Below are 57,671 nucleotides of genomic sequence, written 5' to 3'. Positions count from 1 at the left end.
TCGAGGGACACCTTGTGGGAGCCGTCGCCGCGCATGGCCATCTTCGCCGCCGTGACGGCCTTGACCGCGGCCATGCCGTTGCGCTCGATGCAGGGGATCTGGACGAGGCCGCCGACCGGGTCGCAGGTGAGGCCGAGGTTGTGCTCCATGCCGATCTCGGCGGCGTTCTCGACCTGTTCGGGAGATCCGCCGAGCACCTCCGCGAGCGCGCCCGCCGCCATCGAGCAGGCCGAGCCGACCTCGCCCTGGCAGCCGACCTCGGCGCCGGAGATGGAGGCGTTCTCCTTGAAGAGCATGCCGATGGCGCCGGCGGCGAGCAGGAAGCGTACGACGCCGTCCTCCTTCTCCTCGGGCGTCGAGGAGGCGCCCGCGACGAAGTTCACGTAGTAGTGCAGGACCGACGGGATGATGCCCGCGGCGCCGTTGGTGGGGGCGGTGACGACCCGGCCGCCCGCCGCGTTCTCCTCGTTCACGGCCATCGCGTACAGGGTGATCCACTCCATGGCGTGGGCCAGCGGGTCGCCCTCGGCGCGCAGCTGGCGGGCCGACATGGCCGCGCGGCGGCGCACCCGCAGGCCGCCGGGCAGGATGCCCTCGCGGGACATGCCGCGCGAGACGCACGCCTGCATGACGCGCCAGATGGCGAGGAGCCCTTCGCGGATCTCCTCCTCGGTGCGCCAGGCCCGCTCGTTCTCCAGCATCAGCGCGGAGATGGACAGGCCCGTCTCCTGGGCGAGCCGCAGCAGCTCGTCGCCGGTGCGGAAGGGGTACTTCAGGACCGTGTCGTCCAGCACGATGCGGTCCGCGCCGACCGCGTCCTCGTCGACGACGAACCCGCCGCCCACCGAGTAGTACGTCTTCGAGAGCACCTCGGCGCCCGAGGCGTCGTACGCCCACAGGGTCATGCCGTTCGCGTGGTACGGCAGTGTCTTGCGGCGGTGCAGCACCAGGTCGTCGTCGAAGGAGAAGTCGATCTCGTGCTCGCCGAGCAGGTCGAGGCGGCCCGACGACTTGATCTTCTCGACCCGGTCGTCGGCGCCCTCGACGTCCACCGTGCGGGGGGAGGCGCCCTCCAGGCCGAGCAGCACCGCCTTGGGGGTGCCGTGGCCGTGGCCGGTGGCGCCCAGTGAGCCGTACAGCTCGGCGCGGACCGCGACGACGGGGGGCAGCAGGTCCTCGTTGCGCAGGCGGTGCGCGAACATGCGTGCCGCGCGCATCGGGCCGACCGTATGGGAGCTGGACGGGCCGATGCCGATCGAGAACAGGTCGAAGACCGAGATGGCCACGGGAACTCCTCAAAACGGGGTGAAGCGGGGTGGAACAGGGCGGAACGGAACGGGGTACCGCGCGCGCCTTCCAGTGTGCGCGGTACCCCGCGAAACGGAACTACTTGCCCAGACCGGGGTACAGCGGGTGCTTCTCGGCCAGGGAGGTCACGCGGGCCTTGAGCGCCGCCGCGTCGAAGACCGGCTTCAGGGTCTCGGCGATGACGTCCGCGACCTCGGTGAAGTCCTCGGCGGTGAAGCCGCGGGTCGCGAGCGCGGGCGTACCGATCCGCAGGCCCGAGGTGACCATCGGCGGCCGGGGGTCGTTCGGGACGGCGTTGCGGTTGACCGTGATGCCGACCTCGTGGAGGCGGTCCTCGGCCTGCTGTCCGTCCAGCTCGGACTCGCGCAGGTCGACCAGGATCAGGTGCACGTCCGTGCCGCCGGAGAGCACGTTCACCCCGGCCTCGCGGGCGTCGGCGGCCGTCAGCCGCTCGGCGAGGATGCGCGCGCCGTCGATCGTGCGCTGCTGGCGCTCCTTGAACTCCTCCGTGGCGGCGACCTTGAAGGAGACCGCCTTGGCCGCGATCACGTGCTCCAGGGGGCCGCCCTGGAAGCCCGGGAAGACGGACGAGTTCAGCTTCTTCGCGAAGGCCTTCCTGGCGAGGATGATCCCGCCGCGGGGCCCGCCGAGCGTCTTGTGCGTGGTGGAGGTGACCACGTCCGCGTACTCCACCGGGTTCGGGTGGAGGCCGGCCGCGACGAGGCCCGCGAAGTGCGCCATGTCGACCCACAGGTGGGCCTCGACCTCGTCCGCGATGCGGCGGAACTCGGCGAAGTCCAGCTGCCGGGGGTACGCCGACCAGCCCGCGATGATCACCTTGGGGCGGTTCTCCTTGGCGAGCCGCTCGACCTCGGCCATGTCGACCAGGCCGGCGTCGTCCACGTGGTACGCGACCACGTTGAACTGCTTGCCGGAGAAGTTCAGCCGCATCCCGTGGGTCAGGTGACCGCCGTGGGCGAGGTCCAGGCCGAGGATGGTGTCGCCGGGCTGGGCCAGCGCGAAGAGCGCGGCCTGGTTGGCGGAGGCGCCCGAGTGCGGCTGCACGTTGGCGTACTCGGCGCCGAACAGCTCCTTGACCCGGTCGATCGCGATCTGCTCGGCGACGTCGACGTGCTCGCAGCCGCCGTAGTAGCGGCGGCCGGGGTAGCCCTCGGCGTACTTGTTGGTGAGGACCGAGCCCTGGGCCTCCATGACCGCGACCGGGGCGAAGTTCTCCGAGGCGATCATCTCAAGGGTGGACTGCTGACGGTTCAGCTCGGCGTCGAGGGCGGCGGCGACGTCCGGGTCGAGTTCGTGCAGGGGCGTGTTCAGAAGCGACATCGGTCTGGGGTCCTTAGCGAGGAGCCGGAATCAGGAGCCGGAGAATTCGGTGTACTCGGCGGCGGAGAGCAGGTCCTTCGGCTCGTCCGTCACCCGTACCTTGAAGAGCCAGCCACCCTCGAAGGGAGCGGTGTTCACCAGCGCGGGGTCGTCCACGACATCCTGGTTGGTCTCGGTGATCTCACCGGTGACGGGTGAGTACAGGTCGCTCACCGACTTGGTCGACTCCAGCTCGCCGCAGGTCTCGCCCGCGGTCACCGCGGCACCGACCTCGGGGAGCTGGACGTACACCACGTCGCCGAGCGCGTTGGCCGCGTGCTCCGTGATGCCGACCGTCGAGACGCCGTCCTCGGCGCCCGACAGCCACTCGTGCTCCTTGCTGTAGCGCAGCTCTTGGGGGTTGCTCATGGCGTGAATTCTCCTGTACGCGGGTGAGTGCTGATGCAGGGGGAGTACGGGTGAGCTGGGCGGATGTGCCCAGGATCACGTGTGGCGCCTGCGGGCCGGCGTCACGTGCGGCGCCTGCGGACGGACGTCACGTGCGGTGCTTGCGAACCAGTGTCACTTCTGGCGCTTGTAGAACGGCAGTGCCACGACCTCGTACGGTTCGTGGCTGCCCCGGATGTCCACGCCGACACCGGCGGTGCCGGGCGCGGAGTGCTCCGCGTCGACGTACGCCATCGCGATCGGCCGGCCGAGCGTCGGGGAGGGCGCGCCGGAGGTGACCTCGCCGATCACCTTGCCGCCGGCGACGACGGGGTAGCCGGCGCGCGGGACGCGGCGGCCCTCGGCGGCCAGCCCGACCAGGACGCGCGGAGGCGTCGACTCGGCGCGGGCGGCGGCCTCGGACAGCGCCTCGCGGCCCACGAAGTCGCCCTCCTTCTCGAACTTCACGACCCGGCCGAGCCCCGCGTCGAACGGCGTGAGCGAGGTGCTCAGCTCGTGCCCGTACAGCGGCATGCCCGCCTCCAGGCGCAGGGTGTCGCGGCAGGAGAGCCCGCAGGGGGCGAGTCCGGCCGCGGCTCCCGCGTCGGTCAGCGCCTGCCACAGCTTCTCGGCGTCGGCCGGGGCCACGAACAGCTCGAAGCCGTCCTCGCCGGTGTAGCCGGTGCGCGCGATCAGCGCGGGGACGCCCGCGACCGTGCCGGGCAGGCCCGCGTAGTACTTCAGGCCGTCCAGGTCGGCGTCGGTGAGGGACTTCAGGATGCCGGGGGACTCGGGGCCCTGGATCGCGAGCAGCGCGTACGCGTCCCGGTCGTCGCGGACCTCGGCGTCGAAGCCCTCGGCGCGCTCCGTAAGGGCGTCCAGGACCACCTGGGCGTTGGAGGCGTTGGCCACGACCATGTACTCGGTGTCGGCGAGGCGGTAGACGATCAGGTCGTCGAGGATGCCGCCGTCCGCCCGGCAGATCATCGTGTAGCGGGCCCGGCCGGTCTTCACCCCGCCGATGTTGCCGACCAGCGCGAAGTCCAGCAGCGCGGCGGCCTGCGGTCCGCTCACGGTGATCTCGCCCATGTGCGAGAGGTCGAAGAGCCCGGCCCGGGTCCGCACGGCGAGGTGCTCGTCGCGCTCGGAGCCGTACCGCAGGGGCATGTCCCAGCCCGCGAAGTCGGTCATGGTCGCGCCCAGCGAGCGATGCAGGGCATCGAGGGCGGTGCGGCGGGGTTCGACGGGGGTGTTGCTGCTCATCGGCGGGGCTCCCAAGGCATGACGGCGAGGTCGTTCCTCCCCATCTGTCATCGGAACCTGAGAGGTTCGCCGTGACCACCGCCGAACACGGGGGTCACTGACTTGCACCTTGGGTGGGGCCTACGCCCTGACGGTCAGGGGCGGCCCGCTTTTCAGATGTGCCTCGTCCGTGCGGTATCGGGGGCCTGAGAGATTCAAGGGAGGGACTTGCTCCTTCGGCGCCCGGGCACTCGTACACCTGCGTGTACGTGTTTCCCGGAACTCTCCCGCGCGGATTCAAGCGGCCGGTATGCAGTTGGCGGGCACATCATTGCACGCCCCCGGCTCCGGCAGGGGGCTGCACGGGGTCAGGACGGGGTGGCCAGGGTGTTCACAGTGATCTGTGACGGGGCTGTGGCAGGACAAGAACAGAAACAGGGGGACCAGCGCATTACCTTCTCTTTACACTCGACGGAGATGGGTCTGCCGACCCCATGGGGAGGACGATCAGGGTGAACAGGACCACGGCGTACGCGACCAGTTCGGGCATCGCGCTGCCCAAGCAGCCACCTGCGCCGGCCAGGGAGGCGTGCGACCCGCTGGTGACCCCCGTCGTCCGCGACCTGCGGGCGCGCTCGGGCCACAGCCCGCACGGTCTGCGCTTCGGGGCGGCCGATCTGGTGGTGGTCACGGGCCTGCCGGGCAGCGGCAAATCGACCCTGATGCGCCGGGCGGTGACCGGCCGCCTCATCGACTCCCAGGACACCCGCGACCGCTGGGACGAGCGCCTGGCCCGTTTCCTGCCGTACGCGGTCTACCGGCCCCTCGTCCGCGCCGCGCACTACGCGGGCCTGCGCCGGGCCCTGCGCTCCGGGGAGGGCGTCGTCGTCCACGACTGCGGTACGCAGGCCTGGGTGCGCGACTGGCTCGCCCGCGACGCCCGCCGCCGCGGCGGCACCCTGCACCTGCTGCTCCTCGACGTCGACCCCGGCACGGCCCTCGACGGTCAGCGCGAACGCGGCCGTGGCGTCTCGCGGTACGCGTTCGCGCGCCACCGCGGCGCGGTCGCCCGGCTGCTGCGCTCGGTGGAGAAGGGCGACCTCCCCGACGGCTGCGGTTCCGCGGTGCTCGTCGACCGTGCCGCGGCGGACGTGCTGCGCCGCATCGATTTCGGCGACTGAGGACGACTAACCTCGGCCATCGCACACGGCGGTTGGAGCAGGCGGTAGAGATGGATTTCCCGGCACAGGACATTCCGGCACACGCGCACCCCCACATGGGCTGGCCCGGCAACGAGGTGGAGGAGGTGCTCGCCGCCTCCCTGGGGCTCCCTCCGTCGCCCTCGACGGGGGCCCGGATCGTGGAGACCCTCGGGCGCAGCTTCATCTGGGTGCCGCTGCCCGAGGGCGGCGGCCCGCACAGCGGCCCGCTCGACCTGCCCACGATGGAGCTGGCCGGGCAGGCGTACGTGCCGGTCTTCACCTCGGAGCAGCAGTTCCGCCAGGTCGTCGGTGACCACATGGCGTACACGGTGGCGCCCGCCGTGGAGTTCGCGCGCGGTCTGCCGCCCCAGGCCGGCATCGTCCTGAACCCGGACGGCACGGTCGGGATACCGTTGCCCCCGGCCGCCGTCGCCGAACTGTGCCGGGTGGGCCGGACCGAACTGGACGGACCCGCGAGCGGCGGCCGGGTCCGGCTCTTCCAGCCCGACTGGCAGGACGACCCGGTGGACTTCCTGGCCGCGGCCTCGGCGGAGTTCGACGCGACCGGCCTCGTGGTGGGCGCCCGGCGCTGTCTGGCGAGCATCGAGGGCGGCGACACGGTGATGTTCGTCGGCGTCGAGGTGACCCACTGGGACGAGAGCGCCCGCACCGTTCCCCTGGACGCCCTGGGCCGCGCCCTCGGCCGGGTCCCCCTGCCCCACCCGGTCAGCCTGGTCTTCCTGGACGTGGCCCAGGACCCGGTGGGCGACTGGCTGAGGGAGAAGGTCCGCCCGTTCTACACCCGGGCGTTCTAGGCGGGGCTATTTCGGGGCCGCCCGCAGGGCGCGCCCCGAAAGGGGCGCGGGGCTGTTTCGATGTGCGGCTCCGCCGCGGGGCGCGGCCGGCCACGTACGGCCCGCACCCGACGCATCACACACGGTCCCGTGCTCAAAACACCAAACCCGGCGGAGCGCAACGGTGCTGTCGGGATCGCCACTTAAGCTGGTTTCATGGCTCGGTCGGAGTGGTGCGATGTTCAAGTGAACGGGACACCTCATCGAACGGGACCGGTATGTCAGTGATGTCGCGAAGGGGCGGTAGAAGGTGAGCGCGTCGGGCACGGCCGCGGCCGGGCAGGTCGAGCACATGCTGCGCCAAGTGACGCCCGGGCGTTACGACGCCTACGAGGCGCTTCTGCGCGCACTGGCGACCCCGCCGTCCGGTCAGGTGTGGATGCTGCTCTGGCACGGCCAGGCGGGCTCGCCCGACGCCCAGTACGGGAACATGGAGGTCGACGGCTTCGGCTACGCGCCCTGTGTGACCTCCGCCCAGGAGTTGTCGGCCAGCGGCTGGAACCGTTCGTACGAGGTGGTCGACGGGCTCGACGTCGCCCGCACCCTGTACCCCGACCACTACGGCCTCTGGCTGAACCCGCACGCGCCGGGCGGCGGCGTCGGTATCCCCTGGCTCGATCTGCGGCGCATCGCCACCGGCCTGGAGCGGCAGCCCGCGGGTCCGCTGCGGCTGTCCGAACCGGCCATCGAGATCCCGCAGTTCTACGCCCTGCTCACGCAGAACGCGCACCGGACGGCCGCCGTCCGCTCGCTGCGCCGCGCCTGGGTGCAGCCCGCGCTCGGCGCCCCGTACCTCGCCATCGGGCTCGATGTGTACGACACCAGCCCGCCGGCCGTGGACTCGGTGCGGGCGATGATGCAGCAGTCGATCGGCGCGGTGCCGGACGGGCTGCCGGTGTCGACCGTCGCGATGTCGGACGAGTACGACCCGGTGGCTCTGTGGCTGCGCGCCAACGCGCGGCCGTTCTACGACCGGGAGGCGCACGCGGCTCCCGTCCAGGCGCCGGCGGCGGGCGGTTACGGATTCCCCGGCACGTACTGAGATGATCTGGAGGGACACGGTCCATCCAGCCGGATGGTCGTGATCCGTCAGGCGGAGTCCACCCAGTGGAGCATCTGCTCCCACACCCGTACCGCCGCTGGGCGGAATGTCCCTATCTACGCGGGTAAATGGGTTGCGAGGCCCCTTTCGCCCCAAGTGTCATGTGTCCGACCCCCGTTACCCGGCGTTCGGATAACGGAACCCTCCTGACGGCATCACGGTTGCGCATCCATTCGCCTTCAGGTCTGGCTTCAGATCACCGAGGCGTTGAAGACTCCCGGTCCAGGAGGTTTAAACCTCCTGATGTGTACGACGGACTGATCACGCCGCTACAGCGGCAAGCGTGGGCCGGCTACCGCCGGTTGAGAGGGGTCCCTGCCACGATGACGGCACCATTGCACGAGCCGACGGCCGAAGCCGCGCCGAGCGCGGCCGAAGAGGCGGCGCTCGTTGCCGGCTCCGCCGAGGCGAAGGCGGTACAAGGACGTTCCCTCGGCCGCATCGCCTGGGAGCGCCTGAAGCGCGACAAGCTGGCCCTCGCGGGCGGCATGGTCGTACTTCTGCTGATCCTGATCGCCCTGCTCGCGCCCGTGATCGCGAACCTGGTCGGCCAGGACCCCGAGACGCACCACGAGGACCTGATCGACCCGCTCTTCTCGACCCCCAAGGGGGCCTACGGCGGCATCAGCGGGGACCACCTCTTCGGTGTCGAACCCGTCAGCGGCCGCGACATCTTCGCCCGGATCGTCTACGGAGCCCGGATCTCCCTGCTGGTCGGCTTCCTGTCGGCCCTGGTCGCCGTGGTGCTCGGCACGATCCTCGGCGTACTCGCCGGCTACTTCGGCGGCTGGGTCGACGCGGCCGTCAGCCGGGTCATGGACGGCCTGCTGGCCTTCCCGCAGCTGCTCTTCATCATCGCGCTGGTCTCGGTCATGCCGAACCAGATGCTGGGTCTGACCGGCACGGGCGTGCGCCTGTTCGTGATGATCCTGGTCATCGGCTTCTTCGGCTGGCCCTACGTCGGACGCGTGGTCCGCGGCCAGACGCTCTCCCTGCGCGAACGCGAGTACGTCGAAGCCGCGCGCAGCCTCGGAGCCGGACGGTTCTACATCCTGTTCAAGGAGCTGCTGCCCAACCTGGTCGCTCCGATCATCGTGTACACGACGATGATGATCCCGACCAACATCCTCACCGAGGCGGCGCTCAGCTTCCTGGGCGTCGGCGTCAAGCCGCCGACCGCCTCGTGGGGACAGATGCTCTCCGCCGCGATCGACTACTACGAGTCGGATCCCATGTACATGGTGATCCCGGGTGTGGCGATCTTCATCACGGTGCTCTCCTTCAACCTCTTCGGTGACGGCGTGCGTGACGCGCTCGACCCGAAGGGCTCCCGCTGAACTGCCGTACCCCCAAGGGCCCGTCATCTGTCGACGGGCCGCTACATATCGGAGGATCCGAGTGAGTACCCAACGCACCACAGGGCGGCGCAAGCAGGCCGTGGCCGCCGCAGCCGTGGTCGCTGCACTGCTGTCCACGGCGGCGTGCGGCGGCGGCAACGACGACGACGGGGGCGGTTCGAAGACCGGCGCGGCCGGCTTCGACGCCGCGAACAACAAGGTCGCCCAGGCCTCCCTCGCCAAGAAGGGCGGCACGCTCAAGTTCGCGGGCGCCCAGGATGCCGACTCGTGGGACACCACCCGCGGCTACTACGGCTTCATGTGGAACTTCTCCCGGTACTACAGCCGCCAGCTGGTCACCAACGCGACCCAGCCGGGCGCCGACGGTGCCAAGGTCACGCCGGACCTCGCCACCGCGGCCGCGAAGGTCTCGGACGACGGCAAGACCTACACGTACACGCTGCGTGACGGGTCGACCTGGGAAGATGGCAAGCCCATCACCTCCAAGGACGTCAAGTACGGCATCGAGCGCGCGTGGGCGCAGGACGTGCTCTCCGGCGGTCCGATCTACCTTCAGCAGGTCCTGGACCCGAAGAAGGAGTACAAGGGCCCGTACAAGGACAAGTCCGCGGACAAGCTCGGCCTGAAGGCGATCGAGACGCCCGACGACAAGACGATCGTCTTCAAGCTGCCCGAGGCGAACTCGGACTTCGAGGAGATGCTCGCGCTGACCTCGGCCTCCCCGGTCCGCCAGGACAAGGACACCAAGTCCAAGTACGGCCTGAAGCCGTTCTCGTCCGGCCCGTACAAGTTCCAGTCGTACACGCCGAGCAAGGGCATCGTGCTCGTCCGCAACACCGAGTGGAAAGAGTCCTCGGACCCGATCCGCAAGGCGTACCCGGACAAGATCACGGTCGACTTCTTCACCAACGCCAATGACATGGACCAGCGCCTGATCAAGGGCGACTACGACCTGGACATCGGCCAGACCGGTCTCTCCCCGCAGGGCCGCACCACCGCCCTGAAGGAGCACAAGGGCAACCTGGACAACCCGGTCTCCGGCTACATCCGCTACGCGGTCTTCCCGCAGAGCGTCAAGCCGTTCGACAACGAGCACTGCCGCAAGGCCGTGATCTACGGTGCCGACCACGAGTCGCTCCAGACCGCTCGTGGCGGCCCGGTCGCCGGTGGTGACATCGGTACCAACATGCTGCCGCCGTCGGTCCCGGGCTCCGAGGGCCAGAAGTACGACCCGTACGAGTCGGCGACGGCGAACAAGAACGGCAACGTCGCCAAGGCCAAGGAAGAGCTCAAGGCCTGCGGCAAGCCGAACGGCTTCAAGACCACCATCGCGGTCCGTAACAACAAGCCCGTCGAGGTGGCGACCGCCGAGTCCCTCCAGGCGTCGCTGAAGAAGGTCGGCATCACCGTCGACATCGAGCAGTTCGACGGTGCCCAGACCACCGGCATCATCGGTAGCCCCTCGAACGTCAAGAAGAAGGGCTACGGCATCATCATCATGGGCTGGGGCCCGGACTTCCCCAGCGTCCAGGGTTACGGCCTGCCCCTGTGGAGCGGCGACTACATCCTTGAGAGCGGCAACAACAACTTCGCCCTGATCAAGGACAAGACCATCGACGGTCTGTTCGACAGCTACACCAAGGAGCTCGACTCCACGAAGAAGGCCGCGATCTCCACGGAGATCAACCACAAGGTCATGGAGGGCGGTTACTACCTGCCCTTCGTCTTCGAGAAGTTCATCAACTGGCGTTCGAACCGTCTCGCGAACGTCTACACCACCGACGGTTACAGCGGTCAGTACGACTTCGTCAACCTCGGCCTGAAGAAGTAACACCGACCGGCGCACCCGCCATACGGCACGAAAGGCAGGTGAAGGCCGGCGCGGCGTGACCCGCGGGCCACCGGAAGACCTCCGGTGGCCCGCGGCCCCGCCGCCGGGCCGAGAGCAGTGCTCGCATACCTCATCAGGCGGCTCTTCGCCGCCGCAGTGATGCTGGTGATCATCATCCTGGTGGTCTTCTGCATCTTCTTCCTCGTCCCCCGCTGGGCGGGCGTGGACCCGGCCACGATGTTCGTCGGCAAGCAGGCGGACCCTGCGGCCATCGAGGCCGTGCGGCAGAAGCTCGGTCTGGCAGACCCGATCTTCGCCCAGGTCTGGGAGTTCTTCAAAGGCATCTTCGTAGGCCGTACGTACTCGGGTGGCGGCGACGTCACGCAGTGCGCGGCGCCCTGCTTCGGCTACTCCTTCCGCAGCGAGCAGGCCATCTGGCCGGTGCTCACCGACCGCTTCCCGGTGACCCTGGGTCTCGCGCTCGGTGCTGCCTTCCTGTGGCTGCTCTTCGGTGTGGCGGCGGGTGTGCTCTCCGCGCTCAAGCGCGGTTCCTTCTGGGACCGTGGCGCGATGATCATCGCCCTCGGTGGCGTCTCGCTCCCCATCTACTTCACCGGCATGCTGTCGCTGGCGATCTTCAGTTACGGACTCGGCTGGATCGACGGCAGCTACGTCCCGCTCGAAGAGAGCTTCACCGGCTGGCTCGGCGGCATGATCCTCCCCTGGATCACCCTCGCCTTCCTGTACGCCGCGATGTACGCCCGCATCACCAGAGCCACCATGATGGAGGTCCTGGGCGAGGACTACATCCGCACGGCCCGTGCCAAGGGCCTGACCGAACCCGTCGTCATCGGAAAGCACGCGATGCGTTCCACCATGACGCCGATCCTCACCATGCTCGGCATGGACCTCGGTGCGCTGATCGGTGGCGCGATCCTCACCGAGACCACCTTCAGCCTTCCCGGCCTCGGCCAGGCCGTCCTCAAGGCGATCAGCGACAAGGACCTGCCCGTCATCCTGGGCGTCACGCTGATCACCTCGCTCGCGGTGATCATCGCGAACCTGCTGGTGGACCTGCTGTACGCCGTGATCGACCCCCGAGTGAGGCTCTCATGACCGAACTCAGCAAGAGCGGAGCCGCCGTGGGGGAGCCCGTCAAGGACTCGCCCACCCCCTCCGCCTTCCTCGAAGTCCGCGACCTCAAGGTGCACTTCCCGACCGACGACGGACTGGTCAAGTCCGTCGACGGGCTCAGCTTCTCGCTGGAGAAGGGCAAGACCCTCGGCATCGTGGGCGAGTCGGGTTCGGGCAAGTCGGTGACCTCGCTCGGCATCATGGGCCTGCACACGACCGGTCAGTACGGCAAGCGCAAGGCGCAGATCTCCGGCGAGATCTGGCTGGACGGCACGGAACTGCTCACCGCCGACCCCGACCACGTGCGCAAGCTGCGTGGCCGCGAGATGGCGATGATCTTCCAGGACCCGCTGTCCGCGCTGCACCCGTACTACACGATCGGTCAGCAGATCGTGGAGGCCTACCAGATCCACCACAAGGTCACCAAGAAGGTGGCCCGCAGGCGGGCCGTCGAGATGCTCGACCGGGTCGGCATCCCGCAGCCCGACAAGCGGGTCGACAGCTACCCGCACGAGTTCTCCGGCGGTATGCGCCAGCGCGCGATGATCGCGATGTCGCTGGTCAACAACCCCGAACTGCTGATCGCGGACGAGCCGACGACCGCCCTGGACGTGACCGTCCAGGCGCAGATCCTCGACCTCATCCGTGACCTGCAGAAGGAGTTCGGCTCCGCGGTCATCGTCATCACCCACGACCTGGGCGTCGTCGCCGAACTCTCCGACGACATCCTGGTGATGTACGGCGGCCGCTGCATCGAGCGGGGGCCGGCCGAGAAGGTCTTCTACGAGCCCAAGCACCCCTACACCTGGGGTCTGCTGGGTTCCATGCCGCGGCTCGACCGTGAGCAGACCGAACGCCTGATCCCGGTCAAGGGCTCCCCGCCCTCGCTGATCAACCTTCCGACGGGCTGCGCCTTCAACCCGCGCTGCTCGTACGCGGACGTCCCCAAGGACAACGTCACCCGCACGGTCCGCCCGGAGCTGGCCCAGGTCGGCGGTCAGCACTGGGCCGCCTGCCACATGACGCAGGAGCAGCGGGAACGGATCTGGACCGAAGAGATTGCGCCCAAGCTGTGAGCGAGGACAAACCTGTGACCCCTTCCGCGCAGAGTGGCGGCGCGACCCTCACCAGGGACGCCGCTCCCGGTGAGACGCTCCTGAAGGTGACCGGGCTGCAGAAGCACTTCCCGATCCGCAAGGGCCTGCTGCAGCGGCAGGTCGGCGCGGTGCGGGCGGTCGACGGCCTCGACTTCGAGGTCAAGTCCGGTGAGACCCTGGGCGTCGTGGGCGAGTCCGGCTGCGGCAAGTCGACGATGGGCCGGCTGATCACGCGGCTCCTCGAACCGACCGCGGGCCGGATCGAGTTCGAGGGCAAGGACATCACGCACCTCGGTGTCGGCGCGATGCGTCCGATGCGCCGTGACGTCCAGATGATCTTCCAGGACCCCTACTCGTCGCTGAACCCGCGCCACACCATCGGCACGATCATCAGCGCCCCCTTCAAGCTCCAGGGCGTCACGCCCGAGGGCGGTGTCAAGAAGGAGGTCCAGCGGCTGCTGTCGGTGGTCGGACTCAACCCCGAGCACTACAACCGCTACCCGCACGAGTTCTCCGGCGGCCAGCGCCAGCGCATCGGCATCGCCCGCGCGCTCGCGCTCAACCCGAAGATGGTCGTGGCGGACGAGCCGGTCTCCGCGCTCGACGTGTCGATCCAGGCGCAGGTGGTGAACCTGCTGGACGACCTCCAGCAGGAGCTCGGCCTCACGTACGTGATCATCGCGCACGACCTGTCCGTCGTACGCCATGTCTCGGACCGTATCGCCGTGATGTACCTCGGCAAGATCGTCGAGCTGGCCGACCGCGACTCGCTGTACAAGGCGCCGATGCACCCGTACACCAAGGCGCTCATGTCGGCCGTGCCGATCCCGGACCCGCGGCGCAAGTCGGCCAAGAGCGAGCGCATCCTGCTCCAGGGAGACGTGCCCTCGCCGATCTCGCCGCCGAGCGGCTGCCGCTTCCACACCCGGTGCTGGAAGGCCACGCAGATCTGCACGACCACCGAGCCGCCGCTCCTGGAGCTGAAGCCCGGTCAGCAGGTCGCCTGCCACCACCCGGAGAACTTCGAGGACCAGGCACCGCAGGACACCGTGCTGCTGACCGTCGCGAAGCAGGCGGCGGAGCTGGTGGCCGACGAGGTGCTCGCGGAGTCCGCGGCGACCTCGGCCGCGGTGGCGGCGGAGGTCGCGGCCACTCCGGCCGAGACGCCGGCCGTGTCGCCGGCCGTGGCCGAGCCCGAGGACGAGGCTCCCGCCAAGGAGAAGTAAGAGAAGCAAGTGCCGTAAGTAAGGCACATAACACCGAGCCCCCGCCTTGCAATGTAAGGCGGGGGCTCGGTGCTGGGTGAGAATACAGAGGTGCTCCAGCAACTCTTCACCCCCTCCGTCCAGCACACGCTCGAACTCGTCGGCATCTTCTTCTTCGCGATCTCCGGCGCTCTGCTGGCCGTGCGCAAGAACTTCGACGTCTTCGGCATGGCCGTCCTCGCGGAGGTCACCGCGCTGGGCGGCGGCCTGTTCCGGGACCTGATCATCGGCGCGGTGCCGCCCGCGGCCTTCACGGACCTCGGATACTTCCTCACCCCGCTCCTCGCCACCCTGCTCGTGTTCTTCCTCCACCCCGAGGTGGAACGGATCCAGCTCGGCGTGAACGTCTTCGACGCGGCCGGCCTCGGCCTCTTCTGCGTCTCCGGCACGACGAAGGCGTACGAGTACGGGCTCGGCCTCACCGCCTCCGCGACCCTCGGCCTCGCCACGGCCGTCGGCGGCGGTGTGCTGCGGGACGTCCTCGCCAACGAGGTGCCGTCGCTGCTGCGCTGGGACCGCGACCTGTACGCCGTGCCCGCGATCGTCGGCGCCACGATGGTCGTCCTGTGCATCCGCTACGACGTGCTGAGCCCGTTCACCTCGGGGCTCGCGGTCGTCACCGCCTTCGCGCTGCGGCTGCTCGCGATGCGCTACCACTGGCGCGCGCCCCGGGCGTGGCACCGGCGCTCGACGGCGGTGGAGGTGCCGGAGTGAACCCTTGGGTTCACCTGATCGAAACAGAAAAAGCTACCGCTTAGTAATCACCTGTTGTACCGTTCATCCATGCCAGAAGCAGCTTCCGCGCACGCGCTGCGGGCCAGGATCGGCGACAGCGAGTTCGACCGCGACACCGCGGTCACCCGACGCGAACCCGGCGTCTACGACATCGACCTGTCCGCCGGGTGGACGATCATCAGCGCCGTCAACGGCGGCTACCTCCTCGCCGTCCTGGGCCGCGCCCTCGCCGACGCCCTGCCGCACTCCGACCCGTTCACGATCTCCGCGCACTACCTGACGGCGTCCCGGCCGGGCCCCGCGGTCGTGCGCACCGAGATCGTCCGCGCCGGCCGCACCCTCTCCACCGGCCAGGCGTCCCTCTTCCAGTACGACGACGAGGGCCACGAGGTCGAGCGGATCCGCGTCCTCGCCTCGTACGGGGACCTCGACGGCCTGCCCGACGACGTCCGTACGACCGCAAGGCCGCCCGCGATCCCACCGATCGACCAGTGCTTCGGCGCCTCGGACAGCCCCAGCGGCGCCCCCGTCCCCGGCAGCTCCGCCATCGCCGACCGGCTGATGCTCAAGCTCGACCCGGGCACGCTCGGCTGGGCCCTCGGAGCGCCGTCCGGCCGGGGCGAGATGCGCGCCTGGTTCGGCCTCGCCGACGGCCGCGACGCCGACCCGCTGTCGCTGCTCCTCGCGGTGGACGCGCTGCCGCCGACCGCCTTCGAACTCGGCCTCACCGGCTGGGTGCCCACCGTCGAGCTGACCGTGCACGTGCGCAGCCGTCCGGCGCCGGGGCCCCTGCGGATCTCCATCACCACCCGCAACCTCGCGGGCGGCTTCCTGGAGGAGGACGCCGAGGTCTGGGACAGCGCGGACCGGCTCGTCGCCCAGTCGCGCCAGCTGGCCCGCGTGCGGCTCGGCCGATCTTCGTAGCCGGCCCGGTCTTCGTACAGTGAGGGCGTGAAGTCCGACCGGCTGCTCGCCATCCTTCTGCTGCTGCGGACCCGTGGCCGGGTGCCCGCGCCCGAACTCGCCGAGCGGCTCGAAGTGTCGGTGCGGACCATCTACCGGGACGTCGAGGCGCTGTCCGCCGCCGGTGTCCCGGTCTATGCCGAGCGCGGGCGGCACGGCGGGATCGAACTGCTCGCAGGATTCCGTACGGACGTCACCGGGCTCACCGCCGACGAGTCGCGCGCCCTGTTCGTGCTGGCCGCGCGGGGCGCCCACACCGCGCTCGGCCTCGACGCGGCCCTCGGTTCCGCGCTGCGCAAGGTGATGGCCGCGCTGCCCGAACCGCACCGGCCCGCCGCCGAGGTGACCAGCCGCCGCATCCTGGTCGACGCCACGCGCTGGAAGGGCGGGCCGGGGGCCGGGGCCGCGGTCGAGCTGGGAGCCCTCCAGGACGCGGTGTTCGCCGACCGCAGGCTGCGGCTGGGCTACCGCCACGGCGGCGACACCGAGCCGCGTACGTACACCGTGGACCCGTACGGGCTCGTCGCCAAGGCGGGTGTCTGGTACCTCGTCGCCGACCGGCGCGGCAGGCCCCGGCTCTTCCGCGCCGACCGCGTGCGCTCGGCACGCCTCACCGACGCGCCGGTGCGGCGGCGGCCCGGGGTGGAACTGGCCGACGCCTGGGCGGTGGTGCGGTGCGAGGTCGAGGAGCGGCCCGGCGGCATCGACGTGACCGTGCGGGTGCGGCGCGACCGCTTCGACCTGTTCCTGCGCCTGCACGGCGGCACGCTCACCGAACCGCCCGCGGACGACGGGACGAGCGAGTGGGTCGTGGCGCGGCTCGCGTACGGGGTCGTGGGCGAGGCGCGCCCGCTGCTCGCCTTCGGGGACCGGCTGGAGGTCCTGGAGCCGCCCGGGGTACGCGAGGAACTGGCGCGGGTGGCGGCCTCCGTGACGGAGTTTTACCAGCGGGCTCCACAGCAGGGGAGTTGAGGCGTCCTTTGCCCTAACCACAGGCGGGGCACAGCGCGGGCCCAAGCAGGGCCCATGGACGGTTGGTTGCATGCGTTTCTCGGACTGATCTCATTGGTCTCATCCAACGGAGTTGCTCTCATGAAGCGTGTACGTCACGTCCCCGCCGTCGCCCTGCTGGCGCTCGCGCCACTCCTGCTGACGGCCTGCGGCTCGGGCGACTCCTCGTCGGACAGCGGCAACGGAGGCTCGGCTCAGTCGAGTTGTCAGCCGCCGTCGGGCGGGCCGGGCGGGGGTGCGTCGGGCCGGCCGAGCGGGGCCCCGACGGGGATGCCGTCCGGGGAGCCTTCGGGAACGCCTTCGGGAGCACCCTCCGGCGCGGCGACGGGGAAGGCTCCGTCGGGCGCACCCTCCGGAATGCCGTCGGGCGCGCCGAGCGGTGGCCCCGGAGGGCAGGGAGGCGGCCAGGGCGGCGGCTGCGGCCCGGGTGGCGGCGGACCCCAGGGCCAGGGGCAGCAGGGGCAGGCACAGCAGAGTCAGCAGGCGGAGGGCTAGGGCCTGTCTGACAATTCCCGTCGTCGCCCGGAGGGCGGCCGGGCGGCGTCAGGCAGACGGGAATTGTCAGACAGGCCAGAGGTACGGGAACGCAGGGCTCAGGGCGCGTACGAGACCGTCGTACGCGCCTTGCGTGCGACGCGGGGCCGGGCGTCAGCCCAGCCAGTGGCGGCGGCCGATGCTGATCAGCCGCATCCGGCGCCCCGCCACCCGGGCCACCCGTTCCTCCTCGTCCGGGTCGTCCGGGTCCGACTCCAGGAAGGCGCTGGCGGTCATCAGCATCTGGTCGACGTACAGTCCGGCGAGCATCAGCAGATCGTCGTCGCTCCAGCCGTCCGACTCGGCCTGCTTGGTCAGTTCGGCCCGCACCTCGTCGGCGAACCGGTCCATCTGCTCCGCGATCGCGGCCCGGACCTTCTGCACCCCGCCGTTGCGCTCCCGGGCGATGAACCGGATGTGCGCCGGATAGGCACGCACATGACGGGCGATCAGGGCGACGGCACGGTCTATGCGTTCGTCGCTGTCGCCGGCCGTGGAGACCGTGCCGGAGATCATCGGGTGCAGGCTGCCCAGCGCCTCCTCGACCAGGGCGACTCCGAGGTCGGCGGTCGAATGGAAGTGCCGGTAGAAGGCGGTCGGGGCGACGCCGACGGCACGGGTGACCTCGCGCAGGCCCAGGCTGCTGAGGCTCTGCTCCGCCAGCAGGCCCAACGCGGCGTCCAGGAACGCCTGTCGGGTCCTCTGCTTCTGGGCCTGCCGGACGCCAAGACTGTGACTCATGCCATGCAGTAAACAACTGTTCTCCGTGGGGGGAAAGTCGTCCGGCGCGCTAGACTCTGGAGTCAGTGAACAACTGTTACCACAATCGTTCACCGAATCGTCACGAGAGGCGACTCATGCTGTTCCTCGTCGCAGCCCTCCTGCTGCTGGGCGTCGTGCTGGGCACCGTGGCCCACGCACCGCTCTCCTTCACCGTGGTGGCCGCCGTGGTCATCGGCGTCTGGCTGATCGTCTTCGCCATCCGCGAGCGCCACGGCCGCCGCCGCGAGACCTCGGGCTGAACCGACGCCCGGCCGGCACCCCGCCGGACCGTCACGCCCCCGTCCACGTACGACTGCCTGCTGGGAGCAGACTCATGGAACTCACCGACGCCACCGCCGCCCCGCGGCGCCGGAGCGCGACCCGTGACGCCGACGGCATGGCCGTCGCGTCCTTCATCCTCGGCCTGGTCGGCCTGCTCGCGCTGAACGTCGTCCTCGGCCCGGTCTCGATCATCCTGGCCGCGACGGCCCTCCTCCGGGGCACCACCCGCCGCGGACGTGCCTTCCTGGGCCTCGGCCTGGGCGTCGCCGACCTCGTGGTCCTGGTCGCCTTCATGTCGGCGGACAACACGCTGTCCTGGAGTTTCTGAGCCCGACCGAGCCCGGTTGGGCCCGGTACGAGCCGTGGGCCGGGCGCAAACAGCCCCCACCTGACCAAGTCGGTCGAGAGCGGGCTAGGCCCTGTCGTCAAATTCCCGCCTGCCGGGCGACGCCTGGCACGCTCCCCCAGCCTCCGGCCGGGGGGACCCCCACTCGCTGCACCGGGCGAAAGCCCAAGTACGTCCAGTACGAGGGCTTCCGCCCGGCCCGCCCTCCGGGCGGACGTCGGGAATTTGACGACAGGACCTAGACTCGGGCTCACCATGGCATACCTCGACCACGCCGCGACCACCCCCATGCTTCCGGAGGCGGCCCTGGCAATGACCGCCCAGTTCGCCGTCACGGGCAACGCCTCCTCCCTGCACGCGGCCGGCCGCCGCGCCCGCCGTACGGTCGAGGAGTCCCGGGAGACCCTGGCGGAATCCCTGGGCGCCCGCCCCAGCGAGGTGGTCCTCACCTCCGGCGGCACCGAGGCCGACAACCTCGCCGTGAAGGGCCTGTACTGGTCCCGCCGCGACGCCGACCCGGCCCGCACCCGGATCCTGGCCAGCCCCGTCGAACACCACGCCGTCCTCGACGCCGTCCACTGGCTCGGCGAGCACGAGGGCGCCACGGTCGAGTACCTCCCGGTCGACCGGTACGGCCGCGTCCACCCCGACGCCCTGCGCGAGGCCATCGCCCGCAACCCCGACGACGTCGCCCTCGCGACCGTCATGTGGGCGAACAACGAGATCGGCACGATCATGCCGGTGCGCGAACTCGCGGACGTGGCGGGGGAGTTCGAGATCCCGCTGCACGCGGACGCCGTCCAGGCCTTCGGCCAGGTCCCCGTCGACTTCGGCGCTTCGGGACTCGCCGCGATGACCGTCTCGGGACACAAGATCGGTGGCCCGTACGGCATCGGGGCGCTGCTGCTCGGCCGCGAGTACAGCCCCGTGCCGGTCCTGCACGGCGGCGGCCAGGAACGGCATGTGCGCTCCGGCACCCTGGACGTACCGGCCGTCGCCGCGTTCGCCGTGGCCGGCCGGACCGCCGCCGAACAGCGGGAGTGGTTCGACCGCGAGATCGGCTCGCTGCGCGACGACCTGGTCGACGCGGTCCGCGCGGCCGTACCGGACGCGATCCTCGGCGGCGACCCGGCGGAGGGGGGACGCCTCCCGGCGAACGCCCACTTCACGTTCCCCGGCTGCGAGGGCGACTCCCTGCTCCTGCTGCTCGACGCCCAGGGCATCGAATGCTCCACGGGCTCCGCGTGCACCGCGGGCGTGGCCCAGCCCAGCCACGTACTCCTCGCCACCGGCACCGACCCGGACCTGGCCCGCGGCACCCTCCGCTTCTCCCTCGGCCACACGTCGACGGAGGCGGACGTGGAGGCCGTGGGCAAGGCGATCGGCCCGGCGGTGGAGAGGGCCCGGACGGCGGGACTCAGTTAGTCCGTGTCCGCCCCCTCGGTCAGCGCATCGCGACAAGGATGACGCTGGTGAGCACGCTCGTGACGACGAAGAACGGCGCGTTCAGGGCGCCGTAGTACAGCGGGCGCGGGAAGTTCGGGTTGATGGCGATCTGGAAGGTCATCGCGCCGAGATACCCGACACCGACGAGGAGTCCGAAGACCACGGCGTCGCCGAGGCCGGTGATGTCGAGGGCCTCGACGAGCACGGCGCTGGTCAGGACGGTGACCGTCAGGCACACCGGCGGACCGGCGGCGGTGACCGCGGTCTGCGCCGGCGCGGGCACGCCTTCGCGGCCGAGGGAGACGGCGTACGGCTTGGCGATCACGACGGCGAACCAGAGGCCGGCGAGCACGATCGACGCGACGGCCGCGATGACGACGGCGAGCCAGTTGATGTCGGCGAATACGGAGAACACGCGCAGACTCCTTGAGGGGCGGACGAGCGGCCGGTGCGACCGCCGAACAGGAGTCTCCGCGAGGTACAGGACAGGGTGTGGCCGCTACTTCGGGGCGGCTTCTCCGAGGCCGCTACGCCGGGGCTGCTTGCCGGGTCACGTGTTACGCGTCACGCCCGGCGGCCGGGGTGGCCGTCGAAGCCGTCGCTGCGCTCGCGCTTCCGCTCGGACTCGTACTCGGGTCGGCGGTCCGCTCGGCGTCGCGCTTGGCGGCCGCGCGGACGAGGGGTATGTACCGGCCCCAGTCCCAGTGCGGCCCGGGATCGGTGTGGTCGGTGCCCGGCACCTCGACGTGCCCGATGATGTGCTCGCGGTCGATGGAGATGTCGTACCGGGCACATATGCGCGCGGTGAGCCGGGCGGACGCCTCGTACATGGCGTCCGTGAAGTCCTCCGGCCGGTCGACGAAGCCCTCGTGCTCGATGCCGACGCTGCGTTCGTTGAACTCGCGGTTGCCCGCGTGGAACGCCACGTCCAGCTCGCGGATCATCTGGGTGATGCGGCCGTCCTTGCCGACGATGTAGTGCGCGGCGGCACCGTGGCCGGGGTCCTGGAAGACCTTCACGGCGCTCTTGAAACTGCCCTGCGTGACATGGATGATCACGCGGTCTATGCCGAAGTCGTCGGGCCGGTCCGCCCGCCGCCAGTTCGCCGAGGACGCGGCGACCCAGCGCGCGCCCCCGAAGTCGACCTCGCCCTCCTTGCGGGGCTTCTCCACGCCGGGCGTACGCCACCACAGACGCCCCAGCTCGTCCCGGGCCAGCACGGCGGTGCCCACGGCGGCCGCGGCCCCGCCGATGAACAGCGCGCGGCGCGAGATGCCCCGGTCCGAGTCATTCGTCGTCTCCCCCATGTGATCGTCAACGGATACTCGCGGGCTCCGGTTCCCGGGGACCCGTACCCTTGAGGGGTTATGACTGAGACCTCGCAGCGCCCCCGCCCCCTCCGCGTACTGGCCGCCATGTCCGGTGGCGTGGATTCCGCCGTCGCCGCCGCCCGTGCCGCGGAAGCCGGGCACGACGTGACCGGTGTGCATCTCGCCCTCTCGGCGAACCCGCAATCGTTCCGCACGGGCGCGCGCGGCTGTTGCACGATCGAGGATTCGCGCGACGCCCGCCGGGCCGCGGACGTCATCGGCATCCCGTTCTACGTGTGGGATCTCGCCGAGCGGTTCCGCGAGGACGTGGTGGACGACTTCGTGGCGGAGTACGAGGCCGGGCGCACCCCGAACCCGTGCCTGCGCTGCAACGAGAAGATCAAGTTCGCGGCCCTGCTGGACAAGGCCCTCGCCCTCGGCTTCGACGCGGTCTGCACGGGCCACTACGCGAAGGTGTTGGTGAACGAGGACGGCACACGCGAGCTGCACCGGGCGTCCGACATGGCGAAGGACCAGTCGTACGTGCTCGGCGTCCTGGACGACCGCCAGCTCGCCCACGCGATGTTCCCGCTCGGCGACACGCTCACGACGAAGGACGAGATCCGGGCGGAGGCCGAGCGCCGGGGCCTGGCGGTCGCCAAGAAGCCTGACTCGCACGACATCTGCTTCATCGCCGACGGCGACACCCAGGGCTTCCTGTCGAAGCGCCTGGGCAAGGCGGAGGGCGACATCGTCGACGAGTCGGGCGCGGTGGTCGGCAGCCACGAGGGCGCGTACGGCTTCACGATCGGCCAGCGCAAGGGCCTGCGCATCGGCACGCCTGCGGCCGACGGCAAGCCGCGCTACGTCCTGGACATCTCACCGGTGAACAACACGGTGACGGTGGGCCCGGTGGCCGCCCTGGACGTCTCGGCGCTCACGGCCATCAAGCCCCGCTGGTGCGGAGCGGCCCCGACGGCCCCCGGCACGTACACGGCCCAGCTCCGCGCCCACGGCGGCGAGACGGAGGTCCGCGCGGAACTGGTGGACGGCACCCTGGAGGTCACCTTCACGGACCCGGTCCGCGGAGTGGCCCCCGGCCAGGCGATCGTCCTGTACGCGGACACACGAGTGGTGGGCTCGGCGACGATCGCTACCACGGAGAGGGCGACTGCGGCGGTCTGATCAGCCGCCGGTACCGCTGAGCAGCCACTTCCGGCCCCCCCAACCCCTCTCCTTCACCGCCCCCTTGCACTACGAACTCCGCTTCCCCTGCGACCTGCGGGGCCCCGGCATCGCCCGCCTGACGCCGCGCACCGACCTCAACGCCCACGGCCTTCACGAACTCAACGACCGGGCCGAGTTGTTGATGTCGGAACTGGTGATCAACTCCGTACGGCACACCAAGGGCCCCGCCTCCGTACGACTTCAGTGGCTGCGGCCCCGTACTGCGGGTCGGTGTCTGGGACATGAGTCCCGACCTGCCGACGCTGCCCGGACCACTGGGCGCGCCCCCCGCCTCGCCCGGGGCCCCGACACCGGCGCTGGCGGCCTGACGCCCGCACCGGGATGATCCGGAGCGCGAACTACCCCCAGACTCCGCACCGCTACAGCCTCGGACAACTTCCCACCCGGGGTGTCCGATCAGGTCAACCCTCTACTGTCGGCGCCGACATATAGAGTCGTAACACCCTGAAAGCAAAGGAGCCTCTGGTGATCTCGGCAGGAGATGACGCGGCACTGCCGCCCGAAGAACCGCAGCCCATCCGGGCCGGTGTCACGGTCTCGGGTGCGATGGCGGGCATTCTCCGTGATCTCGCCGCTCTCGACGGGCGCACCCCCGAGGCACTGGCGATCGAGTGGGCGGCGGGAAAGCTGGTGATTCCCGAGGGAACCGTCGGCGACGCCGTGGACGACTGGGCGCTCTTCGACGGACCACCCGATCTCGCGAGTCGCGTGCACGAGTATCTGCGGGGCGGAAGCGCCGCGTGACCGCACCCGTCACTCTCGCGGTGGCCGACACCAGCGTCCTGCTCGCTGCCTTCAACCGCCGGGACGACCGGCACCGGGACGGAGTCGATGCGCTCGGTCTCGCGAGAATTCTCGTCCTGTCTCCCCTCGTCCTTGCCGAACTCGACTACCTCCTCCATCAACAGGCTTCGGAGAAGGAGGCGGTGGAGGCGATCTCACGTCTACGGGCCCTCGCTGCCACGGGATACGCGCGGATCCCCGTCGTGGACGTGCAACTCCTCGGCGAGGCGGAGAAAATTCAGCGTCAGTACGTGGGACAGGCGATCGGCCTGACCGACGCGGTCAACGCGTGTCTGGCCTGGCGGCTCCAGCATCCGATGGTCCTGTCCTTCGACAACCACTACAGGGTCATCGCTCCGCGCCGGTCGAGCGAGCCACCACTCGACGTACGGCCCTAACCGTCCCGTGCTTCGGGGAGGCCGCCCTGCTAAGGGCGGAGCACGATCTTGCCGTGGGTGTGCTGCCGCTCCAGCTCGCGGAACGCGTCTCGCACTTGTTCGAGCGGGTAGGTGCGGGCGATCGGCACCTCCAGCTCCCCGCGCGCGGTGAGCCGGGCCAGTTCGCCGACCACGACCGCGCAGGCCGCCGCCCCCTCTCCGTAGGTGCGCGCCCCCACCCTGGCCGCGGCCCGCCAATCGCGGATCGTGTTGATCCGCCCGGGCCGCACGCCCAACTCCACCGCCAGGTCCACGTACCCGTCGCCGAACGTGTCGATGAACGCGTCGACGTTCCCGCCGGACGCCTGCCGGATCCGCTCGGCCACGCCCGGGCCGTACTCGACGGGGACGACACCGCGATCCTTCAACCAGGCGTGGTTCCGTCCGCTCGCCAGCCCGATCACCGTGGCGCCCCGCCGCCGCGCGAGCTGTACGGCGAGAGACCCGACGCCGCCCGCCGCACCGGACACGACGACCGTGTCGGCCGGTCCGGGATCCACCGCGAACACGGTGGCGTACGCGGTCGTCCCGGCCACGTACAACGACCCGGCCACGTCCCAGGGCAGCCCCTGCGGACGCGAGACCACGTTCACGTCGTCGACCGCGACGAACTGGGCGTGGCTCGCCCTGCTGTGGGTGAAGCCCAGGACCTCGTCACCCACCGCGAAGCCGCGCACCTGCGGACCGGCCTCCACCACGACCCCGGCCAGATCGCTGCCCTGACCGGACGGGAACGTCGCCGGCCAGCGGTCGTGCCGCGCGCCCTCGCGGATCATCACCTCACCGGGCTGGATCCCGGCCGCACGCACCTCGACCAGTACCTGCCCGGCACCGGGCACCGGCCGCTCGACCTCCTCCACCCGCAACACATCGACCCCGCCGTACTCGTGGAACCGCACCGCTTTCATCACGTGATCATCACTCTTCCCGGTTCGGACAGGCACGGAGGGATTCAACGGCGTAGGAACGCAGTTGTCTTCCCTGCCCGCCATGCGTTGTCAGTGGCGTGAGCGAGTATCGCGGCATGACCGTGAGTACCGGCGACTACATGTGGTTCGAGGAACGTTTCCAGGACCTTGCCGACTCCTACTGCCTCACCCTCGTCCACGAGGTCCCGCCAACGGAGTTGATGCACCGGCTCGGAGGCCGCCCCGAACCCGTACGCACCGGGATCGCGGCACTCCTCGAAGCCGCCTACGACTTCTACGCCCCTTTCGGCGGCACCGGCATGCGGACGCTGTTCGGTATGACCTCGATCGGTCCGTGGACCCTCATGGTCGAGCCGAATGGTTGCCTCGGCGTCGACGAGGAAAGGGCGTTGCCGGCTTCCGTGGGTAGCCGCTGGATCTCCCACTACGACAACAACAACGCCAACAACGACGGCTCGTTCCTCTGGGTCGAGAACACGGACCGACGCCTGCAGTTCGACCTTCGTGACGCGGGCTGCCGTAATGGATCCCGCCCGAATGAGCTCCTGGAAGTCATCCGCAGTCTCGGCTTCGAATTCCCGGAGGAGCCCATCACGACCGACGGCCCCGACCCCGCCCCTGATGCGGACTTGGCCGTTGCGGCTGCTTTCGCCCTCGCCGAGCACCTCACTCAGGTCCGCCTCAAGCCGAGCCATTTCGACGAGGCCACCTTCATCTGTGGCAGCGCAGAGATCGAGTGATCGGCTGGGCGGTTCAGTCAGGCTGCTCCGAAGCCGTCGCCGGGGTGTCGCGGGATGGCGGATTCCGCCCCCTCCGCTCATGAAACCGCCGCTCTACGTTACGCGTATCAGGGCACTTTCCTCCGAGGAAGGTACGGCCATGAGTGATGCGCTGAAAGACCCGATCCACGCCTCCGGACAGTTGCCGCGCGTGGCGGTGATCTGGAACTCGGATCGCTATGAACTCACCACGAAGGGCAGCTGGGTCGACCTGCCCGGAGCCGTGATTCCCGCCCAGGTCGGACAGGGCACCCCGAGCCTCGGCGGCTTGTTCGTGGCCACGTTCACCGCTGAGACGCTGATCGGCGGGCAGCCCAGCACGGGCAGCCTCGACATCACCTTCGGCGGCCAGGACGGACACCCGCAGAGCAACAACCACCGGTTCGCGACCGCGCAGAGCTCCGAGGAATGGGGCAGCCTCACCACGATCCGGGCCTTCGAGTACCCGCCCGAGGCCGCCGTCCGGGACGCCACCATCAAGGTGAAGGTCAACCTGGGCTCCGGCACCGTGTTCGGCTTCCAGAACTGGCTGCTGAAGGTCGAGCGGTATCCGTACGAAGGCGGCAGCTTCTAGGTACGTACGTACCTCGTGCCTCCCGGCGCACAGGCACCCCCGCCGCACGCCCTGGGCGGGGGTGTCCGCCGAGTTGAGGCGCGAGTCAGTCGAAGAGGGCGACGACTCCGTTCACCCAGATCGCGATGAAGGCGAGGGTCGCCACCAGGCACCCGGCCCCTGCCAGACGCTCGCCGAAAGTGCTTCGCCTGCTGGCTTCCGTCTTCTCGTCGGACGGCACCGAGTCCCAGTCGACGGGGCGTCCCGCAGCGGCGGAGCAAGCGGCTCGTACCGCCGCCAGTTGCTCTTCGGCGAAGGCTGTCGGGGCGAGCGGCTCACCGCCCCGCCAGGCGAGTGCCCGCATGCGCCGCCGAGGCGAGTGGTACCTCGCCTCGAACGCGGAGGTCTCGGCCGCGTCCCTGTCCTGTTCGAGGTACATCCAGCGGCCCGCCTCCGCCGGATCCCCGTACAGCCGGTACGCCTCGGCCAGGCGTCGGCGCAGCGTCAGGTCGTTCGGAAAGGACGACACGAGCCCGCGCAGTCGCTGCCGCGCGACGGGCACCCGGCCGGCGGCCAGGTCCGCGTCGACCCGGGCAAGGGTGTCTCTCAGGGGCATGACCGCATGATCGAACACCGAACCGACCTACGTCGAGCCGGTTTCGTCGGTCGGTATCCGCTCGCCGCCGACCGGCGGTGTCAGCCCGCCGTGACCGTCTCCACCTCGTAGAAGCAGAAGTGGTCCTTGATCTCCGCCACTTCCGGCTTCGGGTCCGGGTAGGCCCAGACCAGGTCGGGGGCGTCGGGGAGCGACCAATAGGACGCGTCTCCCTTGAAGGGGCAGTGGGTGGACGTGTCCGACGGGGTCAGCAGGTCCACGTGGACGTCCTCCGGCGGGAGGTAGTAGCGCGGCGGGAGGCCCGTCTCGCGCAGCACCAGGGGGCGGGTGCTGTCGGCGAGCACCCGGCCGTTGTGGACCGCCCGGACGTGCTCGGTGCCCTGCTCGACGGTGATGCGATGGCCCTTGGTCACGATTCGACTCCTCGGTAGAGGTCGCGCGGAAGTGGCGTTCTCATTAAGTGCAGCGTTCGGCGCCGTCGCGTTCTTCCCCTTCCCGGATGCTCTCTCGACGCCTGGGGCGACCCGTAAATTGAGCGCATGAACATCTGTGTGTTTCTCTCCGCCGCCGAGCTCGACGAGCGCTACACCCGGCCCGCCCGTGAGTTCGCCGAACTGCTCGGCAAGGGCGGGCACACGCTCGTGTGGGGCGGTTCCGACGTCGGGCTCATGAAGGTCGTCGCCGACGGCGTGCAGGAGGCGGGCGGGCGGCTCGTGGGCGTCTCCGTGGAGTTCCTGTCGGCGAAGGCGCGCCCCGGTGCCGACGAGATGATCGTCGCGCGGGATCTCGCGGAGCGAAAAGCGCTGCTTCTTGAGAATGCCGACGCCGTCGTCGTCATGGTCGGCGGGACGGGCACCCTCGACGAGGCCACCGAGATCCTGGAGCTGAAGAAGCACGGGCACACCGACAAGCCGGTCGTGCTGCTCAACACCGCCGGTTTCTACGACGGGTTGAAGCAGCAGTTCCTGCGCATGGAGGCCGAGGGATTCCTGCCCGTGCCGCTCACCGATCTGGTGTTCTTCGCGGAAGAGGCCGTGGGAGCGCTCGCCTACCTGGAGGAGAGCCGCGGCACGCGGTGAGGGCGCGTGCTGCGAGCATGGCGGGCATGGCTACTCATGTGATCACCGGAGCCGGCTCCGGCATCGGCGCGGCCGTCGCCCGCCGCCTCCACGCGCGCGGGGACGAACTCGTGCTCCACGCGCGCGACGCGGGCCGCGCGAAGGAGCTGGCCGCCGAGTTCCCCGGCGCCCGGACGCTCGTCGGTGACCTCGCGGACCCGGGCCGGCTGTCCTGGGCGTTCTCCCACCAAACGCTGCCCGACCGGGTGGACTCGCTCCTGCACATCGCGGGTGTCATCGACCTCGGAAGGGTCGGTGACCTCACCCCGAAGACCTGGCGTCATCAGCTCGACGTCAATCTGATCTCGCCGGCCGAGCTGACCCGCCACTTCCTGCCCCAACTGCGGCTCACGCAGGGACATGTGGTCTTCGTGAACTCCGGTTCCGGGCTCAACGCGTACGCCGACTGGTCCGCGTACGCCGCCTCCAAGCACGGTCTGAAGGCCCTCGCGGACTCCCTGCGGCACGAGGAGCACGCGAACGGGGTCCGGGTCACGTCCGTCTATCCGGGGCGCACCGCGAGTGCCATGCAGGCCAAGGTGCATCAGCAGGAGGGCAAGGAGTACGACCCCTCGAAGTGGATCGACCCCGAATCCGTCGCGACGACCATCGTCATGGCGCTCGATCTGCCGAAGGACGCCGAGGTCAACGACCTGACGGTACGCCCCGGCCGCTGACCGGACCCGGGCATGCACGCTGCCTCCCGCGGGCTCCGGACCCCCGCCCGTTCCGTAGGCTTCCCGGGTGAGCGAAAAAAGCGAGTTCAGGCCCGGCCCCGCCACCGGCATCGGGTCGATGCCGGGCGGGGACGCCCGGGAGACCGCCAAGAGCGTGGCCGGGACCTTCGAGGGCCCCGGGACGGGCATGCCGTATCTGGCGGAACTGCCCGCCCGCGGCCCCGGCGCGGACATGATCGGCCGGACCGCGGGGATGCTCTCCGAGCTGTACGCGCGCGTGGAGCCCAGCGGCTGGCGGCTCGGGGACCGGCCGGGCCGCGACACCAAGCGGGCCAGATCCTGGCTCGGTGAGGACCTCGACGCCCTGGAGGAGTTCACCCAGGGCTACGAAGGGCCGCTGAAGGTGCAGGCCGTCGGCCCCTGGACCCTCGCGGCGGCCCTGGAGCTGCACAACGGCGAGGTCGCGCTCTCCGACCCCGGAGCCTGCCGCGACCTCGCCGGATCGCTCGCCGAGGGCCTGCGCGAACACCTCGCCGACGTACGCCGCCGTGTCCCCGGCGCCGAGATCGTCCTGCAGCTCGACGAACCCTCGCTCATCGCCGTCCTGCGCGGCCATGTGCGGTCCGCGAGCGGCTACCGCACCCACCGGGCCGTGGACCGCCAGCTCGTCGAGGCGACGCTGCGCGAGGTCATCGGCGTGCAGGAGGGCGGGCCCTCCGTCGTGCACTCGTGCGCCCCCGACGTGCCGTTCGCGCTGCTGCGCAGGGCCGGAGCGAGCGCCGTCTCCTTCGACTTCTCGCTGCTCACCGAGCGTGACGACGACGTCATCGGGGAAGCGGTGGAGGCGGGGACCCGGCTCTTCGCCGGTGTCGTGGCGGGCACGGACGGTCCGTTGTCAGACCCTGCCGGTAGCGTCATGGGTGTCAGGACGCTGTGGCGCAGGCTGGGGCTGAGTCCGGGGCTTCTCACGGACGCGGTCACGCTCACCCCGTCGTGCGGACTCGCGGGCGCCTCCCCCGAGTACGCGCGCAGGGCGCTCGCCCACTGCGTCCGGGCGGCGAGATCCCTCGCGGACAACCCAGAGTGACGGAGGACGACACGGTGGCCGGCGACAAGGACGCACAGACCGCCTCGGCTGCGCAGCCCGCGCCCAGCGAGGCACGGGAGAAGCACGCGCAGCTCGCTGAGCAGATCGAGGAGCACCGCTTCCGGTACTACGTGAAGGACGCGCCGGTCGTCAGCGACGCGGACTTCGACAAGCTCCTGCGCGCCCTGGAGGCCGTGGAGGAGGAGTATCCCGAGCTGCGTACGCCGGACTCACCGACCCAGAAGGTCGCGGGGGCGTACGCGACGGAGTTCACGGCCGTCCAGCACCGCGAGCGCATGCTCTCGCTCGACAACGCCTTCGACGACGAGGAGCTGGCCGCCTGGGCCGACCGCGTCGCCAAGGACGTCGGCGCGTCCGCGTACCACTTCCTGTGCGAGCTGAAGGTCGACGGCCTCGCGGTCAACCTCACGTACGAGCACGGGCGTCTCACGCGCGCGGCGACCCGCGGTGACGGCCGCACGGGCGAGGACATCACGCCCAACGTCCGCACGATCGCGGAGATCCCGGACCGCCTTCAGGGCGAGCGCATCCCCGACCTCGTGGAGATCCGCGGCGAGGTCTACTTCCCGATGGAGAAGTTCGAGGAGCTGAACGCCCGTCTGGTGGAGGCCGGCGACAAGCCCTTCGCCAACCCGCGCAACGCGGCGGCGGGTTCACTGCGCCAGAAGGACCCCCGCGTCACGGCGACCCGCCCGCTGCACATGGTGGTGCACGGCATCGGCGCGCGCGAGGGTTTCGACATCGACTGCCTCTCGCACGCGTACGAGCTGCTGCGCGAGTGGGGCCTGCCGACGACCCGCTACGGCAAGGTCGTCGACGACCTCGACGGTGTGCGGGAGTTCATCGCCTTCTACGGAGAGAACCGCCACTCCGTGGAGCACGAGATCGACGGCGTCGTCGTCAAGCTCGACGAGATCCCCCTCCAGGGCCGCCTCGGCTCGACCTCCCGCGCCCCGCGCTGGGCGATCGCGTGGAAGTACGCGCCGGAGGAGGTCAACACCAAACTGGTCAACATCCGGGTGGGCGTGGGCCGTACGGGCCGCGTCACGCCGTACGCGCAGGTGGAACCCGTCACGGTGGCCGGTTCCGAGGTCGAGTTCGCGACCCTGCACAACCAGGACGTGGTCAAGGCCAAGGGTGTCCTCATCGGTGACACGGTGGTGCTGCGCAAGGCCGGTGACGTCATCCCCGAGATCCTCGGACCGGTCGTCGACCTGCGCGACGGCAGCGAGCGGGAGTTCGTGATGCCCGCCGAGTGCCCCGAGTGCGGCACACCGCTGGCGCCCGCCAAGGAGGGCGACATCGACCTGCGCTGCCCGAACGGCCGCACCTGCCCGGCCCAGTTGCGCGAGCGCCTCTTCTACCTCGGGGGCCGGAAGTCCCTGGACATCGAGAACTTCGGTTACGTGGCCGCCGCCGCGCTCACCAAGCCGCTGGAGCCCGCGCAGCCGCCCCTGGGGGACGAGGGCGACCTCTTCGACCTCACCATCGAGCAGCTGCTGCCCATCAGGGCGTACGTCCTCGACCAGGACAGCGGACTGCCCAAGCGGGACCCGGAGACCGGCGAGGAGAAGATCGCGACCGTCTTCGCCAACCAGGAGGGCGCACCCCGCAAGAACGCCCTGGCGATGCTGGAGAACATCGCGGCGGCCAAGGAGCGTCCACTGGCCCGGGTCCTGACCGGTCTGTCCATCCGGCACGTGGGTCCGGTCGCGGCCGAGGCGCTGGCCCGCGAATTCCGGTCCATCGACCGGATTCAGGCGGCGACCGAGGAGGAGCTGCAGGCGGTCGACGGTGTCGGCGGCATCGTCGCGACCTCGCTCAAGGAATGGTTCGCGGTCGACTGGCACCAGGAGATCCTCCGCAAGTGGAAGGCCGCCGGCGTCCGCATGGAGGAGGAGGGTTCCGGCGAGGACGAGGGGCCCCGTCCGCTCGCGGGACTGACCGTCGTGGTCACCGGCACGCTGGAACGTCACACCCGCGACGGAGCGAAAGAGGCACTGCAGAGCCGTGGGGCGAAAGTGACCGGTTCTGTTTCGAAGAAGACGGCTTTCGTTGTCGTAGGTGACAATCCTGGATCGAAGTACGACAAGGCCATGCAGCTCAAAGTGCCGGTTCTGAACGAGGACGGTTTCGCCGTTCTGCTCGAACAGGGACCGGAGGCGGCGGCGGAAGCGGCACTTCCGATCGAGGGGTAGCGGTTGAAGACCACCCGTTCGGCGCATACCAGATGCATAGGGGCGGCCGTGTCGCATTCGGGCAACCGTAGACGACCGCTGCCCTTAGGAGCCTTCTGCGGCCTACTGTTGAGGTCTGCGCCTGCCGTGCCCAGCTGCGGTTGGGGCACCCCCATGCTCTTCAGGAGTCGGGGGAAGGGTTTTTCAGACGCGGAGCCGTTGAGGGACTGATCGTGCGTCGGGCCGCGTGGCGTGGGCACCGCCGGCCGTGAGAGGGACGGGAATGGAACCGACCGAGAGCGCCGCTCCGGACTCACGGCTGCGCCCACGCTGGATGACCGGCGTGCGGCGGTGGGGGCACCCCTTGCTGGAGCGAAGCCGGGAGTTCGGGGCGGGCCTCGGCGTCACCCGGCCCGCGGAGCGGTCCGGCCTGCCGGGGGCCCCGGGCTCACCGGGGTACGGCACCGGACAGCACGCCGGTACGGACGGGCCCGGCTCGGGCCGGTTCACCGCCGTCCACGGCTCCCACTCCCAGCTGCCCGGCCAGGAGACCGACCGGCAGCTGACCTGGCCCGCGCTGCCCACGGCGGTCGTCGTGGCCGCCGCGGCCGTGCTGGGCGCGGGTTTCTACCGAGCCTTCACCGGCCACCACTCGCTCTTCCCGTCCGGCTCGGCCGGCTGGGCGCTGGCCGTCCTGGTCGGCGTCATCGTCGGGCATCTGGTCGCCCTGGGACGGTCCCGATGGTGGGGCGGCACGGGCTCCGGAGCGGCCCTCACCCTCGCCGTCCTGCTGCTGTACGGCTGGGTGCCGGCCGGAATGGTCAGCCTCACCGTCGTCGTGCTCGTCGGCATAGCCCGCCGGCACCGCTGGCGCCAGGGCATCCTGCACGGCGCGGTGGACATCCTCGGCATCGGCGCGGGGGCGCTGGTGCTGGCCGCGTTCGGCCGGGTGCCGTCCGTCGAGGCGCCCTGGAAACCGGAGAACTGGACCGTTTTCACCGTGCCTCAGGTGGTGTTGGCGGCCGGGGCGTATCTCCTCGTGAGCCGCGCGCTGCTCTGGTACCTCCACGCGCCTCGCACGCCGGGACTGCCGACCGTCGCCCGCACGGCACTGGTCAGACAGGGGCTCGTGGCCGTCGCACTGCTCGGCATCGCTCCGCTGATCTGCGTAGTCGCCATCGCCCTTCCCGCGCTCCTGCCGCTCTTCGCCGTGCCCCTCATCGCCCTCGACTCCACGCTCTGGATAGCGCGGGCCCGGGCCGAGGAGCAACTGCGTGATCCCCTCACGGGTCTGCCCAACCGGCAGTGGCTGCTCGAACGGACCTGGCGGGCGCTCGACGACGCCGAACGGATCGGTGCGCGTTCCGCTCTGATGCTGATCGACCTGGACCGCTTCAGGTCCGTGAATGACACCCTCGGGCATCTCGCCGGGGACCGGCTGCTGTTGCAGATAGCGGACCGGCTGCGGGTCGCCCTGCCGCGCGGGGCGGAGGCCGCGCGGCTGGGCGGGGACGAGTTCGCCGTGCTGCTGCCCGTCGCCGACTCGACGACCTCGGCGACGCGGGTCGCCCGCGGCCTCGTCACCGCGCTCGGGTCGCCGCTCGACCTCGACGGGCTGACGCTCGTGCTGGAGGCCAGCGCCGGGCTCGCCGTCTTCCCCGACCACGCGCTGGACGCGGAGGGGCTGCTGCGGCGGGCGGACGTCGCGATGTACCAGGCGAAGCGGGACCGTACGGGGGTGGAGGTCTACGAGTCCAAGCGGGACTCCAACACCCCCGACCGGCTCGGACTGCTGGGCGATCTGCGGCGGGCGCTCGACGCGGGCGACGTCGAACTGCACTACCAGCCGAAGGTGCGCTTCGACGGGCAGGTCGCCGGACTCGAGGCGCTCGTACGGTGGGTGCATCCCGAGCGCGGGAAGGTGCCGCCGGACGAGTTCATAGCCATCGCCGAGTCGTCCGGTCTGATGCCGCATCTGACCGAGTACGTACTGGAGGCGGCGCTCGCGCAGGTCGCGCGCTGGCGGGCCCAGGGGCTTCGGGTGCCGGTCGCCGTCAACGTGTCGCCCCGGGACGTCCACACCCCCGGCTTCGCGGGATCGGTGGCCGCGCGGCTCGCCCGGCACGGGGTCCCCGCGGGGGCGCTGCAGCTGGAGATCACGGAGCACGTCCTGCTGGAGGACCCGCAGCGGGCCGCGGACACCCTCGCCGCGCTGACCGCGCACGGCGTGAAGATGTCCCTCGACGACTTCGGGACCGGGTACTCGTCGCTGGTGCATCTGCGGCGGCTGCCGGTGAGCGAGCTGAAGATCGACCGCTCGTTCGTGGCGCGGCTCGCGGTGGACACGGAGGACGCGGAGATCGTGCGGTGCACGGTGGATCTCGCGCACTCGCTCGGGCTGCTCGTCGTCGCGGAGGGCGTCGAGGACGACGAGACGTGGGAGCGGTTGCGCGACCTCGGGTGCGACGCGGTTCAGGGGTGGCTGGTCGCCGCGGCGATGCCTCCGGACGAGGCCACGGCGTGGTTGCTGGCGCGGGGGTCCCGGGGGTGGCAGCGGCCCGCTGCCGCGTTGCCTGCGGCAGCTGCGGACGAGTAAGGACCTTTTTTCCCACCCGCCCACCCGTGACAGGCGTTCCGACGGGTGGGCGTGTCCCGTGGGCCCAGCCCGCCGTCGGCGCCCGCCCGTGGTGAGGCCCAGCGCGGTCCCGCGCCCGTCCGGCACGACGCCTTCGCGGTCCCGGCCGTGACGTGGGCCCACCCGTCCGGCGCGACGCCTGGCGCGGTCCCGGCCGGCCGTCGCGCGCGGCCCGCACGGTTTCGTCCGTCCGGCGTGCGGGCCGCGTGGTTGCCGTCCGTGCGGCCCGCGGTTCGTGTCGTCCGCGTGGGGTGTGTTGCCCGTGTGGCGTGGGTGTGAGGTGGGGTGGGGGAAACCGATGTACGGGGATCTGGTCGTGCCCCATAGGATTGGGGCTCACCACACGCACTCACCCCTGAGGATCGCTGCATGCCTGGCATCACGCGCGAGGAGGTCGCCCACCTCGCCCGACTGGCGCGTCTGGAGCTGAAGGGCGAAGAGCTCGACCACTTCGCCGGTCAGCTCGACGACATCATCGGCGCGGTCGCCCGCGTCAGCGAGGTCGCCGACCAAGACGTACCGCCGACCTCCCACCCGCTGCCGCTGACGAACGTCATGCGCGCGGACGAGGTCCGTCCGTCGCTCACCCCCGAGCAGGCGCTCTCCGGCGCCCCGGCCCAGGAGCAGCAGCGTTTCAAGGTGCCGCAGATCCTGGGGGAGGACTAATCACCATGACGGACAGCAACGTCAACATCATCAAGCTCACCGCCGCCGAGATCGCCGCCGCGATCGCCTCCGGTGAACTGACCGCCGTCGAGGTCACCGAGGCGCACCTCGCGCGCATCGGCGCCGTCGACGAGAAGGTGCACGCCTTCCTGCACGTCGACCGGGAAGGGGCGCTCGCCCAGGCCCGCGCGGTCGACGAGAAGCGGGAGAGGGGGGAGAAGCTGGGGCCGCTCGCCGGTGTGCCCCTCGCCCTCAAGGACATCTTCACCACCAAGGGCATCCCGACCACCGTCGGGTCCAAGATGCTCGAAGGCTGGATCCCGCCCTACGACGCCACGGTCACCGCGCGGCTCAAGGCGGCCGACGTCGTCATCCTCGGCAAGACCAACATGGACGAGTTCGCCATGGGGTCCTCCACCGAGAACAGCGCGTACGGCCCGACCGGCAACCCCTGGGACCTGTCACGCATCCCCGGCGGCTCCGGCGGCGGTTCGTCCGCGGCCCTCGCTTCCTACCAGGCGCCCCTCGCGATCGGCACGGACACCGGCGGTTCCATCCGCCAGCCCGCCGCCGTCACCGGCACGGTCGGCGTCAAGCCGACGTACGGCGGGGTGTCCCGGTACGGCATGGTGGCCTTCAGCAGCAGCCTCGACCAGGGCGGGCCCTGCGCCCGTACTGTGCTCGACGCGGCCCTGCTGCACGAGGTCATCGCCGGACACGACCCGATGGACTCGACCTCCATCGACGAGCCTGTCCCGGCCGTCGTCGAGGCCGCCCGCAACGGCAGCGTGGACGGTATGCGCGTCGGCGTCGTCAAGCAGTTCCGCGGCGAGGGCTACCAGGCCGGTGTCGTGCAGCGCTTCGACGAGTCGGTCGCGCTCCTGAAGGAACTGGGCGCCGAGATCGTCGAGCTGGACTGCCCGTCCTTCGACCTGGCCCTGTCGGCGTACTACCTCATCGCCCCGTCCGAGTGTTCGAGCAACCTCGCCCGGTTCGACGGTCTGCGCTACGGCCTGCGCATCGGTGACGACGGCACGCACTCCGCCGAGGAGGTCACCGCCCTCACCCGTGAGGCGGGCTTCGGCGACGAGGTCAAGCGCCGCATCATGCTCGGCACGTACGCCCTCAGCTCCGGCTACTACGACGCGTACTACGGCAGCGCCCAGAAGGTCCGTACGCTCATCACGCGGGACTTCGAGAAGGCGTTCGAGCAGGTCGACGTGATCGTCTCGCCGACGACACCGACCACCGCCTTCCCGATCGGCGAGCGCGCCGACGACCCGATGGCGATGTACCTCGCGGACCTGTGCACCATCCCGACCAACCTCGCGGGCAACGCCGCGATGTCGCTGCCCTGCGGCCTCGCACCCGAGGACAACCTGCCCGTCGGCCTCCAGATCATCGCGCCGGCCCTCAAGGACGACCGCCTGTACAAGGTGGGAGCCGCCGTAGAGGCCGCGTTCGTGGAACGCTGGGGCCACCCGTTGATCGAGGAGGCTCCGTCGCTGTGACCGCCATGGCCAAGAAGGCAAAGAACTTCAAGAAGTCGAAGACCGGGCTGTACGTGTCGCTCGGCAGCACCGCGTTCGGCGCGATCAGCGTCGCCAAGCAGATCAAGCTGGCCCGCAGTGACGGGGACACGCTGAGGCTGATCGACGCGACCGTATCCGCCGCCGCCATCGTCACCGGCCTCGCCATCCTCTACCGGGAGCTCAAGCGCCTGGGCGACGACGACGTCCTGCTGGGCTGAGAGGGAAAGTTTCACCGTGACTGCCACGACTGACCTGGTGTCGTACGAGGACGCGCTGGCGTCGTACGACCCCGTCATGGGCCTCGAAGTCCATGTCGAACTCGGCACCAAGACCAAGATGTTCTGCGGCTGTTCCACCGAGCTGGGCGCCGAGCCCAACTCGCAGGCCTGCCCGACCTGTCTGGGCATGCCCGGCGCGCTGCCGGTCGTCAACGCGATCGGCGTCGAGTCCGCGATCAAGATCGGCCTCGCGCTGCACTGCGAGATCGCCGAGTGGTGCCGCTTCGCCCGGAAGAACTACTTCTATCCGGACATGCCGAAGAACTTCCAGACCTCCCAGTACGACGAGCCGATCGCCTTCAACGGCTACCTCGACGTCCAGCTGGAGGACGGCGAGATCTTCCGTGTGGAGATCGAGCGCGCCCACATGGAGGAGGACACCGGCAAGTCGCTGCACGTCGGTGGCGCGACGGGCCGTATCCACGGCGCCTCGCACTCGCTGCTCGACTACAACCGCGCCGGCATCCCGCTCATCGAGATCGTCACCAAGCCGATCGAGGGCGCGGGCGAGCGTGCCCCCGAGGTCGCCAAGGCGTACGTCGCCGAACTGCGCGAACTCATCAAGGCGCTCGGTGTCTCGGAAGCGCGCATGGAGCAGGGCCAGATGCGGTGCGACGTGAACCTGTCGCTGCGCCCGCACGGCCGGGAGAAGTTCGGTACGCGCAGCGAGACGAAGAACGTCAACTCGCTGCGGTCCGTGGAGCGTGCGGCCCGGTTCGAGATCCAGCGGCACGCCGCCGTGCTCAACGACGGCGGCACGATCATCCAGGAGACCCGCCACTTCCACGAGGACACCGGGTCGACGACCTCGGGGCGTGTGAAGGAGGAGGCCGAGGACTACCGGTACTTCCCGGAGCCCGACCTCGTACCGGTCGCGCCGTCCCGCGCGTGGGTCGAGGAGCTGCGCGCGGGTCTGCCCGAGCAGCCGCTGGCCCGTCGCAACCGGCTGCGCGAGGAGTGGGGCGTCAACGCCCACGACATGCAGTCGATGCTCAACGCCGGTGCCATCGACCTCATCGTCGCCACGATCGCGGCGGGGGCCGACGCGGCCTCCGCGCGCAAGTGGTGGATGGGCGAGCTGGCGCGTGCGGCCAACGAGTCCGGGGTGTCCCTGGACGGGCTGGCCATCACGCCCGAGCAGGTCGCCCGGGTGGCCGCGCTGGTCGTCGACGGGTCCCTCAACGACAAGCTGGCCCGGCAGGTCATCGACGGCGTCATCAAGGGCGAGGGCACGCCGGACGAGGTCGTCGAGAAGCGCGGTCTGAAGGTCGTCTCCGACGAGGGCGCGTTGACGGCCGCCGTCGACGAGGCCATCGCGGGCAACCCGGGTGTCGCCGACAAGATTCGTGGCGGCAAGGTGGCTGCGGTCGGCGCCCTGGTGGGGGCCGTCATGAAGGCCACGCGGGGGCAGGCTGACGCTGCGCGGGTCAAGGAGCTGATCCTTGAGAAGCTGGGCGTCGAGGGATAGCCCTGCTTGTCTGTGCGGAGGGGCGTTGCACCTGAGGGTGCGACGCCCTTCGGCGTTCCGCCGTCCGGGGCCCCGCTTTTGGGTGCGTTGACGGGTGCGGGTCCGTGGGGGCGGGCCCAAAAGATTGCGCAGTTCCCCGCGCCCCTAAAAGCGAAAAGACTGCGCCGGTCCCCGCGCCCCTGAAAGTGACACGACTGCGCCGGTCCCCGCGCGCCTGAAAGCGACAAGATTGCGCCGTTCCCCGCGCCCCTGGATGGGAGTCCCTGGATGGGAGTCCCTGGATGGGACGTGCTGAGCCGTGGGGCTACAGAGTTTGTTGGATTGTCGTGTGAACTGGCTCGCATTCCTGTGAGTAAGGCCATGAATGAGTCCAACGATCACTTTCGGCTGCAAGAGTGACAACGCATCGGTCATGCGTTCTTTGCGGGCAGTTCCCGATAAAGATCCACAAATCCCCCAGGGAGCTCGTCCGTGGCAGCCCTCGCACGTTGGTGTGTGCAGCACCGTCTCGTCGCTCTACTGCTCTGGCTCGTCGCCTTCGGTGGGACCGCCACCGCCGCACTGGTCGCCGGTTCCGCGTACTCGAACGACTACCAGGTGCCGGGCACCGAGTCGGGTCGGGCCGCCGAACTGCTCCAGGACAACTTCCCCGGCCTCGGCGGCGACGGCGACACCGTCGTCTGGCACTCCACCCCGGGTACGGTCCGCGCCGCCGACGTCGAACAGACCATGACCCGCACCCTCGACCGGATCGCCGGTCTGCCGGGGGTGGCCGCGGTCGTCAGCCCCTACGGCGGTCCCGGCAGCGACGGTCCCGGCAGTGAGGGGCCCGGTTCCGGGCAGATCAGCGGCGACGGGCGTACCGCCTACGCCACGGTGATCTTCGACGAGCCGGCCGAGAACATCGACCGGGGCGAGGCCTCGGCCGTCGTCGCCGCCGCGAAGGCGGCCGGGACCGACGGACTCCAGGTCGAGCTGGGCGGCCAGGCCGTCGCCCTCACCGAGTCCTCCGGCGGACACCTTGCCGAGATCGTCGGCGTGGCCGTCGCCGCGGTGGTCCTCTTCCTCGCCTTCGGCTCCCTCGCCGCTTCGGCCCTGCCCATCGCCACGGCCCTGGTCAGCGTCGGCACCGCGTACGCGGGCATCGCGCTGCTCGGGCATGTGATGACCGTCGCCGACTTCGCGCCCATGCTCGGCCTGCTGATCGGGCTGGGCGTCGGCATCGACTACGCGCTGTTCATCGTGACCAGGCACCGCCGCGGCCTCAAGCGCGGTCTCCCGGTCGAGGAGGCCGCCCGCAACGCGGTGGCCACCACCGGGCGCGCGGTCGTCTTCGCGGGCGCCACCGTCTGCGTGGCCCTGCTGGGCATGCTCATCCTGCGGCTCGGTTTCCTGAACGGTGTCGCGATCGCCGCCTCGCTCACCGTGGTCCTCACGGTCGCGGCCTCCGTCACCCTGCTGCCCGCGCTGCTCTCCTTCATCGGCATGCGCGCGCTGACCCGCCGCGAACGCCGCAGGCTGGCCGAGCACGGGCCCGAACCGGAGGTCCCCACCGGGCTCGCCGCCCGCTGGTCCGCCTTCGTCGAACGCCATCCCAAGCTCCTCGGCGGCGCCGCCGTCGCCGTGATGGCGCTGCTCGCGGTGCCGATGTTCTCGCTGCACCTGGGCACCTCCGACCAGGGCAACAACCCGGGAACGGCCACCACGCGACAGGCGTACGACCTGATCTCGGAGGGCTTCGGGCCGGGCATGAACGGGCCGCTGACCCTCGTCACGCCCGTCACCGGTGGCCAGGACCGGCTCGCCCTCGACAATCTCGACGCCACGCTCCGGGAGACCGAAGGCGTGCGGGATGTGACCCCGGTGACGTACGACGGCGACGGGGACACCGCCTACCTCGTCGTCGTACCGGAGTCCTCACCGCAGTCGCGGCAGACCAGCGAACTCGTCGAACGGCTCCGTACCGACGTGCTGCCGCGGGCCGGGACCGGCACCACGCTCGACCTCCAGGTCGGCGGCATCACCGCCGGATACGACGACTTCGCGGACGTCATCGTCGGCAAACTGCCCCTCTTCGTGGGCGTGGTGATCGGTCTGGGCTGCCTCCTGCTGCTGTTCGCCTTCCGGTCCGTCGGCATCCCGCTGAAGGCCGCCGCGATGAACGTCGCCGCCGTCGCCGCCTCCTTCGGGGTCGTCGTCGCGATCTTCCAGTGGGGCTGGGGCAGCGAACTGCTGGGCCTGGGCCGGGCCGGTCCGATCGAGCCCTTCCTGCCCGTGATCATGGTCTCCGTGCTCTTCGGGCTCTCCATGGACTACCAGGTGTTCCTGGTCGGCCGGATGTACGAGGAGTGGCTGGAGACCGGCGACAACCGCCGAGCCGTCCGGGTGGGCCTCGCGGAGACCGGCCGGGTGATCAACTCCGCCGCCGTGATCATGATCTCGGTCTTCCTGGCCTTCGTGCTCAGCGGCGACCGCGTGATCGCGATGTTCGGCGTCGGACTGGCCGCCGCCGTCGCCCTCGACGCGTTCGTGCTGCGTACGCTCCTGGTGCCCGCCCTCATGCACCTGCTCGGCGGCGCCAACTGGTGGCTGCCCGGCTGGCTCGACCGGCGCCTGCCGCGGCTCAGTATCGAGCCGCCGGAAATCCGTACCGCCGGTCCGGGCCGTCGTGCGACGATCCCCGGGGCGCGCGGCGACGCGCTCGTGGACGCGCCGGGTGCGGCGGACGCGGTGGACGCGGTGGACGCACCGGCGGACGTACCCGTGGCGGTACTCGTGAAGGAGCGACAGCAGGATGTACGCGATATCCCTGGGTGACGACGGCAGCGAACTGCGGCCTCTGGAGCCGTGGCACGCGGACGAGTTCCTGGCCCATCTCGACCGCGGACGCGAGTTCGTCCAGCAGTACATCTCCTTCGGGTCGCGCGTCACGGACGCCGACTCCGCGCGCGAGCTGCTCCAGTCGTTCGCCGACAAGAAGGCCGCCGACACGGGCAGCCTGCACGGGGTGTGGCTGGACGGGCAGCTCGTCGGCGGTGTGCTCTTCCGCGTCTTCGACGCCGAGCACGGGGTCTGCGAGGTCGGCTGCTGGCTGGAGCCCGCGGCGGCGGGCCGTGGTCTGATCACGCGCGCGATCCGCGTCCTCATCGACTGGGCGGTCGACGTCCGCGGCATCCACCGCGTGGAGTGGCACGCGGCCGTCGCCAACGTGCCCAGCCTCAACGTGGCGCGCCGGCTCGGCATGAGCCGCGAGGGCGTCCTGCGCGAGAACTGGCCCCACCGGGGCGTACGGCAGGACACGGAGGTGTGGTCGGTCCTCGCGCGGGAGTGGCGGGCCGCACGCGCGGCAGCCGCCGGACAAGGGGATCTGCCGACCCGTGCGTGAGGATCCCGGGATCTTAAAGAAATTCTCAGACAGCGTCCGTACGGTGCGGAGCATGGGAACCAAGACAGAGAACGAGGCCGGAATCGAGACCGGCACCGAGGCACAGCGCGACGACGAGGCCGTGAAGCTCGGAAAGAGTGACGAGAAGGGCACCGACGGTGCCGTCGGCGCGGTCGGAGAGGTCGAGGAGGTCAAGACCTCCGAGAACCCGGACGAGGACGACCTCGCCGGTGAGGGCGACGGCGAGCTGGAGCAGGACGAGCAGGTCGTGGCCGCTGCGGGAACCGGTTCCGGTGTGGGCCTGGGCGCCGCCGCCGTCGTCTCCGCCGGACTGGGCATCGTCTCCCTGACCGGCAGCTGGGTCGGCACCATCGCGCAGGCGCGCGACTCGCTGTACGGCCAGTTGGAGACCGCGCAGGGCTCGCCCGTCGCCACCCAGATCAAGCAGGTGTACGCCGACTCCTGGAACGCCAACGCCCTCGTCGCCGGCTTCTTCGCGCTGGCCGCGCTGATCGTCGGTGTCGTGGTGCTGGTGAGGCCCGCGTTCGGCAACCCGGACCGGATTCCCGCGCAGTCCCCGTGGGTCAAGTCCGTCGCCTGGGCGGGTGTCTCGCTCGGCGTCATCGGCCTGCTGCTGGCCGCGCTCAAGTACTCCGACGTCCTCCTCGGCATGCCGACGACCACCGGCTGACCGACCCCGCGTACGCGCACGACCGCACGTCCTGAGGGGCCTTAGTCCCGCCGTGAGCCACTCACGGCGGGACTAAGGCCCCTCGCGCGTCCAAGATGCGGAACTCTCCCGATGTGGCGCACCCCCCTCGGAGACGAAGGTTGAGGCATCGCGAACGAGCGAAGCCGAAACCGACGGTGACCTTCCGCCGGTCACTCTTCCCAAGGGGTACGAGATGTTCGAGTACGAGCTCCAGCAGATCCGTTCCGCGGAGATGATCCGCGCCGCCGACAACTACCGCATGGCCCGCGAGGCCGCCCGCACCCGCCGCGCCGCCCGCCACGAGGCCGCGCGATCCGATCACGACGGCGAGGGGCGGGTGAACGGCCACCGCTCCCGCAGGCCCCGGTTCGCACGCGCCGCGTGAACGCCGGGGCACGGCAGGGCGGCCGCACGGGGGTCGGCCGCCCCGCACGCACCACCACCACGGGCCCGTCCGCCGACGCGGACGGGCCCGCGGTGGTGGGCGGGAGCAAGGCTCCGGCGGGCGCGTCCGTGGTCCGGGGCGGGACGCCGATAACCAGTGACGCCGTGTCCGACCCCTGTGCGATGCTCGGCGCTGTGGAGACCAGGTCCGTCAGTCCGGTCTTCGTCGGTCGGGCCGACGAGCTGGGCGTACTGAACGACGCGCTCGCCCGTGCCGCCGCGGGCGAGCCACAGGCATTGCTCCTCGGCGGTGAGGCCGGCGTCGGAAAGACGCGGCTCATCGAGGAGTTCGCGACGGCCGCCTGCCGCGAGGGCACCGTCGTGGCCGTCGGCGGCTGCGTCGAGATCGGCGCCGACGGACTCCCCTTCGCCCCCTTCTCCACCGCCCTGCGGGCCCTGCGCCGCCACCTGCCCGACGCACTGGCCGCCGCCGCCGCGGGCCAGGAGGAGGAACTGGCCCGGCTGCTGCCCGAGTTGGGGGAGAGCACTCGCGGGCGGCACGACGAGGACGGCATGGCCCGCCTCTTCGAACTCACCGTCCGCCTCCTGGAACGCGTCGCCGCCGACCGCCCCGTCGTCGTCCTCCTGGAGGACCTGCACTGGGCGGACGCCTCCACCCGCCACCTCCTCGCCTACCTCTTCCGGACCCTGCGCAGCGGCCACCTCCTCGTCGTCGCCACCTACCGCGCCGACGACATCCACCGCCGCCACCCCCTGCGCCCGCTGCTCGCCGAACTCGACCGGCTGCGCACCGTCCGCCGGATCGAGCTGCGCCGCTTCACCCGCGCCGAAGTCGCCCGCCAGATCGCCGGAATCCTCGGCTCCGAGCCCGACCCGGTCCAGGTCGACGACATCTTCGCCCGCTCCGACGGCAACGCCTTCTTCGTCGAGGAACTGGCCGTCGCCGCCCTCGACGGCTGCGCCACCGGCCTCACCGACTCCCTGCGCGACCTGCTCCTCGTCCGCGTCGAGAGCCTGCCCGAGAGCTCCCAGCGGGTCGCCAGGATCGTCGCCGAGGGCGGCTCGACCGTGGAGTACCGGCTGCTCGCCGCCGTGGCCCGGCTCTCCGAGGACGACCTCATCGAGGCACTGCGGGCCGCCGTCGGCGCCAACATCCTCCTCGCGACGCACGACGGCGACGGCTACCGCTTCCGCCACTCCCTCGTGCGCGAGGCCGTCGGCGACGACCTGCTCCCCGGCGAGCGCTCCCGCCTCAACCGCCGGTACGCGGAAGTCCTGGAGGCCGACCCCTCGCTCGTACCGGCAGGCGAGCGCGCCGCCCGGCTGGCCAGCCACTGGTACCACGCGCACGACGCCGCCAAGGCCCTGCCCGCCGTCCTCGACGCCTCCGTCGCGGCCCGCCGCCGGCACGCCTACTCGGAGCAGGTACGCCTCCTGGAACGGGCGATGGAACTGTGGGACACCGCCCCCGAGCCCGTACGCGCCGCCCTGCGCACCGCCGACTACAGCGAGGCCTATCCGCCCGCACTGCCCGAAGTACGCGGCGGGAGCGCCGACGGCCGCGACCCGTCCACCACCCCGCTGCACTACCTCGACCTCATGGCCGAGGCCGCCGTCGCGGGCCGGTTCTGCGGGGAACGCAAACGCGCGCTGAAGATAACCAAACGGGCCCTGCACCTCCTGGAGGACGAGCAGGACCCCCTGCGCGCCGCCTGGTTCTGGATCCAGCGCTCCCGCCTCGTCGAGGGACAGGGCCTCGGCGACGGCTGGCAGGAACTCGGCACCGCGCAGGACCTCGTCCGGGGACTGCCGCCCTCCGAGGTGCACGCCGACGTCCTCGCCCACGTCGCCAACTGGCTGATGGTGCACCGGCCCGGCCCGGACGCGCTCCAGGCCGCCGAACGCGCCGTGCAGTACGCCCGCATGGTCGGAGCCCGCGACATCGAGCTGAACGCCCGCCTCACCCTGGGCGGCCTCCTCGTGGAGTCCGGCGACATCGGCGCCGGCCTCGCCGAGGTCCACGAGGTCAAGGAACGGGCCATGGAACTCGGCGCCGCCTACGTGATGGGCCGCGCCCATGTGAACCTGCCCTCCCACCTGGAGGGCGTCGGCCGCTCCCAGGAAGCCGTCGGCATCCTGGAGGAAGGCGTCCGGCTCACCCGCAGATACGGCCTCCTGGACACCGAGGCCTGGGTCTGGGGCAACCTCGGCGAGTCCCTCTTCTCGCTGGGCCGCTGGCCCGAGGCCGCCGAAGCCGGATACAACTCCGAGCGGGTCGGCCAGAGCGCCAAACCCCGGGGCTTTCGCACCATGCTCCACGCCCGCCTCGAACTGGCCCGGGGCGACCTGCCCACCGCACGCGCCCGACTGGCCGAGGCCCGCGGCCACTTCGGCACCCACGACGCCGTGCCCCAGAACGCGCTGCCCCTGACCACCCTCGCCATCGGCATCGCCGCCGGCGAGGGCCGCCTCCTCGACGCCCGCACCGAACTGGACGAGGCACTGGGTCTCGGCTTCCCGCCGGGCACCCAGCGCTACGGCTGGCCCCTGCTGCTCGCCGCGGCGACCGCGGAGGCCGACGCCCGCGGACTGCCCGCCGCCGAACCGGGCCGCGCCGAACTCGTCGAGCGCCTGCGCACGACCGCCAAGTCCCTCGCCACGAACGTCCCCGTATGGCAGGCGTACGAGCGCTGGGTACGCGTCGAACTGCTGCGTGCCGAGAGCCGGGACACCCCGGACGACTGGTCCGAGGCCGTCGCGGCGTTCGAACCGCTGGAGCGCCCGTACGACCTGGCCCGCGTCCGCTACCGGCTCGCTGAGGCCCTGCTGGGCTCCGGCGGTACCGAGGAGGAGCGGGGCCGCGCCACCGAACTGCTGCGGCTGGCCCGGGCCGTCGCCGACCACCTCGGCGCACGGCCGCTCACCGACGCCGTCGCCCTGCTCGCACAGCGCGCCCGCCTCACCCTCGCCCGCCCGGCCGGGCGGACCACCCTCGCTCCCGCCGACCCGGTGGAGGCGCTGGGCCTCACCAGCCGCGAGCGTGACGTCCTGCGACTGGTCGCCGTCGGCCGCACCAACCGCCAGATCGCCGAGGAGCTCTTCATCTCCCCGAAGACGGCCAGCGTCCACGTCTCGAACATCCTGTCCAAACTCGGCGTCTCCGGTCGCGGGGAGGCAGCGGCCGTCGCGCACCGGATGCGGCTGTTCCCGCCGGAGACGGCCGCCGCCCGCCCGACCGGACGAGCCGGATGACTTCCACGAGGTGAGGTTTACGCTGTAAGAGACGCCGGGCCGAGGGAGCCGCTGTGTTCAACATGATCGAGAACCTGTTCGCACCGGGCCGCAAGCACACCGAGGACGAGAACAAGCGGCTGGAACTGACCCGCGTGGATCTGAACGACGGCGACCCCGGACGGGGCCCCATAGATCTGACCTCGGGCAAGGTGGTCGTACGCCCGCCGACGCAGCCCACGGGGGAGCGGGACGGGCCGGAGGGGGAGCGCGAGTCGCAGGAGCGGGACGACCCGGAAGCTCCCGCCTAAGCATCTCGCTTCACCCCACCTCACCTGATCTCGCCTCGTCTCACTTCACCTGCAGCTCCAGGATCCGGTCGTCCCCGCTGCCCGGGGTGCCCCTGCCGTCCGTCTCGCTCGTGACCAGCCACAGCTTGTCGCCGCCCGCCGACACCACCGTGCGCAGCCGGCCGTACGTGCCCTCCAGGAAGGCCTGGGGCTTCGCCGACTCCTCCGTGCCCTTGAGCGGGATGCGCCACAGCCGCTTGCCGCGCAGGCCCGCCATCCAGACGGAGCCCTCCACGTAGGCGATACCGCTGGGAGAGGCCTCGTCGGTGCTCCACTGGTCGATCGGGCTCTCGTACCGGGAGTCGTCGGACTTGCCCTCCACGTCCGGCCAGCCGTAGTTGCCGCCCGGCTTGATGTGGTTCAGCTCGTCCCAGGTGTCCTGGCCGAACTCCGAGGCGAACAGCCGCTGCTTTGAGTCCCAGGCCAGGCCCTGCACATTGCGGTGCCCGTACGAGTAGACGGGCGAGTCGAAGGGGTTGCCCGGTGCCGGCTCGCCCTCCGGGGTCAGGCGGAGGATCTTGCCGCCCGTCGACTTCTTGTCCTGGGCCAGCTCGGTGACATAGGTCTCACCCGTGCCCACGTACAGCATCTTGTCCGGGCCGAAGGCGATCCGGCCGCCGTTGTGGTTCGTGCCCTTGGGGATGCCCCGGAACACCGTGTCGGGGGCGCCCAGCCGCTCACCGGCCGGCCTCTTCGCGTCGTACTGCATGCGCACGATGCGGTTGTCCGAGTCCGAGGTGAAGTACGCGTAGACCATGTGGTCCGACGCGTACGTCGGGGACAGGGCCAGGCCCATCAGGCCGCCCTCGCCGCCGGGGGCGACCCCGGGCACCGAGCCGACCTCGGTCTTCTTGCCGGTCTTCTCGTCGACCAGGGTGATCGTCCCCTCGTCGCGCGAGGACACCAGGAGGCCGCCCTCGGGCAGGGGCGCCAGGCCCCAGGGTGTCTTGAGGCCCTCGGTGACGGTCCGCAGGACCTTCACGGAGCCCTCGGCGGGCGGTGCCTCCTCGGCGGCCCGTTCGGAGGCCGGGGGCGAGGTGCCGGGCTTCGGAGAGACCCAGGGCGTGCTCCCGCCGCCGTCCGAACTCCCCCCGTCGTCCGAGGAGCATCCGGCCGTCAGCAGGAGCGTGGCTGCGGCCAACACGGCCGTCACAGCTCGACGTTGCACGATGCAGGATCCCTTCGACGTGGCAGGTTCTACTTTTCATACACCGCCCGGGCCTCCCGGGTTCCCGATCACGGACACCGAATCACCGGACCCCCGCCCGAACCGGGCGATTAGGCTCCGGGACCAGGGCTAGGTCCGAGTGTCCCGGCCCAGCCGCAAGACCCCGGCCCAGCCGCAAGACCCCGGCTCGGGCCCCCGAATCCCGTTCAGTCCCAGGACCCCAGCGCCGCCGGCAGTTCCGCCACCTCGGCGAGATCCTCCGCCGTCAGCCGCAACCCGGCAGCCGCCGCGTTCTCCGCGGCCCAGCACTCCCGCTTGGTCCCGGGCACCGGAACCACCTGCTCCCCGCGCGACAGCACCCACGCGAGAGCCACCTGCGCGGGAGTGACGTCGGCGCCCTGCGACGCGGCCGAGTGGCGGGCGGCGATGCGGCGCAGCCCGACGACGATCGGCTGGTTCGAGGCCATCATCTCGGCGGTGAACCGGGGATGCCTGGCCCGCAGGTCGTCGGGCTCGAACCCCTCGCCGGGAGTGAGGGTCCCGGTCAGGAAGCCGTTGCCGAGCGGCATCGCGGCCAGGAAACCGACCCCGCGCGCCTCGCACCACGGCAGCAGGGACTCCAGCGCCTCCGGCGACCACACCGACAGCTCGGCCTCCACCGCGCTCACCGGGAAGACCTGCTGCACCCGCTCCAGCTTCCGTATCGTCCCGTCGTGCAGCCGCGCACCCGGCCCGCGGCCCGCCCGGGCGCCCACCGCGCACAGCCCCAGAGCCCGCACCTTCCCGGCCGAGACGAGCTCCGCCATCGCGCCCCAGGTCTCCTCGACCGGCACCTCCGGGTCCTCGCGGTGCAGTTGGTAGAGATCTATGACATCCGTCTGCAAGCGCCGCAGCGAGGCGTCGCACGCCCGCTTCACATAGCCGGGGCGGCCGTTGGCCACGATGTGCTGCTCACCCACCAGCAGGCCGACCTTGGTCGACACGAAGGCCTCCGCGCGCCGTCCCTTCAGCGCGCGGCCCACCAGCAGCTCATTGGTGAACGGCCCGTACATGTCGGCGGTGTCCAGGAGCGTGACGCCCCGGTCGAGGGCCGCGTGCACGGTCCGCAGCGATTCGGCACCCCGCTGCCGCGAACCCGCGTACGCCCAGCTCATCGGCATGCACCCGAGACCGACAGCCCCCACTTCGAGCGCCGCCGCCCCGATCGTCCTGCGCTCCACCTGGCCGTGCCCTCCCTCTCCTGGCACCCCAAACTAACCTCTGCGTCCACGGGTGCTTCGCATAGCCTCCTGACCATGACGTACGAAGTGTGGCTCCCGTTTCAGCCCGACGAACTCGACGGCCTTCCCCAGGGACTCGACTACCGCTACTGGAACGGTGAGGAGGACTTTCCCGCGGACCCCGCCGACTGCGCCTTCTACGTCGTGCCCTACATGAAGGGCGGCGACGTCTCCGTGCGGCCCCTGGCCGGCATGACCTCCGTACAGGTCGTGCAGACCCTGTCGGCAGGCATCGACCATGTGCAGCCGGGCCTTGAACTGCTGCCCGGGGGAGTGCGGTTGTGCAACGCGCGCGGTGTGCACGACGCGAGCACCGCCGAACTCACCCTCACCCTGATCCTCGCCTCGCTGCGCGGTGTCCCCGACTTCGTCCGCGGGCAGGACAGCGAGGAGTGGCGGTCCGGGTTCCGTCCCGCGCTCGCGGACAAGAGCGTTCTCATCGTCGGCTACGGAGCGGTGGGTTCGGCCATCGAGGACCGGCTCGCGCCGTTCGAGCTCGCGCGGGTGGCGCGCGTCGCGCGCTCCGCACGTGAGACCGCGCGCGGCCCCGTGCATCCGATTTCCGCCCTGCGGGAGCTCCTGCCGGAAGCCGATGTGGTGGTGCTCATCACGCCGCTCACCGAGCAGACGAAAGGCCTGGCCGGAGCCGATTTCCTGGCCCGCATGAAGGACGGGGCGCTCCTCGTGAACGTGGGCCGCGGCGGTGTCGTCGACACCGGGGCGCTCCTCGCCGAGCTGGAGAGCGGCCGGCTCCGGGCGGCCCTGGACGTCACCGACCCCGAACCGCTGCCGCCGGGGCACCCTCTGTGGCACGCCCCGAACGTACTCATCAGCCCCCATGTGGGCGGCCCCACCTCCGCGTTCCTCCCACGGGCCCGGCGGCTCCTCCTGGACCAGTTGAACCGCTTCGTGAACCGGGAGCCACTGCGGAACGTGGTCCTTACGACGGGCTCGTAGTCCTCCCCTCTCCCGTCCGGGCGCGTACGGCGGGCACCCATGGGTACCCTCCGCATTCCATCGAACGCGCGCCGTGTCCATTTCTTCTCCGGCCGTCACGGAGCGTAGAGGAACTATGTCCCTGAGTGACGAGACTGGTGTATCGTCCCGACAGGGGCTGCGCCGCGCACCATCCGGCGCCGGGGACTGAGAGACAGCAACAGCGAGGGGGGCGACGGGCGATGCACGGCCTATGGACCAACGATCCGACGCGACGGGGTCGCCGACGGCGACCCTGGTGTCCACCCGCGCGCAGATGCGGCCACAGCGGCCATCACCACCGCCGGCCAAGTGGGCGCAGGCGTCACGCCCATCCGGCGCACCGGGACCAGAGGGACTCGGGGGCGGCTCGGCCCGGAGAGACACAGTGACCTCCCCGGGGGCGGTGCTCGCCCGCGGTCAGGTCGCCGGGGGCGCGACGGGCCTGGTCCCGCAACTCGTGCTCGCCCTGATGTGCGCGGGATACGCCGTCGGTTCCGCGCTCGGCTGGGGCTCACCACGACTCGCCCTGATCATGGGCGACTTCGGGCTGAGCGCGGCGGCCGCCACCGCGGCCGTCTCCTGCTTCCTCTGCGCCCGCACCCGGCGCAGCCGCTTTCGACCCGCATGGCTGCTCTTCTCGCTCTCCTCCGCGATGGCGGCGGTGGGCAACCTCGTCTGGGGCTGGTACGAGGTCGTCCTGGAGAGCCCGGTGCCCAGCCCCAGCTGGGCCGACCTGTTCTTCCTGTGCTTCGCCCCACCGGCCATCGTGGGACTGCTCGTCCTCGCCAAACGACCGGTGAGCAAGGCCGGTTGGGTCTGCCTGGGCCTCGACGCCTGGCTGATCGGCGGCTCGCTGCTGACGCTCTCCTGGAGTCTCGCGCTCGCCCAGGCGGCCAAGGCGGAGGAGCCGAGCGTTCCGCACACCGCGCTGTCGCTCGCGTATCCGCTGCTCGACATCGCTCTCGTGAGCATGGTGCTCGCACTGCACTTCAGGCGGTCGGCGGTGAACCGCTCCGCGGTGAACACCGCGATCGGGGCGCTGGCCCTGACGGTCATGTGCGACGCCCTGTTCACCTCGCCACTGCTCCACAACGACTACCGCTCCGGGCAGTTGCTCGACGCGGGCTGGTTCGCCGGCTCACTGCTGCTCGCCTACGCCCCCTGGGTGGGGCAGGGGCACGGACACACGGAAGAAGAGGGGCACACGCGCGTGGTGTACGGCCATGTGCCCGGGCCCCGGCAGGGACAACCGGCACACGTGCCCCTCCAGGAGGGAGGTCACAGCCGGTACCCCCTCAGTCGGCCCATCAGCAGTTCGCTGGCGGCGCTCACCCCCTACCTGGCCGCCGCCGTCTGCACGCTGGGGATTCTCTACAACGTGCTCAACGGCCGCAGCGTCGACCGCGTGGTGCTCGTCACCGGGGGCACGGTCGTGCTCGCCCTTGTCGTGCGCCAGGGCATCATGCTCGTCGACAACATCACCCTCACCCACGAACTGGCGCAGAAGGAGAACCACTTCCGCTCCCTGGTGCAGGGCTCCAGCGACGTCATCATGATCGCCGCTCCGAACGGCATCCTGCGGTACGTCAGCCCGGCCGCGGCCGGGGTCTACGGACGGCCCGCGGAAGAGCTGGTCGGGTCCGAACTCGCCACGCTGATCCACCCGGAGGACCTGGGCTGCGTGGTGCACGAGGTGCGCCGCTTCCTCGCCGCGAGCCCCGCGGAGGAACCCACCACCCGCATCGAGTGCCGCTTCCGGTCCGGCGGCGGGGGCACCTCCCGGCCGGGCGGAGCCGAGAGCGGGGGAGGCTGGCTCAACGTCGAGTCGACCGTCAACCGCCACCACGGCGGCCTCATCTTCAACAGCCGTGACGTGACCGAACGGGTCCGCCTGCAGGCCCAGTTGCAGCACAACGCCGAACACGACCCGCTGACCGACCTGCCCAACCGCGCCCTGTTCACCCAGCGCGTCGGACAGGCGCTCTCCGGCCGCCGCTCCTCCGACCACGGCACCGCCGTGCTCTTCATCGACCTCGACGGCTTCAAGGCGGTCAACGACACCATCGGCCACCAGGCCGGCGACGAACTCCTCGTGCAGGCCGCCCGCAGGCTCCAGGACGCGGTCCGCAAGGGGGACACCGCCTCCCGGCTCGGCGGCGACGAGTTCGCGGCCCTCATCGTCGGTGACGGCTCCCGCGACCGCACCGCGCGCGAGCGCCACATCTTCGAACTCGCCGACCGGCTGCGTACGACCCTGTCGCAGCCGTACCTCATCGACGGCAACGATGTCCGGGTCGCCGCCTCCATCGGGGTGTCCTTCTCCGAGCCGGGCCTGGGCGCCGGCGAACTGCTGCGCAACGCCGACCTGGCGATGTACCGCGCGAAGGCGGCGGGCAAGGGCCGCGTCGAGCTGTACGTGCCACAGATGCAGCAGGACGTCGTCCGCAAGGCGGAGCTGGCCACCAGGCTGCGCGCCGCCCTGCACGACGGCGAGTTCGCCCTGCTGCACCAGCCCGTGGTCTGTCTGGACACCGGCCGGATCACCGCGGTGGCCGCGCAGGCGCGCTGGCGCTCGGCCCAGGGCGTGCTGTTCACGCCCGCCGAGTTCCTGCGCGTCGCCGAGGACAGCGACCGCACCGCCGAGCTCGGCCGCTGGATGCTGGAGGAGGCGGTCGAACAGGCCGCCGAGCGCGCGGCCACCGGGCTCGCCGTGCCCGTCGCCGTCCGCATGACCGCCCGCAGACTCCTCGACCGCTCCATGCCGCTGAGTTCCGTGGAGGCCCTCCTCACCCGCCACGGACTGCCCTCGGGCGCCCTGATCGTGGAACTGGCCGAGACGGACCCCAAGGTCTCCCTGGACGAGCTGGAGCGCCGCCTGAAGACGCTCAGGCGGCTCGGTGTGCGGATCGCCCTGGAAGGCTTCGGCAGCGGCTACGCCACGATCACCGCGCTGCGCCGGCTCCCCGTCGACGTACTGAAGCTGGACCGCGGTCTGGTCGAGGGCGTCGTCGAGTCCGCCCGGCTGCACAAGATCACCAGCGGGCTGCTGCGGATCGCCAACGACCTGGGGCTGCAGTCCGTGGCCGACGGCGTCGATCTGCCCGAGCAGGTCATCGCCCTGCGCTCGATGGGCTGCACCCATGGACAGGGCGTGGCCTTCTCCGGACCGCTGGACGAGTACCGAATGCGCCGAGCACTCGCCGGGGGTGTCTACGCCGTGCCCCACGGCCCCGTCGAACCCGTCTTCGCGGGAGGTGGTGGAAGCAGCGTCTTCGCAGGTGGGGGCGCAAGTGCGTATGCGGCGGGAGCCGCCTCCGGAGGGTATGGAACGGGTCTCGCGCTGCGCTCACATAATGAGACTCCCGTCCCACCCACTTGACACGCACAGCGCGCCGGGGGGAGGGTCTGTGCCATGCGCACCCGAATTCTCGTACTTGGAAAGCGCGTCGGCTGAGCTGGGAAGCACCGGATCGATGACCCGGAAGTCCCCGCTACCGCACCCGACGCGCTCCCCTCGCCTGCCTCACGGCACGAGGGGTTTTTTGTTGCACGAGTGACTGTCGATCAGTAAGCGCACACCGCTCAAAACTCGCAAAAACCCTCAGCATCGAGAAGAGAATGCCGATGACCGAGCAGGCCACCGGGGCCCACCACCCGCAGCCGCGGCCCCGTTCCGGAGGACAACAGTCCGCCCCCGAGCAGGTGACGGGAGCGCAGTCCCTCGTCCGCTCCCTTGAGGAGGTCGGGGCCGACACGGTATTCGGCATTCCCGGCGGCACCATCCTTCCGGCGTACGACCCGCTGATGGACTCCAAGCGGGTGCGGCACGTGCTGGTCCGCCACGAGCAGGGCGCAGGCCACGCGGCCACCGGATACGCGCAGGCCACCGGCAAGGTCGGGGTGTGCATGGCGACGTCCGGGCCGGGCGCCACCAACCTGGTCACCCCGATCGCGGACGCCCACATGGACTCCGTGCCGCTGGTCGCGATCACGGGACAGGTCGTCTCCAAGGCGATCGGCACGGACGCCTTCCAGGAGGCGGACATCGTCGGCATCACCATGCCGATCACCAAGCACAGCTTCCTGGTCACCAGGGCGGAGGACATCCCCCAGGCGATCGCGCAGGCGTTCCACATCGCCTCCAGCGGCCGTCCCGGGCCGGTCCTGGTCGACATCCCCAAGGACATCCTCCAGGCCAGGACCACCTTCTCCTGGCCGCCGGTCATGGACCTGCCCGGCTACCGCCCGGTGACCAAGCCGCACGCCAAGCAGATCCGCGAGGCGGCCCGGCTGATCACCCAGGCGAAGAGGCCCGTCCTCTACGTCGGCGGCGGCGTCATCAAGTCCGGTGCCACCGCCGAACTGAAGGTCCTCGCAGAACTCACCGGAGCGCCCGTCACCACCACACTGATGGCGCTCGGCGCATTCCCCGACAGCCACCCGCTGCACGTGGGAATGCCGGGCATGCACGGTTCGGTCACCGCCGTCACCGCGCTGCAGAAGGCCGACCTGATCGTCGCCCTCGGAGCCCGCTTCGACGACCGTGTCACCGGCAAGCTGGACAGCTTCGCCCCGCACGCGAAGATCGTCCACGCCGATATCGACCCGGCCGAGATCGGCAAGAACCGCGCCGCCGACGTGCCGATCGTCGGAGACGCCCGCGAGGTCATCGCGGATCTGATCCAGGCCGTGCAGAAGGAGCACAGCGACGGTCACCCCGGCGACTACACCGCCTGGTGGAAGGACCTCGGCCGCTGGCGCGAGACCTACCCGCTGGGGTACGAGCAGCCCGACAACGGCTCGCTCTCCCCGCAGCAGGTCATCGAGCGCGTCGGACAACTCGCCCCGCAGGGAACGATCTTCGCCGCGGGTGTGGGCCAGCACCAGATGTGGGCCGCGCACTACATCCAGTACGAGCAGCCCGCGACCTGGCTGAACTCCGGCGGCGCCGGGACCATGGGCTACGCGGTCCCGGCCGCGATGGGCGCCAAGGCCGGCGCACCGGACCGCACGGTCTGGGCGATCGACGGTGACGGCTGCTTCCAGATGACCAATCAGGAACTCACCACCTGCGCCCTGAACAACATCCCGATCAAGGTCGCCATCATCAACAACGGCGCCCTCGGGATGGTCCGCCAGTGGCAGACCCTCTTCTACAACCAGCGGTACTCCAACACCGTGCTGCACTCCGGTCCGGACGCCGACGGCAAGCAGCCGAGCGCCGGCACCCGCGTCCCCGACTTCGTGAAGCTGTCGGAGGCCATGGGCTGCTACGCGATCCGCTGCGAGTCGGCCGACGACCTGGACAAGGTCATCGAAGAGGCGAACTCGATCAACGACCGTCCCGTCGTGATCGACTTCATCGTCCACGAGGACGCCATGGTGTGGCCGATGGTCGCCGCCGGCACCTCGAACGACGAGATCCTGGCCGCCCGGGACGTCCGCCCCGACTTCGGCGACAACGAAGACGACTGAGAGCCGTAGGTAAAGGAAGCAGACCCATGTCCAAGCACACGCTCTCCGTCCTGGTGGAGAACAAGCCCGGTGTCCTCGCCCGGATCACCGCCCTGTTCTCCCGCCGCGGCTTCAACATCGACTCCCTCGCCGTCGGGGTCACCGAGCACCCCGACATCTCGCGCATCACCATCGTGGTGAACGTGATCGAGGCACTCCCGCTCGAACAGGTCACCAAGCAGCTCAACAAGCTCGTCAACGTGCTGAAGATCGTCGAGCTGGAACCCGGCGCGGCCGTTCAGCGCGAACTCGTTCTGGTGAAGGTGCGCGCCGACAACGAGACGCGTTCCCAGATCGTGGAGATCGTCCAGCTGTTCCGCGCCAAGACCGTCGACGTCTCCCCGGAGGCCGTCACCATCGAGGCCACCGGCGGCGCCGACAAGCTGGAGGCCATGCTCAAGATGCTGGAGCCGTTCGGCATCAAGGAGCTGGTCCAGTCCGGCACGATCGCCATCGGCCGCGGCTCCCGTTCGATCACCGACCGGTCGCTGCGGGCCCTGGAGCGGTCCGCGTAGACCCCCGGGCCCCGCCGCGCGCGGAGCCTCGTAAGAGATGCGAGTACGACCGGAAACGGGTGGTCGGCAGCCGTCGGCCGCCCGCATTCCGAGACCCCGGAACTTCCCCCCATCCCTCCGGCATACGGTGGGACGCAACACCTGCACACCAAGGAGAGAACCCAAAGTGGCCGAGCTGTTCTACGACGCTGACGCCGACCTGTCCATCATCCAGGGCCGCAAGGTCGCGGTCATCGGTTACGGCAGTCAGGGCCACGCCCATGCGCTGTCGCTCCGTGACTCGGGCGTCGACGTCCGGGTCGGTCTGCACGAGGGCTCCAAGTCCAAGGCGAAGGCCGAGGAGCAGGGCCTGCGCGTGGTGACCCCCTCGGAGGCCGCCGCCGAGGCCGACGTCATCATGATCCTCGTCCCGGACCCGATCCAGGCCCAGGTCTACGAGGAGTCCATCAAGGACAACCTGAACGACGGCGACGCGCTGTTCTTCGGCCACGGCCTGAACATCCGCTTCGGCTTCATCAAGCCCCCGGCCGGCGTCGATGTCTGCATGGTCGCCCCCAAGGGCCCGGGCCACCTGGTCCGCCGCCAGTACGAGGAGGGCCGCGGCGTTCCGTGTATCGCGGCCGTCGAGCAGGACGCGACCGGCAACGGCTTCCCGCTGGCGCTCTCGTACGCGAAGGGCATCGGCGGCACCCGCGCCGGCGTCATCAAGACGACCTTCACCGAGGAGACCGAGACCGACCTGTTCGGTGAGCAGGCCGTCCTCTGCGGTGGTACGGCCGCGCTGGTCAAGGCCGGCTTCGAGACGCTGACCGAGGCCGGTTACCAGCCGGAGATCGCGTACTTCGAGTGCCTGCACGAGCTGAAGCTCATCGTCGACCTCATGTACGAGGGCGGCCTGGAGAAGATGCGCTGGTCGATCTCCGAGACCGCCGAGTGGGGCGACTACGTCACCGGCCCGCGGATCATCACGGACGCCACCAAGGCCGAGATGAAGAAGGTCCTCGCCGAGATCCAGGACGGCACCTTCGCCCAGGCGTGGATGGACGAGTACCACGGCGGTCTGAAGAAGTACAACGAGTACAAGACGGCTGACGCCGAGTCCCTGCTGGAGACCACCGGCAAGGAACTGCGCAAGCTGATGTCGTGGGTCAACGACGACGAGTGACTCCGTCGGTCCGGCCGTGGTACCGGGGGTGCGCCCCGGTGCCGCGGCCGTGCCTGTCCGCCTGAGGTGCCGGCACGGGGCTCCGCCCCGGACCCCGCTCCTCAATCGCCGGAGGGGCTAAATTGTGCGCGTGCTGGATCATGCACGCTGATGTGCACGTGCGGGTGATCCTTCTGCGGAGGCGCGTGAACACGGCGCGTCGCCACTAGACTGCAGCACTACATACGCGTCGGGCCCACAGCGTCGTGCGTCTTTCACGCGGCAATCCTTCACCGCCTGCGGCCGTCGGGACGGCCGTCCGCAATGGACTTGTGAGGACACACGTGAGCTCGAAACCTGTCGTACTCATCGCTGAAGAGCTGTCGCCCGCGACGGTGGACGCTCTGGGCCCGGACTTCGAGATCCGGCACTGCAA

The 57,671-nt window shown here is 70.6% G+C and carries 52 protein-coding genes and 1 riboswitch (1 of these 53 running past the window's edge); of the genes, 40 read left to right on the top strand and 12 right to left on the bottom strand.

Going from position 1 to position 57,671, the window contains the following annotated elements; all coding sequences use genetic code 11:
* From ACFVH5_RS21070 to gcvT, 4 genes are all read right to left on the bottom strand, one after another.
* A protein-coding gene (locus tag ACFVH5_RS21070; protein WP_385835155.1) for an L-serine ammonia-lyase crosses the window boundary here: on the bottom strand, positions 1-1,286 show its 5' portion. Its footprint begins 100 nt before the window's first position; the window shows 1,286 of its 1,386 coding nt (coding positions 1-1,286); the start codon lies at positions 1,284-1,286; its stop codon lies off the left edge, out of view.
* Between the two features lie 100 nt (positions 1,287-1,386).
* Complete coding sequence (gene glyA, locus ACFVH5_RS21065; protein ID WP_385835154.1) at positions 1,387-2,649, bottom strand: serine hydroxymethyltransferase; 1,263 nt, start codon at positions 2,647-2,649, stop codon at positions 1,387-1,389.
* 30 nt (positions 2,650-2,679) lie between these two features.
* Positions 2,680-3,057: a glycine cleavage system protein GcvH gene (gene gcvH / locus ACFVH5_RS21060; protein ID WP_385835153.1), complete on the bottom strand. Its 378-nt coding sequence runs from the start codon at positions 3,055-3,057 to the stop codon at positions 2,680-2,682.
* A 153-nt stretch (positions 3,058-3,210) separates the two neighbouring features.
* On the bottom strand, positions 3,211-4,338 hold the full coding sequence (gene gcvT / locus ACFVH5_RS21055; protein ID WP_385835152.1) for a glycine cleavage system aminomethyltransferase GcvT: 1,128 nt from the start codon (positions 4,336-4,338) through the stop codon (positions 3,211-3,213).
* A 162-nt stretch (positions 4,339-4,500) separates the two neighbouring features.
* Positions 4,501-4,617: riboswitch (glycine riboswitch) on the bottom strand.
* A 194-nt stretch (positions 4,618-4,811) separates the two neighbouring features.
* On the opposite strand from gcvT, the gene ACFVH5_RS21050 reads away from it, so the two are divergent.
* The 12 genes from ACFVH5_RS21050 to ACFVH5_RS20995 all read left to right on the top strand — a co-directional run bounded on the left by ACFVH5_RS21050 (position 4,812) and on the right by ACFVH5_RS20995 (position 17,364).
* Positions 4,812-5,498, top strand: a complete 687-nt coding sequence (locus ACFVH5_RS21050) for an AAA family ATPase (protein WP_384807653.1) — start codon at positions 4,812-4,814, stop codon at positions 5,496-5,498.
* A gap of 50 nt (positions 5,499-5,548) precedes the next feature.
* Complete coding sequence (locus tag ACFVH5_RS21045; RefSeq protein WP_384807651.1) at positions 5,549-6,334, top strand: enhanced serine sensitivity protein SseB; 786 nt, start codon at positions 5,549-5,551, stop codon at positions 6,332-6,334.
* A gap of 289 nt (positions 6,335-6,623) precedes the next feature.
* Positions 6,624-7,415, top strand: coding sequence for an enhanced serine sensitivity protein SseB C-terminal domain-containing protein (locus tag ACFVH5_RS21040; protein ID WP_210889652.1), 792 nt, complete (start codon positions 6,624-6,626; stop codon positions 7,413-7,415).
* A 383-nt stretch (positions 7,416-7,798) separates the two neighbouring features.
* Positions 7,799-8,812 carry an ABC transporter permease gene (locus tag ACFVH5_RS21035; RefSeq protein WP_384807649.1) on the top strand — a complete coding sequence of 338 codons (1,014 nt, stop codon included), beginning with the start codon at positions 7,799-7,801 and terminating at the stop codon, positions 8,810-8,812.
* A gap of 61 nt (positions 8,813-8,873) precedes the next feature.
* Entirely contained in the window at positions 8,874-10,664 is a 1,791-nt protein-coding gene (locus ACFVH5_RS21030) for an ABC transporter substrate-binding protein (protein ID WP_385835151.1), read from the top strand.
* 117 nt (positions 10,665-10,781) lie between these two features.
* Positions 10,782-11,780, top strand: a complete 999-nt coding sequence (locus ACFVH5_RS21025) for an ABC transporter permease (protein ID WP_384807645.1) — start codon at positions 10,782-10,784, stop codon at positions 11,778-11,780.
* Positions 11,777-12,874 (top strand): ABC transporter ATP-binding protein, encoded by a 1,098-nt coding sequence (locus tag ACFVH5_RS21020; RefSeq protein WP_385835150.1) that lies wholly within the window; start codon positions 11,777-11,779, stop codon positions 12,872-12,874. The genes ACFVH5_RS21025 and ACFVH5_RS21020 overlap by 4 nt, the downstream gene beginning before the upstream one ends.
* A 14-nt stretch (positions 12,875-12,888) precedes the next feature.
* The gene (locus ACFVH5_RS21015; RefSeq protein ID WP_385835149.1) at positions 12,889-14,121 is read left to right on the top strand and encodes an ABC transporter ATP-binding protein; all 1,233 of its coding nucleotides are present in this window, start codon (positions 12,889-12,891) and stop codon (positions 14,119-14,121) included.
* Between the two features lie 90 nt (positions 14,122-14,211).
* Positions 14,212-14,874: a trimeric intracellular cation channel family protein gene (locus tag ACFVH5_RS21010; RefSeq protein WP_384807640.1), complete on the top strand. Its 663-nt coding sequence runs from the start codon at positions 14,212-14,214 to the stop codon at positions 14,872-14,874.
* 69 nt (positions 14,875-14,943) lie between these two features.
* Entirely contained in the window at positions 14,944-15,819 is an 876-nt protein-coding gene (locus tag ACFVH5_RS21005; RefSeq protein WP_384807638.1) for a thioesterase family protein, read from the top strand.
* A gap of 27 nt (positions 15,820-15,846) precedes the next feature.
* A complete protein-coding gene (locus tag ACFVH5_RS21000) occupies positions 15,847-16,830 on the top strand; it encodes a helix-turn-helix transcriptional regulator (protein ID WP_385835148.1) in 984 nt (327 codons plus the stop codon).
* Positions 16,831-16,950: 120 nt separating this feature from the next.
* Positions 16,951-17,364 (top strand): hypothetical protein, encoded by a 414-nt coding sequence (locus ACFVH5_RS20995; protein ID WP_385835147.1) that lies wholly within the window; start codon positions 16,951-16,953, stop codon positions 17,362-17,364.
* A 153-nt stretch (positions 17,365-17,517) separates the two neighbouring features.
* Here ACFVH5_RS20995 and ACFVH5_RS20990 read toward each other — a convergent pair whose 3' ends face one another.
* Positions 17,518-18,144, bottom strand: coding sequence for a TetR family transcriptional regulator (locus ACFVH5_RS20990; RefSeq protein ID WP_385835146.1), 627 nt, complete (start codon positions 18,142-18,144; stop codon positions 17,518-17,520).
* 116 nt (positions 18,145-18,260) lie between these two features.
* On the opposite strand from ACFVH5_RS20990, the gene ACFVH5_RS20985 reads away from it, so the two are divergent.
* From ACFVH5_RS20985 to ACFVH5_RS20975, 3 genes are all read left to right on the top strand, one after another.
* Positions 18,261-18,425 (top strand): hypothetical protein, encoded by a 165-nt coding sequence (locus tag ACFVH5_RS20985; RefSeq protein ID WP_385835145.1) that lies wholly within the window; start codon positions 18,261-18,263, stop codon positions 18,423-18,425.
* A 74-nt stretch (positions 18,426-18,499) separates the two neighbouring features.
* On the top strand, positions 18,500-18,775 hold the full coding sequence (locus ACFVH5_RS20980; RefSeq protein ID WP_385835144.1) for a DUF4190 domain-containing protein: 276 nt from the start codon (positions 18,500-18,502) through the stop codon (positions 18,773-18,775).
* 273 nt (positions 18,776-19,048) lie between these two features.
* The gene (locus ACFVH5_RS20975; protein WP_385835143.1) at positions 19,049-20,218 is read left to right on the top strand and encodes a cysteine desulfurase family protein; all 1,170 of its coding nucleotides are present in this window, start codon (positions 19,049-19,051) and stop codon (positions 20,216-20,218) included.
* Positions 20,219-20,237: 19 nt separating this feature from the next.
* On the opposite strand, the gene ACFVH5_RS20970 is transcribed toward ACFVH5_RS20975, so the two are convergent.
* Positions 20,238-20,654 carry a DUF1761 domain-containing protein gene (locus tag ACFVH5_RS20970; RefSeq protein ID WP_385835142.1) on the bottom strand — a complete coding sequence of 139 codons (417 nt, stop codon included), beginning with the start codon at positions 20,652-20,654 and terminating at the stop codon, positions 20,238-20,240.
* Positions 20,655-20,796: 142 nt separating this feature from the next.
* A complete protein-coding gene (locus ACFVH5_RS20965; protein ID WP_385835141.1) occupies positions 20,797-21,546 on the bottom strand; it encodes an N-acetylmuramoyl-L-alanine amidase in 750 nt (249 codons plus the stop codon).
* 60 nt (positions 21,547-21,606) lie between these two features.
* On the opposite strand from ACFVH5_RS20965, the gene mnmA reads away from it, so the two are divergent.
* From mnmA to ACFVH5_RS20950, 3 genes are all read left to right on the top strand, one after another.
* A complete protein-coding gene (gene mnmA, locus ACFVH5_RS20960) occupies positions 21,607-22,734 on the top strand; it encodes a tRNA 2-thiouridine(34) synthase MnmA (RefSeq protein ID WP_384807624.1) in 1,128 nt (375 codons plus the stop codon).
* A gap of 528 nt (positions 22,735-23,262) precedes the next feature.
* Entirely contained in the window at positions 23,263-23,541 is a 279-nt protein-coding gene (locus ACFVH5_RS20955; RefSeq protein ID WP_385835140.1) for a hypothetical protein, read from the top strand.
* On the top strand, positions 23,538-23,978 hold the full coding sequence (locus ACFVH5_RS20950; protein ID WP_385835139.1) for a type II toxin-antitoxin system VapC family toxin: 441 nt from the start codon (positions 23,538-23,540) through the stop codon (positions 23,976-23,978). The genes ACFVH5_RS20955 and ACFVH5_RS20950 overlap by 4 nt, the downstream gene beginning before the upstream one ends.
* 29 nt (positions 23,979-24,007) lie before the next feature.
* On the opposite strand, the gene ACFVH5_RS20945 is transcribed toward ACFVH5_RS20950, so the two are convergent.
* Positions 24,008-24,925 (bottom strand): NADP-dependent oxidoreductase, encoded by a 918-nt coding sequence (locus tag ACFVH5_RS20945; protein ID WP_385835138.1) that lies wholly within the window; start codon positions 24,923-24,925, stop codon positions 24,008-24,010.
* A gap of 116 nt (positions 24,926-25,041) precedes the next feature.
* Between ACFVH5_RS20945 and ACFVH5_RS20940 the strand changes: the two genes are divergently transcribed.
* Positions 25,042-25,686: a DUF6461 domain-containing protein gene (locus tag ACFVH5_RS20940; RefSeq protein ID WP_385835137.1), complete on the top strand. Its 645-nt coding sequence runs from the start codon at positions 25,042-25,044 to the stop codon at positions 25,684-25,686.
* A gap of 139 nt (positions 25,687-25,825) precedes the next feature.
* Entirely contained in the window at positions 25,826-26,299 is a 474-nt protein-coding gene (locus tag ACFVH5_RS20935; protein WP_385835136.1) for a hypothetical protein, read from the top strand.
* Between the two features lie 85 nt (positions 26,300-26,384).
* Here ACFVH5_RS20935 and ACFVH5_RS20930 read toward each other — a convergent pair whose 3' ends face one another.
* Both ACFVH5_RS20930 and ACFVH5_RS20925 read right to left on the bottom strand, forming a co-directional pair.
* Positions 26,385-26,894: a DUF6584 family protein gene (locus ACFVH5_RS20930; RefSeq protein ID WP_385835135.1), complete on the bottom strand. Its 510-nt coding sequence runs from the start codon at positions 26,892-26,894 to the stop codon at positions 26,385-26,387.
* A gap of 80 nt (positions 26,895-26,974) precedes the next feature.
* Positions 26,975-27,307, bottom strand: a complete 333-nt coding sequence (locus tag ACFVH5_RS20925; protein ID WP_385835134.1) for a DUF427 domain-containing protein — start codon at positions 27,305-27,307, stop codon at positions 26,975-26,977.
* Between the two features lie 126 nt (positions 27,308-27,433).
* Here ACFVH5_RS20925 and ACFVH5_RS20920 point away from each other — a divergent pair, with 126 nt between their 5' ends.
* From ACFVH5_RS20920 to ACFVH5_RS20850, 15 genes are all read left to right on the top strand, one after another.
* Positions 27,434-27,973 (top strand): TIGR00730 family Rossman fold protein, encoded by a 540-nt coding sequence (locus ACFVH5_RS20920; protein ID WP_385835133.1) that lies wholly within the window; start codon positions 27,434-27,436, stop codon positions 27,971-27,973.
* 17 nt (positions 27,974-27,990) lie between these two features.
* Positions 27,991-28,689, top strand: a complete 699-nt coding sequence (locus tag ACFVH5_RS20915) for an SDR family oxidoreductase (RefSeq protein ID WP_385835132.1) — start codon at positions 27,991-27,993, stop codon at positions 28,687-28,689.
* A gap of 67 nt (positions 28,690-28,756) precedes the next feature.
* Complete coding sequence (locus ACFVH5_RS20910) at positions 28,757-29,776, top strand: methionine synthase (protein WP_385835131.1); 1,020 nt, start codon at positions 28,757-28,759, stop codon at positions 29,774-29,776.
* Between the two features lie 14 nt (positions 29,777-29,790).
* Positions 29,791-31,995, top strand: coding sequence for an NAD-dependent DNA ligase LigA (ligA, locus tag ACFVH5_RS20905; protein ID WP_385835161.1), 2,205 nt, complete (start codon positions 29,791-29,793; stop codon positions 31,993-31,995).
* 262 nt (positions 31,996-32,257) lie between these two features.
* A complete protein-coding gene (locus ACFVH5_RS20900) occupies positions 32,258-34,570 on the top strand; it encodes a putative bifunctional diguanylate cyclase/phosphodiesterase (RefSeq protein WP_385835130.1) in 2,313 nt (770 codons plus the stop codon).
* A gap of 408 nt (positions 34,571-34,978) precedes the next feature.
* On the top strand, positions 34,979-35,275 hold the full coding sequence (gatC, locus tag ACFVH5_RS20895; protein ID WP_015036350.1) for an Asp-tRNA(Asn)/Glu-tRNA(Gln) amidotransferase subunit GatC: 297 nt from the start codon (positions 34,979-34,981) through the stop codon (positions 35,273-35,275).
* 5 nt (positions 35,276-35,280) lie between these two features.
* Positions 35,281-36,786, top strand: coding sequence for an Asp-tRNA(Asn)/Glu-tRNA(Gln) amidotransferase subunit GatA (gatA, locus tag ACFVH5_RS20890; protein ID WP_385835129.1), 1,506 nt, complete (start codon positions 35,281-35,283; stop codon positions 36,784-36,786).
* A 5-nt stretch (positions 36,787-36,791) separates the two neighbouring features.
* Complete coding sequence (locus tag ACFVH5_RS20885; RefSeq protein WP_210889627.1) at positions 36,792-37,025, top strand: hypothetical protein; 234 nt, start codon at positions 36,792-36,794, stop codon at positions 37,023-37,025.
* A gap of 16 nt (positions 37,026-37,041) precedes the next feature.
* The gene (gene gatB, locus ACFVH5_RS20880; protein ID WP_385835128.1) at positions 37,042-38,553 is read left to right on the top strand and encodes an Asp-tRNA(Asn)/Glu-tRNA(Gln) amidotransferase subunit GatB; all 1,512 of its coding nucleotides are present in this window, start codon (positions 37,042-37,044) and stop codon (positions 38,551-38,553) included.
* Positions 38,554-39,024: 471 nt separating this feature from the next.
* Positions 39,025-41,370 carry an MMPL family transporter gene (locus ACFVH5_RS20875; protein WP_385835127.1) on the top strand — a complete coding sequence of 782 codons (2,346 nt, stop codon included), beginning with the start codon at positions 39,025-39,027 and terminating at the stop codon, positions 41,368-41,370.
* Complete coding sequence (locus ACFVH5_RS20870; protein ID WP_385835126.1) at positions 41,348-41,938, top strand: GNAT family N-acetyltransferase; 591 nt, start codon at positions 41,348-41,350, stop codon at positions 41,936-41,938. The genes ACFVH5_RS20875 and ACFVH5_RS20870 overlap by 23 nt, the downstream gene beginning before the upstream one ends.
* 52 nt (positions 41,939-41,990) lie before the next feature.
* Positions 41,991-42,629 carry a hypothetical protein gene (locus ACFVH5_RS20865; RefSeq protein WP_385835125.1) on the top strand — a complete coding sequence of 213 codons (639 nt, stop codon included), beginning with the start codon at positions 41,991-41,993 and terminating at the stop codon, positions 42,627-42,629.
* 214 nt (positions 42,630-42,843) lie between these two features.
* The gene (locus tag ACFVH5_RS20860) at positions 42,844-43,035 is read left to right on the top strand and encodes a hypothetical protein (protein ID WP_384807598.1); all 192 of its coding nucleotides are present in this window, start codon (positions 42,844-42,846) and stop codon (positions 43,033-43,035) included.
* Positions 43,036-43,217: 182 nt separating this feature from the next.
* Positions 43,218-46,307, top strand: coding sequence for an AAA family ATPase (locus ACFVH5_RS20855; RefSeq protein WP_385835160.1), 3,090 nt, complete (start codon positions 43,218-43,220; stop codon positions 46,305-46,307).
* 62 nt (positions 46,308-46,369) lie between these two features.
* Positions 46,370-46,597, top strand: coding sequence for a DUF6191 domain-containing protein (locus tag ACFVH5_RS20850; protein WP_385835159.1), 228 nt, complete (start codon positions 46,370-46,372; stop codon positions 46,595-46,597).
* Positions 46,598-46,637: 40 nt separating this feature from the next.
* Here ACFVH5_RS20850 and ACFVH5_RS20845 read toward each other — a convergent pair whose 3' ends face one another.
* Both ACFVH5_RS20845 and ACFVH5_RS20840 read right to left on the bottom strand, forming a co-directional pair.
* Entirely contained in the window at positions 46,638-47,789 is a 1,152-nt protein-coding gene (locus tag ACFVH5_RS20845) for a PQQ-dependent sugar dehydrogenase (RefSeq protein ID WP_385835124.1), read from the bottom strand.
* A gap of 221 nt (positions 47,790-48,010) precedes the next feature.
* Positions 48,011-49,024, bottom strand: a complete 1,014-nt coding sequence (locus ACFVH5_RS20840; protein WP_385835123.1) for an aldo/keto reductase — start codon at positions 49,022-49,024, stop codon at positions 48,011-48,013.
* A gap of 75 nt (positions 49,025-49,099) precedes the next feature.
* On the opposite strand from ACFVH5_RS20840, the gene ACFVH5_RS20835 reads away from it, so the two are divergent.
* The 5 genes from ACFVH5_RS20835 (at position 49,100) to ilvC (ending at position 57,256) form a co-directional block, all read left to right on the top strand.
* On the top strand, positions 49,100-50,041 hold the full coding sequence (locus tag ACFVH5_RS20835) for a 2-hydroxyacid dehydrogenase (protein ID WP_385835122.1): 942 nt from the start codon (positions 49,100-49,102) through the stop codon (positions 50,039-50,041).
* Between the two features lie 295 nt (positions 50,042-50,336).
* The gene (locus ACFVH5_RS20830; protein WP_385835158.1) at positions 50,337-53,441 is read left to right on the top strand and encodes a putative bifunctional diguanylate cyclase/phosphodiesterase; all 3,105 of its coding nucleotides are present in this window, start codon (positions 50,337-50,339) and stop codon (positions 53,439-53,441) included.
* Between the two features lie 239 nt (positions 53,442-53,680).
* The gene (locus ACFVH5_RS20825) at positions 53,681-55,537 is read left to right on the top strand and encodes an acetolactate synthase large subunit (protein ID WP_384807588.1); all 1,857 of its coding nucleotides are present in this window, start codon (positions 53,681-53,683) and stop codon (positions 55,535-55,537) included.
* Positions 55,538-55,563: 26 nt separating this feature from the next.
* The gene (gene ilvN, locus ACFVH5_RS20820) at positions 55,564-56,091 is read left to right on the top strand and encodes an acetolactate synthase small subunit (protein WP_189776235.1); all 528 of its coding nucleotides are present in this window, start codon (positions 55,564-55,566) and stop codon (positions 56,089-56,091) included.
* A gap of 166 nt (positions 56,092-56,257) precedes the next feature.
* Complete coding sequence (gene ilvC, locus ACFVH5_RS20815) at positions 56,258-57,256, top strand: ketol-acid reductoisomerase (protein WP_107021903.1); 999 nt, start codon at positions 56,258-56,260, stop codon at positions 57,254-57,256.
* The last annotated feature ends 415 nt before the right edge of the window (positions 57,257-57,671 follow it).

Origin of the sequence: Streptomyces sp. NPDC127119 (assembly GCF_042677425.1) — a bacterium.
In the GTDB taxonomy this organism is placed as follows: Bacteria; Actinomycetota; Actinomycetes; order Streptomycetales; family Streptomycetaceae; genus Streptomyces.
This window is presented reverse-complemented; position numbering and strand designations above follow the sequence as displayed.

Coding starts and splice junctions, on each gene's coding strand:
- glyA (WP_385835154.1), bottom strand. CDS start 2,649: ATGTCGCTTCTGAACACGCCCCTGCACGAACTCGACCCGGACGTCGCC.
- gcvH (WP_385835153.1), bottom strand. CDS start 3,057: ATGAGCAACCCCCAAGAGCTGCGCTACAGCAAGGAGCACGAGTGGCTG.
- gcvT (WP_385835152.1), bottom strand. CDS start 4,338: ATGAGCAGCAACACCCCCGTCGAACCCCGCCGCACCGCCCTCGATGCC.
- ACFVH5_RS21050 (WP_384807653.1), top strand. CDS start 4,812: ATGGGGAGGACGATCAGGGTGAACAGGACCACGGCGTACGCGACCAGT.
- ACFVH5_RS21045 (WP_384807651.1), top strand. CDS start 5,549: ATGGATTTCCCGGCACAGGACATTCCGGCACACGCGCACCCCCACATG.
- ACFVH5_RS21035 (WP_384807649.1), top strand. CDS start 7,799: ATGACGGCACCATTGCACGAGCCGACGGCCGAAGCCGCGCCGAGCGCG.
- ACFVH5_RS21020 (WP_385835150.1), top strand. CDS start 11,777: ATGACCGAACTCAGCAAGAGCGGAGCCGCCGTGGGGGAGCCCGTCAAG.
- ACFVH5_RS21005 (WP_384807638.1), top strand. CDS start 14,944: ATGCCAGAAGCAGCTTCCGCGCACGCGCTGCGGGCCAGGATCGGCGAC.
- ACFVH5_RS20995 (WP_385835147.1), top strand. CDS start 16,951: ATGAAGCGTGTACGTCACGTCCCCGCCGTCGCCCTGCTGGCGCTCGCG.
- ACFVH5_RS20990 (WP_385835146.1), bottom strand. CDS start 18,144: ATGAGTCACAGTCTTGGCGTCCGGCAGGCCCAGAAGCAGAGGACCCGA.
- ACFVH5_RS20985 (WP_385835145.1), top strand. CDS start 18,261: ATGCTGTTCCTCGTCGCAGCCCTCCTGCTGCTGGGCGTCGTGCTGGGC.
- ACFVH5_RS20980 (WP_385835144.1), top strand. CDS start 18,500: ATGGAACTCACCGACGCCACCGCCGCCCCGCGGCGCCGGAGCGCGACC.
- ACFVH5_RS20975 (WP_385835143.1), top strand. CDS start 19,049: ATGGCATACCTCGACCACGCCGCGACCACCCCCATGCTTCCGGAGGCG.
- ACFVH5_RS20965 (WP_385835141.1), bottom strand. CDS start 21,546: ATGGGGGAGACGACGAATGACTCGGACCGGGGCATCTCGCGCCGCGCG.
- mnmA (WP_384807624.1), top strand. CDS start 21,607: ATGACTGAGACCTCGCAGCGCCCCCGCCCCCTCCGCGTACTGGCCGCC.
- ACFVH5_RS20945 (WP_385835138.1), bottom strand. CDS start 24,925: ATGAAAGCGGTGCGGTTCCACGAGTACGGCGGGGTCGATGTGTTGCGG.
- ACFVH5_RS20940 (WP_385835137.1), top strand. CDS start 25,042: ATGACCGTGAGTACCGGCGACTACATGTGGTTCGAGGAACGTTTCCAG.
- ACFVH5_RS20935 (WP_385835136.1), top strand. CDS start 25,826: ATGAGTGATGCGCTGAAAGACCCGATCCACGCCTCCGGACAGTTGCCG.
- ACFVH5_RS20930 (WP_385835135.1), bottom strand. CDS start 26,894: ATGCCCCTGAGAGACACCCTTGCCCGGGTCGACGCGGACCTGGCCGCC.
- ACFVH5_RS20920 (WP_385835133.1), top strand. CDS start 27,434: ATGAACATCTGTGTGTTTCTCTCCGCCGCCGAGCTCGACGAGCGCTAC.
- ACFVH5_RS20915 (WP_385835132.1), top strand. CDS start 27,991: ATGGCGGGCATGGCTACTCATGTGATCACCGGAGCCGGCTCCGGCATC.
- ACFVH5_RS20900 (WP_385835130.1), top strand. CDS start 32,258: ATGGAACCGACCGAGAGCGCCGCTCCGGACTCACGGCTGCGCCCACGC.
- gatC (WP_015036350.1), top strand. CDS start 34,979: ATGCCTGGCATCACGCGCGAGGAGGTCGCCCACCTCGCCCGACTGGCG.
- gatA (WP_385835129.1), top strand. CDS start 35,281: ATGACGGACAGCAACGTCAACATCATCAAGCTCACCGCCGCCGAGATC.
- ACFVH5_RS20885 (WP_210889627.1), top strand. CDS start 36,792: ATGGCCAAGAAGGCAAAGAACTTCAAGAAGTCGAAGACCGGGCTGTAC.
- ACFVH5_RS20870 (WP_385835126.1), top strand. CDS start 41,348: ATGTACGCGATATCCCTGGGTGACGACGGCAGCGAACTGCGGCCTCTG.
- ACFVH5_RS20865 (WP_385835125.1), top strand. CDS start 41,991: ATGGGAACCAAGACAGAGAACGAGGCCGGAATCGAGACCGGCACCGAG.
- ACFVH5_RS20860 (WP_384807598.1), top strand. CDS start 42,844: ATGTTCGAGTACGAGCTCCAGCAGATCCGTTCCGCGGAGATGATCCGC.
- ACFVH5_RS20855 (WP_385835160.1), top strand. CDS start 43,218: ATGCTCGGCGCTGTGGAGACCAGGTCCGTCAGTCCGGTCTTCGTCGGT.
- ACFVH5_RS20850 (WP_385835159.1), top strand. CDS start 46,370: ATGATCGAGAACCTGTTCGCACCGGGCCGCAAGCACACCGAGGACGAG.
- ACFVH5_RS20835 (WP_385835122.1), top strand. CDS start 49,100: ATGACGTACGAAGTGTGGCTCCCGTTTCAGCCCGACGAACTCGACGGC.
- ACFVH5_RS20830 (WP_385835158.1), top strand. CDS start 50,337: ATGCGGCCACAGCGGCCATCACCACCGCCGGCCAAGTGGGCGCAGGCG.
- ACFVH5_RS20825 (WP_384807588.1), top strand. CDS start 53,681: ATGCCGATGACCGAGCAGGCCACCGGGGCCCACCACCCGCAGCCGCGG.
- ilvN (WP_189776235.1), top strand. CDS start 55,564: ATGTCCAAGCACACGCTCTCCGTCCTGGTGGAGAACAAGCCCGGTGTC.